General features: G+C 73.3%; 55 protein-coding genes and 1 riboswitch (2 of these 56 cut by a window edge). Of the genes, 36 read left to right on the top strand and 19 right to left on the bottom strand.

The window, feature by feature from the left end; genetic code table 11:
- From IEZ03_RS07185 to IEZ03_RS07160, 6 genes are all read left to right on the top strand, one after another.
- Window positions 1-1,440, top strand: the 3' portion of a protein-coding gene (locus IEZ03_RS07185) for a peptidoglycan DD-metalloendopeptidase family protein (RefSeq protein WP_184886423.1). The gene continues 642 nt to the left of window position 1, outside the view; 1,440 of the gene's 2,082 nt are visible here — the last part of the coding sequence; the start codon falls outside the window, past its left edge; it ends in the stop codon at window positions 1,438-1,440.
- 7 nt (window positions 1,441-1,447) lie between these two features.
- Window positions 1,448-2,302, top strand: coding sequence for a ferric reductase-like transmembrane domain-containing protein (locus IEZ03_RS07180; RefSeq protein WP_184886421.1), 855 nt, complete (start codon window positions 1,448-1,450; stop codon window positions 2,300-2,302).
- Window positions 2,299-3,810: an NADH-quinone oxidoreductase subunit NuoF family protein gene (locus tag IEZ03_RS07175; protein ID WP_184886419.1), complete on the top strand. Its 1,512-nt coding sequence runs from the start codon at window positions 2,299-2,301 to the stop codon at window positions 3,808-3,810. The genes IEZ03_RS07180 and IEZ03_RS07175 overlap by 4 nt, the downstream gene beginning before the upstream one ends.
- Window positions 3,811-4,008: 198 nt before the next feature.
- Window positions 4,009-4,590 (top strand): DUF4142 domain-containing protein, encoded by a 582-nt coding sequence (locus IEZ03_RS07170; RefSeq protein ID WP_221481533.1) that lies wholly within the window; start codon window positions 4,009-4,011, stop codon window positions 4,588-4,590.
- Between the two features lie 35 nt (window positions 4,591-4,625).
- Window positions 4,626-6,143, top strand: coding sequence for a DUF1996 domain-containing protein (locus IEZ03_RS07165; protein WP_221480814.1), 1,518 nt, complete (start codon window positions 4,626-4,628; stop codon window positions 6,141-6,143).
- Window positions 6,144-6,323: 180 nt separating this feature from the next.
- A complete protein-coding gene (locus IEZ03_RS07160; RefSeq protein ID WP_184886415.1) occupies window positions 6,324-6,995 on the top strand; it encodes an SDR family oxidoreductase in 672 nt (223 codons plus the stop codon).
- Here IEZ03_RS07160 and IEZ03_RS07155 read toward each other — a convergent pair whose 3' ends face one another.
- On the bottom strand, window positions 6,996-8,786 hold the full coding sequence (locus IEZ03_RS07155; RefSeq protein WP_184886413.1) for an AMP-dependent synthetase/ligase: 1,791 nt from the start codon (window positions 8,784-8,786) through the stop codon (window positions 6,996-6,998).
- 230 nt (window positions 8,787-9,016) lie between these two features.
- On the opposite strand from IEZ03_RS07155, the gene IEZ03_RS07150 reads away from it, so the two are divergent.
- The 6 genes from IEZ03_RS07150 (at window position 9,017) to IEZ03_RS07125 (ending at window position 13,349) form a co-directional block, all read left to right on the top strand.
- On the top strand, window positions 9,017-9,712 hold the full coding sequence (locus IEZ03_RS07150) for a copper homeostasis protein CutC (protein WP_184886411.1): 696 nt from the start codon (window positions 9,017-9,019) through the stop codon (window positions 9,710-9,712).
- A gap of 47 nt (window positions 9,713-9,759) precedes the next feature.
- Entirely contained in the window at window positions 9,760-10,527 is a 768-nt protein-coding gene (locus IEZ03_RS07145; RefSeq protein ID WP_184886409.1) for a metallophosphoesterase family protein, read from the top strand.
- Between the two features lie 65 nt (window positions 10,528-10,592).
- The gene (locus IEZ03_RS07140; protein WP_132048965.1) at window positions 10,593-11,027 is read left to right on the top strand and encodes an SRPBCC family protein; all 435 of its coding nucleotides are present in this window, start codon (window positions 10,593-10,595) and stop codon (window positions 11,025-11,027) included.
- Window positions 11,028-11,098: 71 nt separating this feature from the next.
- On the top strand, window positions 11,099-11,587 hold the full coding sequence (locus tag IEZ03_RS07135) for a hypothetical protein (protein ID WP_184886407.1): 489 nt from the start codon (window positions 11,099-11,101) through the stop codon (window positions 11,585-11,587).
- 46 nt (window positions 11,588-11,633) lie between these two features.
- A complete protein-coding gene (locus IEZ03_RS07130; RefSeq protein WP_132048969.1) occupies window positions 11,634-12,602 on the top strand; it encodes an ROK family glucokinase in 969 nt (322 codons plus the stop codon).
- 18 nt (window positions 12,603-12,620) lie between these two features.
- A complete protein-coding gene (locus IEZ03_RS07125; protein WP_184886405.1) occupies window positions 12,621-13,349 on the top strand; it encodes an endonuclease/exonuclease/phosphatase family protein in 729 nt (242 codons plus the stop codon).
- A 28-nt stretch (window positions 13,350-13,377) separates the two neighbouring features.
- Here IEZ03_RS07125 and IEZ03_RS07120 read toward each other — a convergent pair whose 3' ends face one another.
- Complete coding sequence (locus IEZ03_RS07120) at window positions 13,378-14,307, bottom strand: hypothetical protein (protein ID WP_184886403.1); 930 nt, start codon at window positions 14,305-14,307, stop codon at window positions 13,378-13,380.
- A gap of 414 nt (window positions 14,308-14,721) precedes the next feature.
- On the opposite strand from IEZ03_RS07120, the gene IEZ03_RS07115 reads away from it, so the two are divergent.
- The 5 genes from IEZ03_RS07115 to thiI all read left to right on the top strand — a co-directional run bounded on the left by IEZ03_RS07115 (window position 14,722) and on the right by thiI (window position 19,881).
- Window positions 14,722-15,441, top strand: a complete 720-nt coding sequence (locus IEZ03_RS07115; RefSeq protein ID WP_184886401.1) for a lysophospholipid acyltransferase family protein — start codon at window positions 14,722-14,724, stop codon at window positions 15,439-15,441.
- Window positions 15,428-16,588, top strand: a complete 1,161-nt coding sequence (macS, locus tag IEZ03_RS07110; protein ID WP_184886399.1) for a MacS family sensor histidine kinase — start codon at window positions 15,428-15,430, stop codon at window positions 16,586-16,588. The genes IEZ03_RS07115 and macS overlap by 14 nt, the downstream gene beginning before the upstream one ends.
- Window positions 16,589-16,650: 62 nt before the next feature.
- Window positions 16,651-17,289 carry a response regulator gene (locus tag IEZ03_RS07105; RefSeq protein ID WP_184890765.1) on the top strand — a complete coding sequence of 213 codons (639 nt, stop codon included), beginning with the start codon at window positions 16,651-16,653 and terminating at the stop codon, window positions 17,287-17,289.
- Window positions 17,290-17,475: 186 nt separating this feature from the next.
- A complete protein-coding gene (locus tag IEZ03_RS07100) occupies window positions 17,476-18,501 on the top strand; it encodes a 6-phosphofructokinase (RefSeq protein ID WP_184886397.1) in 1,026 nt (341 codons plus the stop codon).
- 102 nt (window positions 18,502-18,603) lie between these two features.
- A complete protein-coding gene (gene thiI / locus IEZ03_RS07095) occupies window positions 18,604-19,881 on the top strand; it encodes a tRNA uracil 4-sulfurtransferase ThiI (RefSeq protein WP_184886395.1) in 1,278 nt (425 codons plus the stop codon).
- A gap of 262 nt (window positions 19,882-20,143) precedes the next feature.
- Here thiI and IEZ03_RS07090 read toward each other — a convergent pair whose 3' ends face one another.
- The 3 genes from IEZ03_RS07090 to aroF all read right to left on the bottom strand — a co-directional run bounded on the left by IEZ03_RS07090 (window position 20,144) and on the right by aroF (window position 23,288).
- The gene (locus tag IEZ03_RS07090) at window positions 20,144-21,025 is read right to left on the bottom strand and encodes a DUF5954 family protein (RefSeq protein ID WP_184886393.1); all 882 of its coding nucleotides are present in this window, start codon (window positions 21,023-21,025) and stop codon (window positions 20,144-20,146) included.
- A gap of 53 nt (window positions 21,026-21,078) precedes the next feature.
- Window positions 21,079-22,056 (bottom strand): DMT family transporter, encoded by a 978-nt coding sequence (locus tag IEZ03_RS07085; protein ID WP_184886391.1) that lies wholly within the window; start codon window positions 22,054-22,056, stop codon window positions 21,079-21,081.
- A gap of 185 nt (window positions 22,057-22,241) precedes the next feature.
- Complete coding sequence (gene aroF, locus IEZ03_RS07080) at window positions 22,242-23,288, bottom strand: 3-deoxy-7-phosphoheptulonate synthase (protein WP_184886390.1); 1,047 nt, start codon at window positions 23,286-23,288, stop codon at window positions 22,242-22,244.
- Between the two features lie 266 nt (window positions 23,289-23,554).
- Between aroF and IEZ03_RS07075 the strand changes: the two genes are divergently transcribed.
- From IEZ03_RS07075 to IEZ03_RS07055, 6 genes are all read left to right on the top strand, one after another.
- A complete protein-coding gene (locus IEZ03_RS07075; protein ID WP_184886388.1) occupies window positions 23,555-24,178 on the top strand; it encodes a sulfite oxidase-like oxidoreductase in 624 nt (207 codons plus the stop codon).
- Between the two features lie 111 nt (window positions 24,179-24,289).
- Window positions 24,290-25,612, top strand: coding sequence for a sensor histidine kinase (locus IEZ03_RS07070; RefSeq protein ID WP_184886386.1), 1,323 nt, complete (start codon window positions 24,290-24,292; stop codon window positions 25,610-25,612).
- Between the two features lie 76 nt (window positions 25,613-25,688).
- Window positions 25,689-26,483, top strand: a complete 795-nt coding sequence (locus IEZ03_RS07065; RefSeq protein ID WP_132054480.1) for a LytR/AlgR family response regulator transcription factor — start codon at window positions 25,689-25,691, stop codon at window positions 26,481-26,483.
- The gene (locus tag IEZ03_RS07060) at window positions 26,473-26,913 is read left to right on the top strand and encodes a hypothetical protein (protein ID WP_184886384.1); all 441 of its coding nucleotides are present in this window, start codon (window positions 26,473-26,475) and stop codon (window positions 26,911-26,913) included. Before IEZ03_RS07065 ends, IEZ03_RS07060 begins: the two co-directional genes overlap by 11 nt.
- Window positions 26,910-27,227 carry a sodium:solute symporter family transporter gene (locus tag IEZ03_RS37635; RefSeq protein ID WP_229808095.1) on the top strand — a complete coding sequence of 106 codons (318 nt, stop codon included), beginning with the start codon at window positions 26,910-26,912 and terminating at the stop codon, window positions 27,225-27,227. Before IEZ03_RS07060 ends, IEZ03_RS37635 begins: the two co-directional genes overlap by 4 nt.
- A 17-nt stretch (window positions 27,228-27,244) precedes the next feature.
- Entirely contained in the window at window positions 27,245-27,904 is a 660-nt protein-coding gene (locus IEZ03_RS07055; RefSeq protein WP_229808094.1) for a hypothetical protein, read from the top strand.
- A gap of 863 nt (window positions 27,905-28,767) precedes the next feature.
- Here IEZ03_RS07055 and IEZ03_RS07050 read toward each other — a convergent pair.
- The 6 genes from IEZ03_RS07050 to thiO all read right to left on the bottom strand — a co-directional run bounded on the left by IEZ03_RS07050 (window position 28,768) and on the right by thiO (window position 34,821).
- On the bottom strand, window positions 28,768-29,622 hold the full coding sequence (locus IEZ03_RS07050; RefSeq protein ID WP_184886382.1) for a deoxyribonuclease IV: 855 nt from the start codon (window positions 29,620-29,622) through the stop codon (window positions 28,768-28,770).
- Between the two features lie 20 nt (window positions 29,623-29,642).
- Window positions 29,643-31,559, bottom strand: a complete 1,917-nt coding sequence (gene pknB, locus IEZ03_RS07045; protein ID WP_184886380.1) for a Stk1 family PASTA domain-containing Ser/Thr kinase — start codon at window positions 31,557-31,559, stop codon at window positions 29,643-29,645.
- A 36-nt stretch (window positions 31,560-31,595) separates the two neighbouring features.
- Window positions 31,596-32,567, bottom strand: a complete 972-nt coding sequence (locus IEZ03_RS07040) for a DMT family transporter (protein WP_184886378.1) — start codon at window positions 32,565-32,567, stop codon at window positions 31,596-31,598.
- Window positions 32,568-32,718: 151 nt separating this feature from the next.
- Window positions 32,719-33,492, bottom strand: a complete 774-nt coding sequence (locus tag IEZ03_RS07035) for a thiazole synthase (protein WP_184886375.1) — start codon at window positions 33,490-33,492, stop codon at window positions 32,719-32,721.
- A 1-nt stretch (window position 33,493) separates the two neighbouring features.
- Window positions 33,494-33,694: a sulfur carrier protein ThiS gene (gene thiS, locus IEZ03_RS07030; protein ID WP_184886373.1), complete on the bottom strand. Its 201-nt coding sequence runs from the start codon at window positions 33,692-33,694 to the stop codon at window positions 33,494-33,496.
- Window positions 33,691-34,821, bottom strand: a complete 1,131-nt coding sequence (gene thiO, locus IEZ03_RS07025; protein WP_184886371.1) for a glycine oxidase ThiO — start codon at window positions 34,819-34,821, stop codon at window positions 33,691-33,693. The genes thiS and thiO overlap by 4 nt, the downstream gene beginning before the upstream one ends.
- Window positions 34,812-34,925, bottom strand: a riboswitch (TPP riboswitch). It overlaps the preceding gene by 10 nt.
- Window positions 34,926-35,020: 95 nt before the next feature.
- Here thiO and IEZ03_RS07020 point away from each other — a divergent pair.
- From IEZ03_RS07020 to IEZ03_RS07005, 4 genes are all read left to right on the top strand, one after another.
- The gene (locus IEZ03_RS07020) at window positions 35,021-36,238 is read left to right on the top strand and encodes an NAD(P)/FAD-dependent oxidoreductase (RefSeq protein WP_184886369.1); all 1,218 of its coding nucleotides are present in this window, start codon (window positions 35,021-35,023) and stop codon (window positions 36,236-36,238) included.
- 76 nt (window positions 36,239-36,314) lie between these two features.
- Window positions 36,315-36,689: an Rv2175c family DNA-binding protein gene (locus IEZ03_RS07015; RefSeq protein ID WP_132052980.1), complete on the top strand. Its 375-nt coding sequence runs from the start codon at window positions 36,315-36,317 to the stop codon at window positions 36,687-36,689.
- Window positions 36,690-36,825: 136 nt separating this feature from the next.
- Window positions 36,826-37,506 (top strand): thiamine phosphate synthase, encoded by a 681-nt coding sequence (gene thiE / locus IEZ03_RS07010; protein ID WP_229808093.1) that lies wholly within the window; start codon window positions 36,826-36,828, stop codon window positions 37,504-37,506.
- A gap of 63 nt (window positions 37,507-37,569) precedes the next feature.
- Window positions 37,570-37,728: a hypothetical protein gene (locus tag IEZ03_RS07005; protein WP_184886365.1), complete on the top strand. Its 159-nt coding sequence runs from the start codon at window positions 37,570-37,572 to the stop codon at window positions 37,726-37,728.
- Window positions 37,729-37,755: 27 nt separating this feature from the next.
- On the opposite strand, the gene IEZ03_RS07000 is transcribed toward IEZ03_RS07005, so the two are convergent.
- The 3 genes from IEZ03_RS07000 to IEZ03_RS06990 form a co-directional block, all read right to left on the bottom strand.
- Window positions 37,756-38,661 carry a protein kinase domain-containing protein gene (locus IEZ03_RS07000; RefSeq protein WP_184886363.1) on the bottom strand — a complete coding sequence of 302 codons (906 nt, stop codon included), beginning with the start codon at window positions 38,659-38,661 and terminating at the stop codon, window positions 37,756-37,758.
- A 49-nt stretch (window positions 38,662-38,710) separates the two neighbouring features.
- Window positions 38,711-40,858, bottom strand: a complete 2,148-nt coding sequence (locus IEZ03_RS06995; RefSeq protein WP_229808092.1) for a glycoside hydrolase family 3 C-terminal domain-containing protein — start codon at window positions 40,856-40,858, stop codon at window positions 38,711-38,713.
- 78 nt (window positions 40,859-40,936) lie between these two features.
- Complete coding sequence (locus tag IEZ03_RS06990) at window positions 40,937-41,989, bottom strand: polyprenyl synthetase family protein (protein ID WP_184886361.1); 1,053 nt, start codon at window positions 41,987-41,989, stop codon at window positions 40,937-40,939.
- Between the two features lie 148 nt (window positions 41,990-42,137).
- Between IEZ03_RS06990 and metF the strand changes: the two genes are divergently transcribed.
- Window positions 42,138-43,073 carry a methylenetetrahydrofolate reductase [NAD(P)H] gene (gene metF / locus IEZ03_RS06985; RefSeq protein WP_184886359.1) on the top strand — a complete coding sequence of 312 codons (936 nt, stop codon included), beginning with the start codon at window positions 42,138-42,140 and terminating at the stop codon, window positions 43,071-43,073.
- Here the strand turns inward: metF and IEZ03_RS06980 are convergent.
- The 3 genes from IEZ03_RS06980 to IEZ03_RS06970 form a co-directional block, all read right to left on the bottom strand.
- Window positions 43,010-43,612: a GNAT family N-acetyltransferase gene (locus IEZ03_RS06980; protein WP_184886357.1), complete on the bottom strand. Its 603-nt coding sequence runs from the start codon at window positions 43,610-43,612 to the stop codon at window positions 43,010-43,012. The genes metF and IEZ03_RS06980 overlap by 64 nt on opposite strands.
- A 61-nt stretch (window positions 43,613-43,673) precedes the next feature.
- Window positions 43,674-44,024, bottom strand: a complete 351-nt coding sequence (locus IEZ03_RS06975; RefSeq protein ID WP_132054159.1) for an arsenate reductase family protein — start codon at window positions 44,022-44,024, stop codon at window positions 43,674-43,676.
- Between the two features lie 2 nt (window positions 44,025-44,026).
- Complete coding sequence (locus IEZ03_RS06970) at window positions 44,027-44,491, bottom strand: YbaK/EbsC family protein (RefSeq protein WP_184886355.1); 465 nt, start codon at window positions 44,489-44,491, stop codon at window positions 44,027-44,029.
- A 23-nt stretch (window positions 44,492-44,514) separates the two neighbouring features.
- Here IEZ03_RS06970 and IEZ03_RS06965 point away from each other — a divergent pair, with 23 nt between their 5' ends.
- Both IEZ03_RS06965 and IEZ03_RS06960 read left to right on the top strand, forming a co-directional pair.
- A complete protein-coding gene (locus IEZ03_RS06965; protein ID WP_229808091.1) occupies window positions 44,515-45,303 on the top strand; it encodes a L,D-transpeptidase family protein in 789 nt (262 codons plus the stop codon).
- A 282-nt stretch (window positions 45,304-45,585) separates the two neighbouring features.
- A complete protein-coding gene (locus IEZ03_RS06960; RefSeq protein ID WP_184886353.1) occupies window positions 45,586-46,083 on the top strand; it encodes an SAV_6107 family HEPN domain-containing protein in 498 nt (165 codons plus the stop codon).
- A 550-nt stretch (window positions 46,084-46,633) separates the two neighbouring features.
- Here IEZ03_RS06960 and IEZ03_RS06955 read toward each other — a convergent pair.
- Window positions 46,634-47,347: a GntR family transcriptional regulator gene (locus IEZ03_RS06955; protein WP_184886351.1), complete on the bottom strand. Its 714-nt coding sequence runs from the start codon at window positions 47,345-47,347 to the stop codon at window positions 46,634-46,636.
- A 118-nt stretch (window positions 47,348-47,465) separates the two neighbouring features.
- On the opposite strand from IEZ03_RS06955, the gene IEZ03_RS06950 reads away from it, so the two are divergent.
- The 4 genes from IEZ03_RS06950 (at window position 47,466) to IEZ03_RS06935 (ending at window position 52,755) form a co-directional block, all read left to right on the top strand.
- A complete protein-coding gene (locus IEZ03_RS06950) occupies window positions 47,466-48,884 on the top strand; it encodes an aldehyde dehydrogenase family protein (protein ID WP_184886349.1) in 1,419 nt (472 codons plus the stop codon).
- Between the two features lie 22 nt (window positions 48,885-48,906).
- Entirely contained in the window at window positions 48,907-49,992 is a 1,086-nt protein-coding gene (locus IEZ03_RS06945; protein WP_184886347.1) for a Zn-dependent alcohol dehydrogenase, read from the top strand.
- Entirely contained in the window at window positions 49,989-51,239 is a 1,251-nt protein-coding gene (locus IEZ03_RS06940; protein WP_184886345.1) for a CoA transferase, read from the top strand. The genes IEZ03_RS06945 and IEZ03_RS06940 overlap by 4 nt, the downstream gene beginning before the upstream one ends.
- 85 nt (window positions 51,240-51,324) lie before the next feature.
- Window positions 51,325-52,755, top strand: a complete 1,431-nt coding sequence (locus IEZ03_RS06935; RefSeq protein ID WP_229808090.1) for an MFS transporter — start codon at window positions 51,325-51,327, stop codon at window positions 52,753-52,755.
- Between the two features lie 68 nt (window positions 52,756-52,823).
- On the opposite strand, the gene bldD is transcribed toward IEZ03_RS06935, so the two are convergent.
- Window positions 52,824-53,318 (bottom strand): transcriptional regulator BldD, encoded by a 495-nt coding sequence (bldD, locus tag IEZ03_RS06930; RefSeq protein WP_021597992.1) that lies wholly within the window; start codon window positions 53,316-53,318, stop codon window positions 52,824-52,826.
- Window positions 53,319-53,723: 405 nt separating this feature from the next.
- Between bldD and pyrR the strand changes: the two genes are divergently transcribed.
- Window positions 53,724-54,341 (top strand): bifunctional pyr operon transcriptional regulator/uracil phosphoribosyltransferase PyrR, encoded by a 618-nt coding sequence (pyrR, locus tag IEZ03_RS06925; protein ID WP_207945448.1) that lies wholly within the window; start codon window positions 53,724-53,726, stop codon window positions 54,339-54,341.
- Window positions 54,338-54,455 carry the 5' portion of an aspartate carbamoyltransferase catalytic subunit gene (locus IEZ03_RS06920; protein WP_184886341.1) on the top strand. The gene runs 824 nt beyond the window's last position, so the window shows 118 of its 942 coding nt (coding positions 1-118); its start codon is at window positions 54,338-54,340; its stop codon lies beyond the right edge, outside the window. The genes pyrR and IEZ03_RS06920 overlap by 4 nt, the downstream gene beginning before the upstream one ends.

Below are 54,455 nucleotides of genomic sequence, written 5' to 3'. Positions count from 1 at the left end.
GGGCCCGGCCGGGACCGGTCGCGCGAGTTCCAGCCGCGCGGCGGACGGCCGCCGAGGCCCGCCCGGCAGCGCGCGCAGGAGCGCCCGGCGCGAACGCGTCCCCCGGCGCGGCCGCCGGCCGCCGGCCAGGCGCGGCGTCCCGCCCCGCAGCGGCCCGGGCCGAAGGCGAAGCCGCGGCGCGGCCGCGGGCCCGCCGACCGCATGAGCATCGGCGCGATCGTGCTGTCCACCGCCGTCGGGCTGTCCCTGCTCGGCATCGCCGAGCGGGCCCTGCTGGAGGGCGGGCCCATCGGCGGGACGTCCGACCCCGCCGGCTCGGAGCGCGCCCTCGCCCCGGCCGGGCCGGGCGGGAACCCCGCGCAGCAGCAGCCGCAGTCGCCGCAGCAGCCCGGCGGGCAGGCCGGAGGTCCCGCGAACCGGACCGCCGCCCCGAACCTGGCGGTGCTCTCCGCGCAGGTGCGCAAGCTGACCATCGACGAGCGCGGCGCCGCCGCCCAGCAGGCGTACGGCGCGCCGGCGGGCGGCAGGCCGATCGTCGACCTGACCCGGACGAGCGCCGACAAGACGTGGGCCTTCGGCACCACCGCGATCCCCGTCCCGACGGGCAGTTCCGCGGCGCCGGAGGTCGCGTTCTACGCGGCGCGCTGGACGGGCGAGGAGTGGCAGGTCGGCCTCTCCGGCAGCAGCGCGTTCACCACCCTGCTCGGGGCCGTCCCCAAGAACGCCATGGCGGCGGCGGAGGTCACCGCCCTGCGCCGGTACGGGGCGGTCACCACCGAGCAGGCCACCGCCCTCGTCAACGGCTCGCGGGCCGGCGACCGGCTGATGCTGCCGTTCAAGACCGGCCAGGCGTGGACGATGACGACCTCGGAGGGCTCCGCGCGCCCGCTCGGCACGCTGGCGTTCTCGGGCGGCGACGGCCGCGTCCTCGCGGCAGGCAGCGGGCACCTCTACCGCTTCTGCTCCGACTCGGCCGGGCGCGCGATGGTCATGGTCGTCCACGCCAGCGGTGTCGCCACCACCTACTACCGCCTGCAGAACGTGCCGCGGGTCAAGGACGGCGCCGTCGTCTCGCAGGGCGCGCCGCTCGGGCGCGCCGGCACCGACCGGCCCTGCGGCGGCGCGGCCTCGCCGCGCGCCGAGGTCGGGTTCGGGCTCCGCCACGGCGGCGGCCGGGTACCGCTCGACGGCGCGCAGCTCGGCGGATGGACGTTCCGGGAGCGGGCCAACCCCCTCCTCGGGTTCGCCGAGCGCGGCGCGCTCCAGGTGCTTCCGGGCGGACTGATCGCCAACCTCGGCTCGGTCCCCGCCGGGGAGGACGCTCCGCCGCCGGTCCCGTCCCCCGACCCCTCGGCGGACGACGGCGCAGGTTCGACGCCCGCCCCCGGGGCGGCCGCTACCCAGAACAGGAGTCAGAGCGGTGCGAATTCGCAACAGTGATGATCCCATGGTCCCCACCTGGGCACTGCGTCTCGTCCTCGCGGGCGCGCTGCTGGTGCTCGTCGGCGCGGCGACCCCGCAGGGCGCCGTCGCGGTCGCGAACGTGCAGTACTTCCTCAACTTCTTCGCCGGGGTGTTCGCCCTCGTCTCGATGACCGTCGCGGTGATGAGCGGCCTGCTCGCCACCGACCGCCTCATCCTGAAGATCCGGCACCGCGTCCTCGCGCAGGCCCTGCACCGCGCCTCCGCGATCGTGGTCGTGGCGATGCTGGTCGCGCACGTGGCCGTGAAGGTGATGGCCGGCCTCGCGCTGCCCGTCAACGTCGTCGTGCCCGCGGGCGGGGCGGTGGGGCTCGGCACGATCGCGGTCGACCTGATGCTGGTCATCGTCATCAGCGGGCTGCTGCGGGCGCGGTTCGCGAACCGCGGCAAGGTCTGGATGTGGCGGTCGGTGCACGTCCTGGCCTACCTCGCCTGGCCGTTCGCGATCGTGCACGGCCTGACCGCCGGCCGGGCCGCGGCGAACTGGGTCGTGCTGTCCTACGTGATGAGCGTCGTGTTCGTCGTGCTCGCCCTGATCACCCGCATCATCGTGGTGGTCAAGCCGCGGGAGCTGAACCGCGTCGACGACGAGATCGCCCCGTTCTCCAGGCCGGACGGCGCCGGGCGGCGCCGCGACCGCCGCGCGATGGCCGCGATGGAGCACGAGGAGGCCCGCGCGGCCGCGGCGGCCCGCGCGCGGGAGACCGACCCCTTCGGCGACCACGACTACGACGCCGACGACGACCCGCGCGGCACCGTCCAGGACCCGCGCGGCATGCCCGTGTACGGCGGCGGGCGTGACACCGAGGTCTACCGATGACCTCGACCGTCGCCGTCTCCGGCATCGGCGGTCCCCGGCTGACGCTCGGTTTCGACCGGTTCGACCGCCTGGACCTCGACCGCCACCTCGCCGTGCACGGCAGGCTCCGCGCGCCCGAGCTCGACGACATCGTCCGGATGTGCGAGCAGGTCGACCTGCGGGGCCGCGGCGGAGCGGGGTTCCCGTTCGCCCGCAAGCTGATGGCAGTGGCGGCGCGGGTCAACTACCCGACCTCCGACCAGACCGCGCTGCTGCCCGGCGAGAAGGGCAACGAGCGCGGCTCCTGCGAGGACGTCGTCATCGTGGTGAACGGCGCCGAGGGCGAGCCCGGCAGTTCGAAGGACAAGGTGCTCCTCGGCCGGGCGCCGCACCTCGTCCTGGACGGCGCGCAGATCGCGGCGTCCGCGCTCGGCACCCAGCGGATCGTGGTGGCCGTCGAGGACGACGAGGCCGCCCGCTCGGTGCGCGCCGCGATCAGCGAGCGGCGGATGCCCGCGCGGGTCGTCCGGCTGACCGAGCGGTTCATCTCGGGGGAGAGCGGCGCGGTGGTCCGCGCGATCAACGGCGAGGTGCCGATCCCGCCGGGCGTCAAGGTCCGCGCCTCCGACTCCGGCGTGGACGGGTACCCGACGCTGCTGTCCAACACCGAGACGTTCGCCCAGCTCGCGGTCCTGGTGTCCCTCGGGCCCGACCTGTACGCCTCGGCCGGGACGGAGGACGAGCCGGGCACCACGATGCTCACCATCGGCGGCACCCAGGTCGTGGAGGCGCCGCTCGGCACGCCGCTGCAGACCGTCCTCGACCACTGCCAGGTGCCGCCGTCGCCGGGTGTGCTCGTCGGTGGCTACCACGGGATGTGGCTCGACCCCGCCGGTGTGTCGCGGGCCGTGCTGTCGCGCGCCGGGATGCGCCGGGTCGGCGGGACGGTGGGCGCGGGGATCATCCTGCCGCTCACGCGGGGCACCTGCCCCCTGGGCGAGGTCACCCGGATCGCCTCCTACCTGGCCGCGCAGTCGGCCGGGCAGTGCGGGCCGTGCCGGCTCGGGCTGCCCGACGTCGTGCGGTCCCTCAACGCCCTGACCGAGGGGGCGGGCACGGTGGAGGACGTCCGCCGCGCCGCCGGCATCGGCCGCGGCCGCGGCGCCTGCACCCATCCGGACGGGACGGCGAGGTTCGTCCTGTCGGCGATGGAGGCGTTCGCCGCCGACATCGACGCGCACCGGTGGGGCGGCGGCTGCGGCCTGTCGACCTACGGGGTCATGCCGCTGCCGGTGCCCACCGGCTCGGAGGGCCGGGTGGCGATCGACTGGAGCCGCTGCGACGGCCACGGGCTGTGCGCCTACATCGTGCCGGAGCTGATCCAGCTCGACCGGTACGGCTTCCCCGTGGTGCTCGGCACCGACATCCCGTCCTGGATGGAGAAGGACGTGCAGAAGGCGGTCGCGATGTGCCCCGCATTGGCGCTGCGCGTCGTCGAGGGCGTTCCCGGCGTGTCGTCGCGGCGCTGACCGCGGCACCCGTGCGCCCATTTACGGGCGCGAGAAAAGAGCAAATCAGCTGATCGCGTTTGAACCCCCGGCACGGCGTGGCGCGTATCTCCCACCAAACCCGCGCCGGGTCCGTCGAGAGATCCTCGAAAGGAGGAAGAAGTTCCCTTGAGGAAATCCTACGGAATCGCCGAAGTGCGCAGGCTGTCGCGCCCGCGCATGGGCCGCATCCTGCTGATTCTGGCGGCCGTGGCGGCCGTGGGGGCCGCCTTCGTGGTGATCATGAACCCGGTGGGCGTCCCCGCCAGTGGCGCGGCGAACCTCGGTGGCACCGTGAACACCCGCTGGGGACCGATGAGCACGCTGGACAGGAAGCTCCTCGTCGCCGTCAGGCAGGCCGGCCTGTGGGAGATTCCCGCGGGCCAGCAGGCGCAGCAGCGGGCCTCCAACCCCCGGGTGCGGGAGGTCGCCGAGATCATCTGGCAGCAGCACGTGCAGCTCGACGCCGACGCCCGCGCCACCGCGGAGCAGCTCGGCGTCATCCTGCCCAACGAACCGAATGGGACTCAGAAAGCCTACCTGCGCGAGATGTCAGGTAAATACGGCGCCGACTACGACAAGATCTGGGTGCACCGGCTGCGTGCCGCCCACGGGGCGGTGTTCACCGTCATCGCCCAGGTGCGGTCGAAGTCCGAGAACAGCGTGGTCCGCGCTTTCGCTGAACGTTCCATGAAGTTCGTCAACACGCACATGTCGCTGCTGGAGAGCACCGGCCTGGTTCCCAGGCGTGCCTTGAAGTGACGTACATCCCACCCCGCAAAAGGGAGTACCTTTCCATGGGAAGTAAGAAGAAAGCCTTCGCCGTGATCATCCCGGCGCTCGCCCTCGTCACGTCGGCGTGTCAGGTGACGCCCGGCGGGACCGCTGGCCCGCAGCCGGGCCAGAGCACCCCGGCCGCGGGTTCGGATCTCGACGGCGGACAGCTCGACGACGTCAAGAATCCGGGCGACCCCAACGGCGGCGGCCAGCAGCCCGGTGACGGGCAGCAGAGCCCCGGCGACGGGCAGCAGCCGCCCGCCGACGGGGAGCAGCCCCCCGGTGACGGGGAGCAGCCCCCGGCCGATGGGGAGCAGCCGCCTGCCGATGGGGAGCAGCCCCCCGCCGATGGGGAGCAGCCGCCCGCCGACGGCGAGCAGCCCCCCGCCGATGGAGAGCAGCCGCCCGCCGACGGCGAGCAGCCCCCGGGGGACGGGGAGCAGCCTCCCGGCGACGACCAGCAGGTCGAGATCCCCGAACTGAGGGAAGACCAGTACGTCCCGATCCGCCAGGCGCCCCGCGTCCGGCAGCCGCGGACGACCCGCCGCGGTTCCAAGGGCGTGTTCCGCGTCGACTGCGGCACCAACGAGGGCCAGGCGCACAACAACCCCGACAACGTGGTCGCGGCGCCCGGCGTCGTGAACGGCGCGCACCACATCCACGACTACGTCGGCAACCTCGACACCGACGCCTTCTCGACCGACGAGACCCTCGCCGCCGCCGGCACGACCTGCACGAACGGCGACAAGTCGACGTACTTCTGGCCGGTGCTGCGGCTGCGCGACGGCGAGGACAACTCCGACCGCGCCGAGCAGAGCCGGATCGACGGCAACGTCGGCAGCATCGTGGAGCCGGCCGAGGTGAAGCTGGAGTTCCTCGGCAACCCGCGCAGCCGGGTGGTCGCGATGCCGCAGTTCATCCGCATGGCGACCGGTGACGCCAAGGCCGTGACGAACGGCCTGCAGAACGCGAAGGCGCAGTGGACCTGCACCGGCTTCGAGAACCGCGCGTTCACCGACAAGTACCCGCTGTGCCCCGAGGGCAGCCTCGTCACGCGCGTGCTGAACTTCGCGAGCTGCTGGGACGGCCAGAACACCGACAGCGCCAACCACCGCGACCACATCGCCTTCCCCGACGAGCGGACGGGCGCCTGCCCGGAGGGCACGCTGGCCGTGCCGCAGCTGCGGATGACGCTGGCCTACGACGTCCCGGCCCAGCCGCTGGCGTTCGCGCTGGACAGCTTCCCCGAGTCCGGCCACGACCCGGTGACCGACCACGGCGACTTCATCAACGTGATGGGCGAGCAGCTCATGCAGCAGGTCGTCAACACCATCAACGGCCGTAAGCGCATGCGCGGCGGCCAGGGCCAGGGCAACGACCAGGGACAGGGACAGCCGACCGAGCAGCCCGCCGCCCCCACGGAGGAGCCGGCCGCTCCCACCGAGGAGCCGGCGGTTCCCACGGAGGAGCCCGCCGACCCGAGCCAGGAGCCGGCTCCGCCCACGGAGGAGCCCGCCACCAGGAACCAGCAGTACTGATCCATCCGACGTCCGGGTGACCCGGACCGCCCTGGGGTGAACCCGGACGCGCGGCCGGTGGGGATGCCGTTTCGACCTTCGGCGGCGCCTCACCGGCCGCGCTCGCGCGTGCGGGCGCGGCTCCGGCGCGCCCGCCCTCCGGTCCAGGACGGACGGCGTCCGGCGCATTACGATCGCGGCATGGACATCGTGATCGCGGGCGGGCACGGGAAGATCGCACTGCGGCTGTCGCGGCTGCTGGCCGAGCGGGGCGACACCGTGCGGAGCCTCGTCCGCAACCCCGGCCATGAGGCCGACGTCCGGGACGCCGGCGCCGAGCCGGTCCTGTGCGACCTGGAGGAGGCCGGCGCCGGCGAGGTCGCCGGCCACCTGCGGGGCGCGGACGCCGTCGTGTTCGCCGCCGGGGCGGGGCCCGGCAGCGGCGCGGCGCGCAAGGACACCGTCGACCGGGGCGCCGCGGTGCTGACGGCGGACGCGGCGGAGCGCGCGGGCGTCCGCGGCTTCGTGCAGATCTCCGCGATGGGCGCCGGGGAGCCGCCCGCGGGCGGCCGCGGCGAGGTCTGGGAGGCCTACATCAGGGCCAAGGGCGAGGCGGAGGACGACCTGCGCCGCCGCGGCGCCCTCGACTGGCTGATCCTGCGGCCCGGGCGGCTCACCGACGACCCGCCGACCGGCCGGGTGACGCTCGCCGAGCCGCCCATCGGGTACGGCGCGGTGACCCGCGACGATGTGGCGGCGGTCATCGCGGCGCTCCTCGACGCCGGCGACGTCCGCCGCCGCACCCTCGACCTGCTCAACGGCGACACCGCGATCGCGGACGCGGTCGCCGCGCTGCGCCCGGCCGGCCGCTGATCAGCCCGTGTAGAGCGCCTCGATCTCGTCGGCGAACTCCCGGATCACGACGTTGCGCTTGACCTTCAGGCTCGGCGTCATGTGCCCGGCCTCCTCGGTGAAGTCCACGCCGAGGATCACGTGCTTCTTGATCGACTCGGCGCGGCTGACCGACTTGTTGGCCTCGGCGATCGCGCCCTCGATCTCGGCGATCACGTCGGGGTCGCGGCGCAGCTCGTCCACCGTCATCGCCTCGGGCTTGCCGTGCTGCGCCTTCCACGGGCCGAGCGCCTCCTCGTCCAGCGTGACGAGGGCGCTGATGAACTTGCGGCCGTCGCCGACGACCAGGCACTGGCTGACCAGCGGGTGCGAGCGGAGCCGGTCCTCCAGCGGCGCGGGCGCGACGTTCTTGCCCGCCGCGGTCACCAGGATCTCCTTCTTGCGGCCGGTGATCCGCAGGAACCCGTCGTCGTCGAGGGCGCCGAGGTCGCCGGTGTGCAGCCAGCCGTCCTCCAGGACCTCCTTGGTGGCGGCCTCGTTGTTCCAGTAGCCGCGCATGATGTTGATGCCGCGGACGAGGACCTCGCCGTCCTCGGCGATGCGGACGTCCACGCCCGGGATCGGCTGCCCCACGGTGCCGATCCTCAGCGCGGTCGGCCGGTTCACGCTGGCCGGGGCGGTCGTCTCGGTGAGGCCGTAGCCCTCCAGGATCGTGATGCCGACGCCGCGGAAGAAGTGCCCGAGCCGCTCGCCGAGCGCGGCGCCGCCGGACACCGCGTACTCGACCTTGCCGCCGACCGCCGCGCGCAGCTTCTTGTACACCAGCGCGTCGAAGACCTTGTGCTTGGCCTTGAGGCCGATGCCCGGGCCGCCGCCGTCCAGCGCGCGGCTGTAGGCGATCGCGGTCTCGGCCGCCGCCTTGAAGATCTTGCCCTTGCCGTCGGCCGCGGCCTTCTGCTCGGCGCCGTTGTAGACCTTCTCGAACACGCGGGGGACGGCCAGCAGGAACGTCGGCTGGAAGGAGCCGAGGTCGGGCAGCAGGTTCTTGATGTCGCTGTGCCCGAGGACGATGCCGCCCTCGATCGTGGCGACCTGGATCAGCCGGGCGAACACGTGCGCCAGCGGCAGGAACAGCAGCGTGCTGCTGCCCTCGACCGCGACCTCGGCGATCGCGCCCTGGACGGCGTTGCGCGACGTCGACACGAGGTTCCCGTGGGTGATCTCGCAGCCCTTGGGGCGCCCGGTGGTGCCGGAGGTGTAGACGAGCGTGGCGAGGTCGCCGGCCCCGCAGGAGCCGCGGCGCTCCTCCACCACGTCGTCGCCGGTCTCGGCGCCCAGCTTCCGGACCTCGTCGATGCCCCCCGCGTCGATGCCCCACAGGTGCGCGAGCTCGGGGAGCCGCTCCCGCACCTCCTCGACCCTGGCGATGTGGTCCGCGGTCTCGGCGAACACGGCCTTCGCGCCGGAGTCGCCGACGATCCACTCGATCTGCTCCGCGGACGAGGTCTCGTAGATGGGGACGGACACCCCGCCCGCCGTCCAGACGGCGTAGTCGAGGACCGTCCACTCGTAGCGCGTCCGCGACAGCAGGCAGACCCGGTCGCCGGGCTCGATGCCGGCGGCGACGAGGCCCTTGGCGACGGCGGTGATCTCTTCGGTGAACTCGGCCGCGGTGACGGCGCTCCAGGCGTCGCCGCTCCTGCGGCGCGCCACGATGGCACCCGGCTCCTTGGCGGCCCGGGTGAAGGGCGCGTCGGTCAGAGTGGCGGAGTCGGGGACCTCCACCATCGCGGGGACGCTGAACTCGCGCACGGCCTGCTCCTGTAGTCGATCGTCGAGGTGGGCGGGGAAGTCCGCTGGGGATTCTCCGTGCACGAATGATACCCACGAGTAGGGCTTATTCCAGGGTGGGCGCCGCATCGGCACCGGCTGACAGCGGCTGTTAACGGCACGGCAAAGACCGGCCGTCGGCCGCGGCGCCGGCCGCCCGGTCGCCTACGCTTGATCCGGTCGCACACGAACGCCGTTCCGGGGGAACGCCAATGTCGCTGCTCGAAGTGATCGCGCTGACGGCCGAGGACGCCCGTGCGGCGCAGGACGGCGGCGCCGACCGGATCGAGGTGGCCGCCGACATGGCCGCCGACGGCCTTACTCCCGATCCTGACGTCGTGGAGTCCATCCGGGAGGCCACGTCGCTGCCGATCCGGGTGATGCTGCGGGCCAAGGCCGGGTTCCGCACCACCGGTTTCGAGCTCGACCGGCTGCGGCGCGCCGCGGCCGGCCTCGCCGAGGCGGGCGCGGACGGGTTCGTGCTCGGCTTCCTCGACCCGTCCGGCCACGTCGACACGGCCGCCACCGGCAAGCTCGCCGCCGACATCGCCCCGCTGCCCTGGACGTTCCACCGCGCGGTCGACCACGCCGCCGCCCCCGCCCAGGCGTGGGACGCCGTCCGCCACCTCGGCGGCGGGCTCGACACGGTCCTCACGGCCGGTTCGGCGCGGGGCGTGGACGCCGGGGTGGACGTCCTCGTCCGGCGCGCGGCCGCCGGCCCCGAGGCGGCCGGGATGATCATGGCCGGGGGCGGGCTGCGCCGCAAGCACGTCGCGGTCCTCGCCGCCGCGGGCGTCACCGCGTTCCACGTGGGCACCGCCGTCCGCCGGGACGGCGCCTGGGACGCCCCGGTCGACCCCGCCCTGGTGAGCGAGTGGCGCTCCCTGGTGTCGGCCGCGACCGGCTGACGATCCCGGCCGTGGCCGCTTGCGGCCCGTCCCATTACAGTCGTTTCATGCGGATCCACGTGGTGAGCGACGTCCATGGCCGCGCGGACGCGCTGACGAGCGCGGCGGACGGCGCGGACGTCCTCATCTGCCTGGGCGACCTGATCCTCTTCATCGACTACCACGACCACGCGCAGGGCATCTTCGCCGAGCTGTTCGGCCAGGAGAACGCCGCCCGGTTCATCGGGCTGCGGACCGAGAAGCGCTTCGACGAGGCCCGCGAGTTCTCCCGCGCCCTCTGGTCCTCGCTCGAAGGCGACGCGTGGCCGCACATCGAGCGCGCCGTCGACCGGCAGTACGCGGAGCTGTTCTCCGCCATGCCCGCCCCCGCGTACCTGACGTACGGCAACGTGGACGTCCCGCGCATGTGGGGCGCGCACCTCAAGGAGGGCCACCGCGTCCTGGACGGCGAGACCACCGAGATCGGCGGGCTCCGGTTCGGGTTCGTCGGCGGCGGCCTGCGCACCGAGTACCGCACGCCCTACGAGCTGGACGACGACGCCTACGCCGCCAAGGTCGAGGCGGTCGGGGAGGTGGACGTGCTGTGCTGCCACATCCCGCCCGACGTCCCCGAGCTGCTGTACGACACGGTGGCGCGCCGCTTCGAGCGGGGGAGCGCGGCGATCCTGGACGTGATCCACCGGACGCAGCCCAGGTACGTCCTCTTCGGGCACGTCCACCAGCCGCTCGCGAGCCGGATGCGCATCGGCCGCACCGAGTGCGTGAACGTGGGGCACTTCCGCGCCCGTGGCGTGCCGTACGTCCTGACGGTGTGAAAGATACGTTCTCTAGGGACAGCGGGCCCGCGCGCGGGCTCACGACGAGCCGGAGGGAGACGCCGATGGCGGACCGCACGAGTTCCACCATCACGGTCAAGGCGGGCAAGTCCGAGATCATGGCGGTGATCGCCGATCTGCCGGCGTACCCGGAGTGGGCGAGCGGCATCCGCGGGATCACCGTCCAGGAGACGGGCGAGGACGGCCGGGCGTCGCGCGCCGAGCTGACGTTCGACGGCGGCCCCTTCAGCGACACCGTCGGGCTCGCCTATACCTGGGAGGGCGACGACCGGGTGACCTGGAAGCTGGTGGAGGCGGGCTCGGTCGTCACCGGCCTGCACGGCTCCTACAGCCTGGCCGAGCGGGACGGCGGCACCGAGGTGACCTACGAGCTGGCCGTGGACGTGCGCATCCCGCTGATCGGCATGGTGAAGCGCAAGGGCGAGAAGCGGATCATCGACACCGCGCTCAAGGGCCTCAAACGCCACGTGGAGAGCTGAACACCCCGCAGCCACCAGAACACGGCGACTAGGCGATACCGTCACGCCGACGACCGATGGAAGATGGACCCATGAGTGAGCAGCCGGGTGACGTCCTGGACGAGGCGGCCAAGCTTTTCGACGCGCTGATCAGGCGGGTGAGCGGCGGCGGCCGGGACCGGGACGCCGACGAACCGAGCAGCGGCGAACCGAGCAGCGGCGGGGCGGGCGCGGGTGAGGACGTGTGGGCCGACGCCACCGCCGAGCAGCCGCATGTCCTCGCCGGGGAGCGGCCGCACATCGCCACCGGCGCGCCCGAGTGCCGGGACTGCCCCGTCTGCCGGGCGATCGTGATCAAGCGCGAGGCGGGCGGTGACGTGGGCCGCCATCTGCACGAGGCCGGGCAGTCGCTCCTCGCCGCCGCGCTCGACGTGGTGGCCGCCGTCGACCGGACCCGCCGGAACCGGCCGCCGGAGGCGTCGGAGAGCCCGCGGGCGGGTAGGTCCGATCGGTCGGAACGTCCTGATTCGGGCGATGCGTGGTCGGCCGCCACGGGCGGCGGCCCCGCCGACATCGGGTAGTGCGGTTCAGGCTCCAGCCGGGGCGCTCGAGGAGGAGGAAGGGTACATGGCCCTGACCATCGGCGTGGATGTGGGCGGTACGAAGGTCGCCGCGGGGGTCGTCGACGACCGGGGGACGATACTGGAGAAGGTACGCAGGCCGACTCCATCGACCAACCCGCAGGAGACCGCCGAGACCATCGCCGAGGTCGTCGACCTCCTGAAGGGCAAGTTCGAGGAGGTGTCCGCGGTCGGCCTCGGCACCGCCGGCTTCGTCGACGAGACCCGCTCGACCGTCCTGTTCGCCCCGAACCTCGCCTGGCGGGAAGAGCCCATCAAGGAGAAGGTGGAGAGCCGCGTCGGGCTGCCCGTGGTGGTCGAGAACGACGGCAACGCCACCGCGTGGGGCGAGGCCCGCTTCGGCGCCGGGCGCGGCGAGAACTTCCTCGTCCTGGTGGCCCTCGGCACGGGCATCGGCGGCGGCATCATCATCAACGGCGAGCTGTACCGGGGCCGTTTCGGCATCGGCGCGGAGATGGGGCACTTCCGGGTCGTCCCGGACGGCCGCCGCTGCGGCTGCGGCAACCGCGGCTGCTGGGAGCAGTACGCCAGCGGCAACGCCCTCGTCCACGAGGCCCGCGACCTGGCCCGGGTGGCGCCCGCGATGGCGGGGCGCCTGCTGGAGCTCGGCGACGGCCGCCCCGAGGGCATCAGCGGCCCGGAGGTGTCGCAGGCGGCCCGCGAGGGCGACAAGGCGGCGCTGGAGTGCTTCCGGACGATCGCGCACTGGGCGGGCCAGGGCCTGGCCGACCTCAGCGCGATCCTCGACCCGGGCGCGTTCATCATCGGCGGCGGCCTGTCCGACGCCGGCGACCTCCTCCTCGACCCGATCCGCGCGGCGTTCGAGGACGCGCTGACCGGCCGCGGCCACCGCCCCCTGCCCGACATCCGCATCGCCGAGCTGGGGTCGGCGGCCGGCATCGTCGGCGCGGCGGACCTGGCCCGCGTCCGCCCCCTCCAGGACGTCATCGTCTAGGCGCGCACGGGTCCGGAGATGGCGTCCGTCCGCCTGCTGAGCTACAACGTCCGGTCGCTGCGCGACGACCCGGCCGCCGTGGCCCGGGTCGTGCGCGCCATCGCCCCGGACGTCGTCTGCGTGCAGGAGGTCCCGCGCTTCTGGGCCTGGCGCCTGAAGCGGCGCCGGCTTGCGCGGGCGTGCGGGCTGCGCGTCGCGGCGGGACGGCGGGCCTGCGGGCTCGCCGTCCTGGCCGCGCCGCACGTCCGCCGGGTCGCCCGCGAGTTCCACCTGCTCACCCCGGACGCGGGCCTGCACCGCCGCGCGCTGGCGATCGCGGTCCTGGAGGCCGGGGGAGTCCCGTTCATCGCGGCGAGCACCCACCTCGACCTGGCGGACGCTCCGCGGTTGCGCCACGTCGACGAGATCCTCGCCCACCTGGGCCGTGCCCGCGCCCGGTACCGCGCCCCGGTCGTCCTCGCCGGCGACGTCAACGAGGACCCCGGCGGCGAGTCCTGGAAGGTCCTGACGAGGCACTTCCAGGACGCCTACGCGGCCGCCCCCGCAGGAGGCGAGCTGACGTTCTCCGCCCGCAACCCCCGCAGGCGCATAGACGCGGTCTTCACCGACCCGTCGATCCGGACCACCGGATGCGGAGTCCCGACAGGCGACGCAGCGCCCACGGACGACTACGTCCTCGCGACGGACCACCGGCCGCTGCTGGCGGACCTGGTGATCGGCCGGGACCGGCCGGCGCCGCCCCGCTGAACCTCAGGGCGAACCGTCCGGCCGAACCTCAGACGACGGCTCCGTCGTCGGGGTCGCGGGGCTCGTCGCCCATGCGGAGGACGAGGGTGACGAAGCCGCCGATGAAGGCGGCGACGGCCAGGAACGCGGCCCAGCCGGGGACCTCCCAGTCGAGGATGACCGTGACCAGCAGGTAGACGGGGCCGCCGATCAGCGCGACCCAGGCGCCTTTGGTCAGGGGGTCGGCGCTGGGCAGCGGCGGGGGAGGGGGCGGGATGTAGTGGCCGTCGGCGTCCTCCTCCGGGGGGAACTCCGGCGGCTCGGCGGGCTTGATGACGCGGGCGCGGGGGAGCCGCCCGGTGCTGTCGTCGCCCTCCCGCGGGGGCTTGGCGGGCTCGCGGAGGTTCTCCTCCTCGGGCCAGGGGACGTCGTCGCCCTCGGGTCCGGAGTCGTAGCCGGCGACGATCTCCGCCCAGATGGCGTCCTCGTCGCGTTCGGCGGGGGCCTCGGGGTCCTCGGCGGTGGCGGGGCGGTCGGCGTCGCGCGGCTCGGCGGTGTCGCGGGGGGCCGCGGTCTCCCGGGCGGCGGCGGGGTCGCGGGACTCGGCGGCGTCCCGGGGGTCGCCCAGTTCGCGGGGGTCGGCCAGGTCGCGGGGGTCGGCGAGGTCGGTCTCGGTGCGCTCGGCGTCCGTGCCGCGGGCGGAGGGGTCGCGCAGCCGGGCGAGGTGGGCGCGCAGGATGCCCTCGGCGGCCGGCTTCATGTCGACGTCCACGTACAGCCGGTCGAGGACGTCGCCCGCGACCGGGTCGCCCGACGGGCCGGCCGGACCGGGCAGGTCGGGCAGCCCGGACGGCGAGGTCGCGTACGCCGCCACCCCGGCCTCGCCGAGCGCCGCCAGCATCGCGTCGGCCAGGTGCGGGGCGAGGTCGACCAGCGGGGCGTAGGTGTCGGCCGACAGTCCATTGCCACGGCGATTCAAGGGGCCGGCTCCTTCGACTCCCGCGTGACCGGCAGCACCGGCATGACGGCCTCCGCTCCCCCATCGACATGTGCCCGGCGGCGCCACCGGCTCGCGGCGGCACTCCCGGACACCCTGAAACGTGTGTCCCACGGTATTCGCTGCGACGCCCGGAACAAGCCCCCCGGGCGCACCCGATTGAGATTTACGTTCAGAGCCTACGTTCATTCGGCGGCCCCGGACGCATCGCCCGCGAACGCGGCCGGGCCGCCCCCTGGACCGAGTCGCGGACCGAGCCGCGCCCGGTGCCCGCGGCCGATGCCGTACCGGCCGGTAGATCGGTGGGACGGGGAGTGGGAAGATGTCCCATCATCTCCCGTCGGCAGGGACCGGTCGTGCTCACCCGGGGGCACGCGGTCCGAGGAAGGTCCTCGCATGCTCTGGTTCTGGATCCTGCTCCGGATCGTTCTCTCGCCCGTCCTGTACCTCGGATGGTGGCCGCGGAACCGGGGGATGAAGAACGTCCCCAAGCGCGGCCCCGCGCTGATGGTGAGCAACCACCTGTCGTTCGCCGACCACTTCTTCGGGCCGCTGCCGCTGATGCGGCCGATCATCTTCATCGGCAAGGGCGAGTACTTCACCGGCAAGGGGATCAAAGGGCTGATCAGCAAGGGGTTCATGACCGGGGTGGGCGTGGTGCCGGTGGACCGGACGGGCGGGTCGGCCGCCGAGGCGGCGCTGCAGACCGGGCTGCGGATCCTCGCGGAGGGCAAGCTGCTCGGCATCTACCCGGAGGGCACCCGCGCCCCCGACAACCGGCTGTACCGCGGCAAGACCGGGGTGGCGCGGCTGGCGCTGCAGTCGCGGGTCCCGGTGATCCCGATGGCGATGATCAACACGTTCGAGCTGATGCCGTCCGGGAGGACGCTCCCGCGGCTCGGCGTGCGGCCGGGCGTCCGGTTCGGCGAGCCGATGGACTTCTCCCGCTACTACGGCCGCGAGGACGACAAGGAGGTCCTGCGGGAGATCACCGACGAGATCATGCGGGCGATCCAGAAGCTGTCGGGCCAGGAGTACGTCGACCGCTACGCCGCCGAGGTGAAGGCGGAGCTGGCCGGCAAGACCGCGCGCCCAGTGACGGATGACGACGAGTAAGAGGGAGCCGGGCCTGGGGCTGGAGGCCGCGCTCTGGCGCGCCGTCGCGGTCTACCGGGGCCTCGCGCTCTGCTACGCCGCGGTCGTGATCGCGATGAACTCCGGGGGCTACGCGCATCCGGCGGGCGGCTGGGCCGTCCTCGGCGTCATGGCGGCCTGGACGGCGTACGCGGTGCGGGCCTTCGCCGACCCGCGCCGGCGCGGCCGGCTGCTGCTGGCCGCCGACCTCGCGGTCGCGGCCGGGTGCCTGCTGGCGACGGCGTGGGTGGAGACGGCCGCCAACATCGCCGCCGGGCGGCCGACGCTGCCGGTGTCGTGGGTGGCGGCGGCGGTGCTGTCGTGGGCGGTGGCGGGCGGCCGCCGGCTCGGCGTCGCCGCGGCGCTGGCGCTGTCCGCCGCGAACCTGCTGGTGCACGCCGTCGCGGGGACGACCGGCGGGATGGGCTCCACGACCTTCAACGGGATCGTGCTGCTGTTCCTCGCCGGCCTCGTCGTCGGCCACGTCGTCCGGCTGGCGCTGGAGGCGGAGGCGCGGCTGGCGCGGGCCGTGGAGCTGGAGTCGGCCACCCGCGAGCGGGAGCGGCTGGCCCGCCGCATCCACGACTCCGTGCTGCAGGTCTTGGCGATGGTGCAGCGGCGCGGCGGGGAGCTGGGCGGCGAGGCGGCGGAGCTGGGCCGGCTGGCGGGGGAGCAGGAGGCGGCGCTGCGGTCGCTCATCGGCAGCCGCCCGTCCGCGCCCGCCGCGGAGCCGGACGCCGGGGCGGGGGTCGACCTCCGCCCGCTGCTGACCGGCCACGCGTCCCCGTCCGTGACGGTGTCCACGCCGGCGACGGAGGTGCGGCTGCCCGCGCACGCCGCCGGGGAGGTCGAGGCGGCGGTCGCGGCGGCGCTGGACAACGTCCGGCGGCACGGCGGCCCCGGCGCCCGCGCGTGGGTGCTGCTGGAGGACGGCCCCGCCGATATCACCGTCAGCGTCCGCGACGACGGGCCTGGGATGCCCGCCGGGCGGCTGGACGAGGCCGCGGCGGCCGGCCGGCTCGGCGTCGCCCAGTCGATCCGCGGCCGCGTCGCCGACCTCGGCGGCGAGGTCGTGATCTGCACGGCCGAGGGCGAGGGCACGGAGATCGAGATGACCGTCCCGCGCTGAGCGGGCGGCGGGGCGGTATGTCGGCTTAGGGTGAGGCCGTGAGTGACGTGCCCTTGAGGATCATGGTCGTGGACGACCACCCGATGTGGCGTGAGGCGGTCGCCCGCGACCTCGCCGAGGCCGGCCACGACGTGGTCGCGACCGCGGGGGAGGGGCGCGCCGCGGTCCGCGTCGCCGCCGCCGCGCGGCCGCAGGTCGCCGTGGTCGACCTCCAGCTCCCCGACATCAGCGGGGTGGAGGTGACCCGCCACCTGGCCGCCGCCGACCCGCCCGTGCGCGTCCTGGTGCTGTCGGCGAGCGGGGAGCAGCAGGACGTCCTGGAGGCGGTGAAGGCGGGCGCCACCGGCTACCTGCTCAAGTCCGCGGCGCGCGAGGAGTTCCTGGACGCCGTCCGGCGCACCGGCGAGGGCGACGCCGTGTTCACCCCCGGCCTGGCCGGGCTGGTGCTCGGGGAGTACCGCAGGCTGGCCAGCGCACCGTCCCGCGAAGACGACGACGCGCCGCGGCTGACCGAGCGGGAGACGGAGGTCCTGCGGCTCGTCGCGAAGGGCCTGACGTACAAGCAGATCGCGCAGCGGCTCGTCCTGTCCCACCGGACGGTGCAGAACCACGTGCAGAACACCCTCGGCAAGCTGCAGCTCCACAACCGCGTGGAACTCGTCCGCTACGCCATCGAGAAGGGCCTCGACCAGGAGGGCTAGCGGGCGGTGCCGCGGCCTTCGCCGACCCTTGGCGACAACGTGCGAGGCACGCCGCCGAGGGGCTATGGTCTAGACCAATGGCGCCACGCCGGAGCGGTCGGTGAATGCGCCGGCCGGCGGGGACCGGGTGGCTAGTCTGGCCATGTGAATCGAGGGAGGAGCCCGGTGGCGGGAGAAGGAGACGGCATGCGCGTCGGAGTGCTGACCGGAGGCGGTGACTGCCCCGGCCTGAACGCGGTGATCCGCGCGGTCGTGCGCAAGGGCGTCCAGGTCTTCGGCTATGAGTTCGTGGGCTTCCGGGCCGGCTGGCGCGGGCCCCTCGAAGGCGACACCGTGGCCCTCGACGTCCAGGCGGTGCGCGGCATCCTGCCGCGCGGCGGGACGATCCTGGGCTCGTCCCGGACGAACCCGATCAAGGTCGACGGCGGCGTCGAGCGGATCAAGGACAACCTGGCCGGCCTCGGCGTGGACGCGCTGATCGCCATCGGCGGCGAGGACACCCTCGGCGTCGCGCGCGAGCTGTACGCGAACGGCGTCAACGTCGTCGGCGTCCCGAAGACGATCGACAACGACCTCAACGCGACCGACTACACCTTCGGCTTCGACACCGCGGTGAACATCGGCATGGAGGCCGTCGACCGGCTGCACACCACCGCCGAGAGCCACCACCGCGCGCTGATCTGCGAGGTCATGGGCCGGCACGCGGGGTGGATCGCGCTGCACGTCGGGATGGCCGCCGGCGCCAACGTCATCCTCATCCCGGAGCGGCCGTTCGACATAGACAAGGTCGTCGGGTACGTCGAGTCCCGGTTCAAGACGCGCTACGCGCCGATAATCGTCGTCGCCGAGGGCGCCCACCCGGCCGAGGGGCAGATGGCGCTCCAGACGGGCGAGAAGGACGCGTTCGGGCACGTCCGGCTCGGCGGCATCGGCCAGGCCCTCGCCGACGAGATCGAGAAGCGGACCGGCAAGGAGGCCCGCGCCGCGGTGCTCGGGCACATACAGCGCGGCGGCACCCCCACGGCGTTCGACCGCGTCCTCGCGACCCGCTTCGGCCTGCAGGCGATCGACGCCGTCCGCGACGGCGACTACGGCAAGATGGTCGCGCTGCAGGGCACCGACATCATCCGGGTCGGGCTCGACGAGGCGACCAAGGAGCTGAAGACCGTCCCGCTGGAGCGCTACGCCGAGGCCGAGGTCTTCTTCGGCTGACCGCTCTCCCCGGCGGGAACAGTGAATCCGGGTCGCGGCGTTGGCTTCTCTGAGCAACACTAAGAAGTCCCTTCAGACCTGTTCCCGCCGGGAGGATCCCCCATGACCACGCTCGACGCCGCGCCGGCGGACGTCCGGCAGAAGCCGCCGGTCGACGGCGAGCCGTGCGTGCTGCTGAAACTGGGCGAGGTCGTCCTCAAGGGCAAGAACCGCGAGCAGTTCGAGCGGCGGCTCGCCGACAACGTGCGCACCGCCGTCCGCCCCATCGCCCGCGTGGACGTCATCCGGCGCCACGGCGTCTTCATCGTCCGCAAGCACGACGCCGACCTGGCGACGATGGACCGCGTCGCGCAGCGGATCACCGACGTCATGGGCATCGTGTGGGCGCACCGCGCGTGGCTCGTCGGCAAGGACGTCGCCAGCGTCGAGCGCGCCGCGCTGGAGCTGATGGACGGGCGCACCGGCACGTTCGCCGTCCGGTCCCGCCGCCGCGACAAGCGGTTCCCGATGACCTCCAGCGAGCTCGACCGGCACATCGGAACCCTCATCACCGACCGCTACGGGCAGCCGGTCCGCCTCAAGGACCCCGACCACACGCTGTCGATCGAGGTCGACCGCGACGAGGTGTTCGTGTACTCCGGCGGACTGCCCGGCCAGGGCGGCCTGCCCGTCGGCATGAGCGGCCGCGCCCTCGTGCTCATGTCGGGCGGCATAGACTCGCCCGTCGCCGCGTACCGCATGATGCGCCGCGGCCTGCGCGTCGACTACCTGCACTTCTCCGGCATGCCGTTCACCGGCCCGGAGTCGATCTACAAGGCGTACGCGCTGGTCCGCGAGCTGGACAAGTTCCAGGGCGGCTCGCGGCTGTTCGTCGTCCCGTTCGGCAAGGCGCAGCAGCAGATCAAGACGTCGGGCGCCGACCGCCTCGCGGTGATCGCCCAGCGCCGGCTGATGCTCCGCACCGGCCAGCTCCTGGCCCGCCGCCTGCGCGGCACCGCCCTGATCACCGGTGACGCGCTCGGCCAGGTGTCCAGCCAGACCCTGACCAACATCACCGCGCTGGACGACGCCGTCGACCTGCCGATCCTGCGCCCCCTCGTCGGCATGGACAAGGTCGAGATCATGGACCAGGCCCGCCGCATCCGCACCCTGGCGATCTCCGAGCTCCCCGACGAGGACTGCTGCACCGTCCTGGCGCCGCGCCGCGCCGAGACCAAGGCCAAGATCGACGACCTCCGCCAACTGGAGAAGCGCCTGGACGCCGGAGAACTGGCCGACCAACTAGCCGAATCGGCCCAAGAACACCGCCCCACCTACGCCGACCCAACGTCCTCATCCACAGGCAGCGCACCCGAAACGCCACGGGAAACAGTGACGTGAGGATCGACCGGTTCGAACGGGCGTTGCAGGGTCGCTTCCTCGGGCGATAGCACACGCTCAACGACATAAATGGTCGCCACGGGTCGTGCGGCTGGAGCGAGTGCAGCGAGCGGAAGTCGCACGACCCGTCGAGCCGGGCGACCGCAGCGACACTCGCACGTCCCGCACGGTCGCGACAGGTCGCACCGGTGGCGTGAGGATCGACCGGCTCGTGACGGGGTTCCAGGGGGTCGCCCCCTGGGCTAACACGCATCCCCCTGGGCTAACACGCATCAAAGTCGGTCGCGCGTGGGGGTTCTGGGCCTATCGGGCCCATCAGGGTGATGCGTTCCACGCGGACGATGCGGAAGCGGCGGCCGGCGACGGCGATGCCGTTGCGGCGGGTGTCGTCCTCCATCAGGTCGGCGGCCTCGGTGAACTGGGCGAGGGCGGCGTCGCCGGGGTTCTCCACGGCGGGTACGACGTGGCGGAAGTAGGTGACCAGGGAGTCGCGGGCCTGGCGCGGGGTGTCGTGGAGCCGCCCGACCGGGCGCCAGCGCCGTTCGCTGCGTTCGGCGACGGTGAACGCGGGGGCCAGCGCGACGGGGGTGAGGAACGCGCCGGACGGTTCGCTGCCGTCCGCCGCGGCCGCGTCGAGGACCTGGCAGAGGAGTTCGGCGGTGGCGAGGTCGGAGGCGGGGCCGTCCTCGGGCAGCAGTTCGAAGCGGCGGCCGGGGTCGGTGTCCAGGTCCGTGGGGCGGGGCGGTTCGGGCCCGTCGGGGCCGGTGCGGACGAGCTGCTGGATCCGGACGATCCGCAGCCGCCGTCCGCATGCGGTCACCTCGTCGGCGGCCGTTTCCTGGAGGACCTGCGCGGCGGCGTGCAGTTCCCGCGCCGCGGCGCGGTCGGCGGAGGCGGCGAGGTCCAGCAGGTGGCCGGCGAGCAGTTCGCGGGCGCCCTGCGGCAGCGGGTCGCACGGGCACACGACCCGCCACCCGCCGGTGACCTGCTCGGCCGCGGTGAACAGCGCGCCGACGGCCACGAGTTCCGGGTAGGCCGACAGGGCGCGGCAGGCGTCCGCCAGCATCACCGCGGCGACCGGGTCGACGCCGTCGAGGTCCTCCGGGAACAGCCGCCCCCCGGCGTCACCATCGCCCGTTGTCATGCCGGACATCATCCTCGCCGCGCCCGCCGCGGCCAATGGTCCAGACCAATTTGTTACCGCGCTGTGCGTGTTCCCTGCCTCCGCAGTGATCCCCGCGCGGGCGCGACGAGGACGACGAGGCTCGCCGCCAGCAGCGCGAGCCCGCCCGCCGCGAGCCCGCCCAGGGCCTCGTCCAGGAGGACGGTCCCGAGCACGGCGGCAACGGCCGGTTCCGCGAGCGTCAACGTTGTCGCGGTCGTGGCGGGCGTGCCGCGGAGGCCCCGGGCGAACAGCTGGTAGCCGAGCCCCGTGGTGACCACGCCGAGGTAGAGCGCGATCAGGGCGCCGGAGCCGGTGAGCAGCCATCCCGCGGGCGCGGCCAGCAGCACCGGGACGAGCGGCACGGCCGCCGCCGCGAACAGCGCCCCGGCGACCGCCCGGTCGTCCTCGCCGCGGGTGATGAGCACGGACGCCGCCGTCGCGTAGACGGCGTACGCCAGCCCGGCGAGCAGCGCCAATGCGATGCCGGCCGGTTCCACCCCCGTCTCCTGCCCGCCATCGGCGAGCCCGCCGCCGACGAGGAGGGTGCAGCCCGTGACGGCGCCCGCGGTCGCCAGCGCCCAGCGCCCGGTGAGGACGGTCCGCCGGGCCGCCAGCCCGATCAGCCCGGTGAACACGGGCGCGCTGCCGATGGTGACGATCGTGCCGACGGCGACGCCCGTGCGGCCCGCGGCGACGAAGAACGCGGTCTGGTACACGGCGATCGCGCCGGCCCCCAAGGCGAGGAGCGGCAGGTTGCGGCGGTCGGCTACCAGGCGGCGCAGCCCCTCGCGGCGGGTGGCCGCGGCGAGGGCGAGCAGCGTCAGCCCGCCGATGATGATGCGGATCGCGGCGACGGAGAAGGGGGAGGAACCGTCCGCGAAGGTCTGGACGGTCCCGGTCGTCCCCCACAGGGACGCCGCGACGAGGATGCCCGCGCCCCCGGCGCGGGCGCGGGCGGGGGCGGGGGAGTCGTTTCCGGACGCGCGCCGGACGAACGTTCGCTGTGACACGAGGAGATGCTCCTGAGCTCGAATCGGGAGAGAAGATCCGGATTCGGGGCGCAGGAACGCACGGCCCCGGCACACGCGGTGCCGGGCCGTGTCAGTACTCGGTGGCGGTGCGGTCGCCGCGCCCCGTCAGGAGCGCGGCGGTCCGCAGTCGGGGGTCCAGTACGCCATGCCCCCGACGATACCCGTCAGGCGGGGACGGTGTCGGTGTCGGCGGCCCGGGTGAGCGACCGCCCGACGATGGGGGGCAGGTCGCGGACGAGCTTGGCGAGCTCGCGCAGGTCGCCGTCCACGAGGGCCTGCGGGCCGTCGCACAGCGCGGTCTCCGGGTGCGGGTGCACATCGATGATCACGCCGTCGGCGCCCGCCGCGATCGCCGCGCGGGTCAGCGGCAGGACGAGGTCGCGGCTGCCGCCCGAGTGCGACGGGTCCACGATGACCGGCAGGTGGGAGAGGCGCTGCGCCACCGGCACCGCGGAGATGTCGAGGGTGTTGCGGGTGGCCTTCTCGAACGTGCGGATGCCGCGCTCGCACAGCACGATGTCGAGGTTGCCGCGCTGGGCGACGTACTCGGCCGCCATCAGCCACTCCTCGATCGTCCCGTTCATGCCGCGCTTGAGCATCACGGGCCTGCCGGACTCTCCGGCGGCCTGCAGCAGCGAGAAGTTCTGCGCGTTGCGGGTGCCGATCTGCAGCATGTCCGCGTAGGAGGCGACGAGGTCGACGTCGCCGGCGTCCACCACCTCGGTCACGATCGGCATGCCGGTCTCCTCCCGCACGTCCGCGAGGATGCGCAGGCCGGCCTCGCCGAGGCCCTGGAACGCGTACGGGGAGGTCCGCGGCTTGAACGCGCCGCCGCGCAGCAGCGTCGCGCCCGCCGCCTGCGCCATCTGCGCGGCGCCGAGGGTCTGCTCGGGGGTCTCCACCGCGCACGGCCCGGCGATCAGCGTCATGGTGCCGGGGCCGACCGGCACCCCGCCGACCCGGACGATCGAGCGTTCGGCGTGGTTCTCCCGGCTCACCAGCTTGTAGGGCGCGGAGATGCGGATGACGTCGTTGACGCCCCGCATGCCGCGCAGGTTCAGCGAGCCGAACTGCTGAACGTCGCCGACGAGCCCGACGATGGTCCGCTCCACGCCGCGGCTGACGAAGGCGTCGCCCCCCGCCGTCTCGACAAGTGAGACGACGGCGTTGACGTCCGCTTCGTTGGCCTCCGGGGCCATGACGACGACCATTGGTGTGCTGCCTCTCCGTTACGCCCGGGATCCCGGTGACCCGCGGCCAACCCCTGAAACGGCGAAAGCCCCGGGCCGACCGGCCCGGGGCTTCTCGTCTCGTGGTCTGTCAGCGCAACGTCCGGCAGACCAGCCGCCCGGGCTGGTCGAACCAAAAGAAATAGACGACGTTGCGCACGTGCTCAGGTTAGCCGACTTTCCCGGTGCGGTGCGCACGCGACCCCGAATATGGCTCAGCTCACCCCGGATGGCAGGATGGCGGCGTCATGTCCCACCCCGAACAGTCCGCACCGTCGCCGCGCGACCTGCCGCCCGGCCAGTACATCCCCCGGGGCTGGCCCGTCCTCCACTACGGCCCCGTGCCCAAGTTCCGTCCCAAGGACTGGGATTTCCGGGTCTTCGGCGCGACCGCGTCGGGGGAGCAGCACCGCTGGACCTGGGACGAGTTCGACGCGCTGCCGAGGAGCCGCGCCGTCGCCGACTTCCACTGCGTCACGAAGTTCACCATCCCGGACAACGAGTGGGAGGGCGTCCCCGGCTCGGCCATCGTGGAGCTCGCGCCGCCCGCGCCGGACGTCACGCACGTGATGGTCTGGGCGGAGTACGGCTACAGCGCCAACATCCGGATGAGCGACTTCCTCGCCGACACGACGATGTTCGCCACCCACCGGGACGGCGAGCGGCTCACCCCCGACCACGGCTTCCCCCTCCGCATCGTGGTCCCGCACCTGTACGCGTGGAAGAGCGTCAAGTGGGTCCGGGGCGTGGAGTACCTCGTGCGGGACCGCCGCGGCTTCTGGGAGGAGCGCGGCTACCACAACGTCGCCGACCCGTGGCGGGAGCAGCGGTACTCCTACCAGGAGGACGAGGGCGAGGCCCCGCCGCTGTGAGACCGGCCCCCGGGGGCTGGAACGGGCGGGGTGGCCGTGTCCGGCCTTCCGGGCTTCGTAAATGGACGACATCCGGGCCCGCGCAAGAGGCAGGCATTACCGTAAGTTGCCATGATCCTACCCTCCGTCGCGGACACGGTCGCGTGCGCCGTGGCCGCCGGCACGGTCACCGGCGCCTGGGCGCTGCGCCGCCGGCTGCCCGACCTGCGCCGCGTGCCCGCCGACACGGCCGAGAAGACGGCGTTCGCGGCGCTGCACGCGGCCGTGCGCGCGTCGTCGCCGCTGCGCGCCGGGCTGACGGAGGAGGCCGCGCGCAAGGCCGCCAGGAGGCTCAGGCCGCTGCTGGGCGCGGAGGCCGTCGCGCTGGTCGGGGTCCTGCCGCCGGAGGACGGCGGCGGCTTCGGTGAAGACGACGGTGATGGCGGGGAGGCCCGTGAGACACCGCGGCTACTGGTGTGGGACGGGGCGGGTCATGGCCGGCACGCGGCGGACGCCGTCCAGCACGCCCTCCCGGTGCTCGCCTCCGGGCGGCCCCGGGTGCCGCCGCCCGAGTCGATCGGCTGCGACGACCCGGACTGCGGCGTGCAGGCGGCGCTGGTCGCCCCCCTCTCCGTCGAGGGGCGCGTCGCGGGGACGCTCGCCGCGTACTGGCGGCATCCGTCCGCGGCACGCGTCCGCGCCGCCGGGGACGCGGCCAGCCTCCTCACCGGCCAGCTGGAGCTCGCCGGGCTCGACACCGCGCGCATCCGCCTGGCCGAGGCCGAGCTGCGGGCACTGCGCGCGCAGATCTCGCCCCACTTCGTCTACAACTCGCTGACGACGATCGCCTCGTTCGTCCGGACCGATCCCGAGCGCGCCCGCGAACTCCTGCTGGACTTCGCCGACTTCGCCCGCTACTCCTTCCGCAACCCGCGCGACTTCACCACGCTCGCCGACGAGCTGCGTTCCATCGACCGGTACCTGCTCCTGGAACGGGCCAGATTCGGGGACCGGCTGCAGTGCCGGGTCGAGATCGCGCCCGAGGTGCTGCCGGTCGCGGTGCCGTTCCTGGCGCTCCAGCCGCTCGTCGAGAACGCCGTCCGGCACGGCATGGCCGGGACGGGCGCCGGGCGGGCCTGCCACATCTCGATCATCGCGCGCGACTCCGGCGCCGAGGCGGCGATCAGCGTCGAGGACGACGGCGTCGGCATGGACCCGGAACGCCTCGCGGAGATCCTCTCCGCGCCCGTGGGCCGCCCCGGACCGACCGGGTGGGGGAGCGTGGCGCCGCGCCCCCGGCGGGAAGGGGCGGGTATCGGACTCGCCAACGTCGACGAGCGGATGCGCCAGTTCTACGGGGAGGAGTACGGGCTGACCGTCGAGACCGCCCTCGGCGCCGGGACGAAGGTGAATCTGCGCGTACCGAAATACCGTCCGGGGTTATTTTCGGACTGACCGATGACCATGCGACACCGTACTCACTTTGCGGAACCGATTGCGGACAGACGGTAATCGCGGCAAAGTCGCCCTCATGCTCCACGTCCTGGCCGTCGACGACGAACGCCCCGCCCTGGAGGAGCTGACCTATCTGCTCCGCAGGGATTCGCGGATCGGCCGGGTCAGCAGCGCGGGCGACGCCTCGTCCGCGCTGCGCGACCTGAGCCGGATGCTCGTCGAGGGCGAACGCCTCGACGCCGTTTTCCTCGACATACGCATGCCCGGCCTCGACGGGCTCGACTTCACCCGCCTGCTGACCGGCTTCGCCGCGCCCCCGCACGTCGTCTTCGTGACCGCCCACGACGACTGCGCCGTCACCGCCTACGAGCTCGGCGCCCTCGATTACCTTTTGAAGCCCGTGCGCCCCGAGCGGCTCGCCGAGTCGGTCCGCCGGGTCGCCGCGGCCGCCGGGCGGGCCGCCCCGCCCGACGAGGAGGCCCGCGACCCCGAGGACGAGATGATCCCCGTCGAGCTCGGCGGCCGCACCCGGCTCGTGTCCCGCCGGTCGGTCACCCATGTCGAGGCGCAGGGCGACTACGTGCGGCTGCACACCGCCGACGGCGGCTACCTCGTCCGGATGCCGCTGTCGGCGCTGACCAAGCGGTGGGAGGCCGCCGGGTTCATCCGGATCCACCGCAGCACGCTCGTCGCGTCCGCGCACGTCACCGAGCTGCGCTTCGACGGCGGGCGCGCGGCCGTCCAGATCGGCGACGAGCTGCTGCAGGTCAGCCGCCGCCACACCCGCGAGGTACGGGACCGGCTCGTCCGCAAGTTCCACCGGCCGGGCGAGGACGACGCCCCCGCCGGGTCCGGACCCGATGGCCGATGACCACCCCGCCGCCGCCGACCGGACGGCGACCACCCGCGCCACGACCGTCACCGCCCGCACACCCCGACCGCCCGCCCCGGCGCCACCCGATACCGGCCCGCTCGATGCGGGCTCGCGCGATGCGGGCCCGCGCCATGCCGGCCCGTCCGTTCCCCGCCGGCCCGGGCCCGCCGAAGCCCGTGCCCTCATCCGCACCCAGCTTCGCATCGCTCTCGGGACCTGCGCGGTCGTCTTGACCGGGGTGGCGGGGCTGCCCGTTCTGCTGGCCGCCGTTCCCGCGGTCGCGCGGGCGCGGGTGCACGGCGCCCCGCTCTGGTGGCTCGTGCTGGCGCTCGGCGTCCAGCCCGTCTGGATCGCCGTGTCCCGGCGGCAGCTGCGGCGCGCCGAGCAAGCGGAACGCGACCTCGCGGGGCCGGTGGACCGTCCGTGACCGCGCTGGCCGTGGCGGCGGCCTTCGCCGCGCTGGTCGCGACGGCGGGAACGGCGGCCGTCCTCGGCATGTACGGCCGCCGCTCGGCCCGCACCACCGCAGACCTCCTCGTCGCGTCGCGCGGCGTCACACCCTGGTGGAACGCCTCCGCGGTCTGCGGCGACCACCTCTCCGCCGCCGCGTACCTCGGCACCGCGGGGCTGATGCTCGCCTACGGCGTCGACATGCTGTGGCTGCCGACCGCCGGAACCGCCGGATACGTGCTGCACCCGTCTGGACGGGATGGGCCGTCGTCGTCGGTGTCGTCCTCCTGATCGTCGCCTCCGGAGGCATGCGCAGCATCACCGCCGTCCAGGCGGTCCAGTTCTGGGTGAAGCTGGCCGCCGTGGCGATCCCGGCCGTGGCGCTGCTGTCCGTGTGGAACCTCGACGGCCGCCCCGACCCGGTGGCCGACGGTGCGCCGCACTTCGAACGCATCGTCGTCGCCCTCGCCGGGACGCTCTCCCAGTGCCTCCGCCGCCACGGCGGAATCACCGCCTTCCGCTGCGGCGCCGTGCTCGCCCTCGCCGCCCCGCTGGCCCTGCTGCCCGCGACGAGCACGCAGGGCGCCGCGACCCTCGTGACGATGGCGCTCTCCGTGTCGGCCTGCACGCTGTGCCCGCTGCTCGTCCTCGGCATCTGGTGGCGCGGCCTGACCCCCGCCGGCGCCGCCGCCGGACTCCTCACCGGCGGCGGCCTCACGGTCACGGCGGCCCTCACCCGCCTGTTCTCCGGCCGCGGCACGGACCTCACCGCGGCCCTCCTCGCCCAGCCCGCCCTCGTCATCGCCCCCGCCGTCTTCGCCATCATGATCACGGCGTCGCTGCTGACCCGCCACCGCGTCCCCCGCCACGCGGACCGGGCACTGATGAAACTGCACCTCCCCGAGGACGACCCCGGACCGGCGCCCGCCACCGCCGGCCGCCGCCCGGAACCGGCACCCCGTCCGTAAATCATCGACGACCGTTCACCGCACGATGTGGACCGTTCCCACCCGCCGCTCGTCCCGCCCGCCCGACCGCTCATCGCATGAACACGCTACGTATATCTTTGACTACGTACCGTTTACCGAGAGCAGCGTTTCACGGGTGCCGCTCCGTGGCATCACACCCCTAGTGTTCTCAGTGGCACCACACGCCACACCGCCGCGGAGGGCGGGCGGACCAGCACACCGCGAACCTCCCACACGTGCACACCAGGAGATCCGGCAAACGCCGGATCACGCCGCTGGATCCCGTACCGGGGGGGTGGGATCCGGCGGCCTGCGGCTCAGGCGCCGCTGAACAGTCGGGGGGTTGTTCAGCGGCGCCTGAGCTCTTGTTTATTGCATTGCCCTCGGCGGTCAGGCCCTAGAGGGCCTTCCCTTCGGCGGGCAATGCGTGCGATCGCTGCATCGCTCCGGCTCGCCTGGCGGCTCGCTGCGCGATCAGGTTTCTCGCAGGCTCGAAACCTGCCTTCGGACGCGATCGCGACTGTTCAGGTCGTCGCGTGGTTGCGGTGGTGGCCGGTGTCGTCGCGTGTCTAGAAGCAGAGCCCTTGGCGGTCGGGCCCTGGGGCCTTCCCTTCGGCGGGCAATGCGTGCGATCGCTGCATCGCTCCGGCTCGCCTGGCGGCTCGCTGCGCGATCAGGTTTCTCGCAGGCTCGAAACCTGCCTTCGGACGCGATCGCGACTGTTCAGGTCGTCGCGTGGTTGCGGTGGTGGCCGGTGTCGTCTCGTGTCTAGAAGCAGAGCCCTTGGCGGTCGGGCCCTGGGGCCCTCCCTTTAGCGGGCACTTCGTGCGATCGGTGTTTTGCTGCGGGATCAGGAGTTGGCTTTAGAGGGTGTCTCTTAGGGTCTTTAGGGTTTTTATGTCTTTGGCGTGGGGGGCGGGGGCTCGGCCTGGGGTTTCTATCAGGACCGGGAGGCCGGTGGTCGCCGGGTGGGTGAAGAGGTCGGCGAAGGGGGGTTCGCCGATCATGCCGGCGCCGATGTTCTCGTGGCGGTCTCGGCCGGAGCCGCAGGGGTCCTTGGAGTCGTTGGCGTGGATCAGTTTGAGGCGGCCCTCGCCGACGGTGGCGACCAGGGCGTCGAGGGTGTCCTTCACGCCGCCGGGGGCGGCCAGGTCGTGGCCCGCGGCGAACGCGTGGCAGGTGTCGAAGCAGACGCCCAGCTTCGGGTGGTGCTCAAGGCGGTCGAAGTACGGGCCGAGGTCCTGGACTTTCGTGCAGAGCATGTTGTTCTGGCCGGCCATGGGTTCGAGGAGGAGGTCGGGGCCGTCCTCGGGGATCTCCTCCAGGAGGGGCAGGACGTGCTCGTGGATCTGCGCCATCGCCTCGTCGTAGGTCTGGGTGACGGAGGAGCCCGTGTGGACGACGACGCCGCGGGCGCCGATGGCCCTGCCGCGGACCAGGGAGTGGCGGACGGTCGCGATCGACTTGGCGAGGGTCTCCGCGTTCGGGGAGCCGAAGTTGACCAGGTACGGGGCGTGCACGTACACGGGGACGTCGGTGCGGGCGCGCAGCTTCTCGTCCTCGGCGGGACGGCCCTCGGGGAGGGCCCAGCCGCGCGGGTTGGCCACGAAGACCTGGATCGCCTCGGCGCCGATCTCGGCGGCGTACTTCAGGCCCCCGCTGGCCAGGCCGCCGGCCACGGGCACGTGGGCCCCGACGGGGTTGTGCGGTGAGGTCATGACCGGTTCAGCCTATCCGGTCACGGCCCCCGGACGATCGTGACGGTGGAGCCGCGCGGCGCCTCGCCCTCGCTCGGGGACTGGAAGCGGACGATGTTGCCGCCGAAGCCCGTCACGTTGACCTCGAAGCCGGACTCCTTCAGGGCCTTCTCGGCGTCCCGGACGGTGCGCCCCACCACGTTCGGCACCGGGACGATCTTCTCGCTGCCGTCGTCGCAGCCGAGCTGGATCGGGCCCGCGTCGACCAGGCAGTCGCGCTTGTTGACGACGATCGTGACCTCGTCGCCGCGGGAGACGCCGGTGCCCTCCGCCGGGGCCTGGTCGATCACCGAGTTCGGTTCCTTGCCGTCGACCTTCTTCTTCTGCACCTTGACGTTCAGGCCCATCGAGCGCAGCCGGTTGGCGGCGGCGTCGCCGTTCTGGCCGATGAGGTCCGGCATGGACATGCCGGTGGAGACGATGACGGCGACCGGGTCGTCGGGGGACTGCTTCTGGCCGGCCTGCGGCTCGGTGCCGATGACGCTGTCCTTGGCGACGGTCTGGGAGGGCGTGCTGGTCGTCCGCCCGACCTTGAAGCCGTCGTCCTCCAGGATCTGCTTGGCCTCGGCCAGGGGCTTGCCCTTCACGTCCGGGACTTCGCGCGGCGTGATGCCCTTGGACGGTGTCAGCGTGACGGGCTCGCCCTGGGCGAGGCGGGCGCCCGCGGGCGGGTCGGACTTGACGACGTCGCCCTTGTGGATGCGGTCGTCGTAGATGGGGGTGGCGAGCCGCACGTCCAGCCCGGCGCTCTCCAGCTGGTCGCGGGCGTCGTCGACGTCCATCCCGATGATCGACGACGGGACGTGCTCGTACTGCCCGGACGTCTGGTACCACACGGCCCAGCCGAGGATGAGCGCCGCGATCGCGGCGATGGCGATGAGGGCGTAGCGGCCGGTCAGCGCCCCGATGGCGCGGTCGGCCCTGGTCCGCTCGGGGTATTCGGCGGGCAGGGTGCTGCGGTCGAGGACGGCGGTGCGCCCGTCGGCGGGCGGGGCCTCCAGGACGCTGGTGGCGCCGCGGGACGCCTCCTCCATGCGCCGGTCGAAGTCGCGGGGGAGGCCGCCGAACGCCTCGGCGACCTCGGCGTGGTACTGGTTCGCGTCGACCGGGCGGCGCCCCGGGTCGTGGTTCGTCGCGTCCGTGACCAGGGCGTCCACCTGCGGCGGGATGCCCGGGACGACGCCGGACGGCGGCGGCACGGTCTCGTTCACGTGCTTGTACGCGACGGCGAGCGGGGTGTCGCCGCGGTGCGGCAGCTCACCGGTGAGCAGCTCGAACAGCATGACGCCCGCGGCGTACACGTCCGACCGGGCGTCGGCGCTGCCGGACAGCACCTGCTCGGGGGAGAGGTAGCCGACCGTGCCGATGATCACACCGGTCTTGGTCATCTTGCTCGCGGTCTCGGCGCGGGCGAGGCCGAAGTCGGCGACCTTGACCTGGCCGTCCTCGTTGATCAGCACGTTCTCGGGCTTGACGTCGCGGTGCACGAGACCGGCCCGGTGCGCGGCGCCGAGCGCGGCCAGCACCGGCATCATGATCTCCATCGCGGCGCGGGGCCCGAGCCGGCCGACGGCGGTCAGCGCGTCGCGCAGCGTGTGGCCCGCGACGTACTCCATCACCAGGAAGACGTGCTCGCCGTCGGTGCGCTGGTCGTAGACGGCGACGACGTTCGGGTGCGACAGCGCCGCCGCGGCCTTGGCCTCCCCGATGAAGCGGGCGACGAAGTCCTCGTCGGAGGCGAGCCCGGCGTGCATCACCTTGATCGCGACGGTGCGGTCGAGCCTGATGTCGCGCGCGACGTAGACCGTGGCCATGCCGCCGCGCGCGATGCGGGACTCAATGCGGTAGCGCCCGTCGAGCACCCGCCCGACGAGTGGATCAGCAACCGACGTGTCCATCGGTGCGAGTTTACGGGCGAATCGCGGAGGATCTCATCAGTCCCGAGTATGAGCCTCGACAAGCCCGGAACGGGACTCCTCGGCGGTGCCCGGCGCCGGGACGGGCGCGGTGCGGCGGCGCAGCCCGCGGGTGCTGCGGGAGACGGCGACGCCGGCGAGGCACAGCACGCCGCCCGCGAGGGTGATCAGGCCGGGGACCTCGCCGAGGAACAGCCACGACATCAGCACGACCAGGGCGGGGGCGGCGTAGGTGGTGGCGCCCATCTTCCCGGCGGACGTGCGCGCCAGCGCGTATCCCCAGGTGGTGAACGCGATCGCGGTCGGGAAGACGCCCAGGTAGACCATGTTGAGGGTCGCGCCGGCCGGGGCCTCCGCGGCCTGCGCGGCCAGCTGGCCGGAGAACGGCAGGCAGATCAGCGCGCCGATCGCGCAGGCGAACGTGGTGAACTGCAGCGCCGAGGCGTGCTTCAGCGCGGGCTTCTGGCTGACGACGCCCGCCGCGTAGGTCACGGCGGCGAACAGGCACAGCAGGACGCCGATGACGGATGAGCTGCCCTCGCCCGACATCGACAGCCCGACCACGGCGGCGCCGGCGAACGACACGGCCATGCCGGCCATCAGCCTGGGCGGCAGCCCCTCCTTCAGCAGCCAGCCGCCGAGGAGCGCGATGAGGATCGGGCCGATGTTGACGACGAGTGCGGCGGTGCCGGCGTCCACGAGCTGCTCGCCCCAGTTCAGCGCGACCATGTAGGCGCCGAACCACAGGACGCCCGCGGTGACGATGCCGGGCCAGGCGCCCTTCGGCGGCAGTCCCTCGCGCCGGACGAGCAGCAGCGCGCCGAGCACGACCGTCCCGGAGAGGAGGCGGCCGAGGGCGAGGGCGCCGGGGCTGTACTCGGCCCCCGCGCTCCGGATGGAGACGAAGGCCGAGGCCCAGAGCACCACCGTGATCGTGGCCGCGGCCATCGCCGGCTTGTCGATGCCCGCCGGCCTGCTTTCCTGCTGCATGTCACGCACCTTAGGTATGGGATGTTTCCACGAACACCGAAGGGACGTGCCGCGTTGCCTGCGCGCCGTCCTGGGGTGCAACGGATCCCAGTCTCACCGCGCCGACATTTCAGGTCCAGCGAATATTGCTATACCGAATTCTTTAGCTCCACTACGAAGTGGCGAGGCCCTCGAACGGCGAGGACGCCTGGGCGTAACGGCGCTTGGGGATCCGTCCCGCCAGCCGCGCGAGGCGCCCGCCGTCCACCGCGTGGCGCATCGCGGCCGCCATCCGCGCGGGGTGCTGCGCGCGGGTGACCGCCGTCGCCAGCAGGACCGCGTCGCAGCCCAGCTCCATCGCCAGGGCGGCGTCGGACGCCGTGCCGATCCCCGCGTCCAGGATGACCGGGACGCCGGCCCGCTCGACGATCAGCTCGATGTTGTGCGGGTTGCGGATGCCGAGCCCCGACCCGATCGGGGACCCGAGCGGCATCACCGCGACGCACCCCGCCTGCTCCAGGCGCCGCGCGAGGACGGGATCGTCGTTGGTGTAGGGCAGCACGGCGAAACCGTCCGCGACGAGCTGCTCGGCGGCCTCGACGAGCTCGATCGGGTCGGGCAGCAGCGTGTGCTCGTCCGCGATCACCTCCAGTTTGACCCAGTTCGTCCCGAGGGCCTCCCGCGCGAGCTTGGCGGTGAGGACCGCCTCGCCCGCGGTGAAGCAGCCCGCGGTGTTGGGCAGCACCCGGATGCCGCACTCGTTCAGGACGTCCAGCACCGAGCCGCGCGCCGACGGGTCCACCCGCCGCATCGCGACCGTGGTCAGCTCCGTCCCGGACGCGGTGAGCGCCTCCCGCAGCACCTGCATGCTCGGCGCCCCGCCGGTCCCCATGATCAGCCGGGAACCGAGCTCCTCGCCCGCGATGACAAGCCTGTCGTCGTCCACCTCAACCCCCCTGTACAGCGGTCAGAACCTCGATCCGGTCGGCGTGCGCGAGCGCCGTCGTCTCCCAGGAGGAGCGGCGGACGACCTCGTCGTTCAGCGCGGCGGCCACGCCGGTCACGGCCGCGGTGACGGACGCGACGACCTCGGCCACGCTCGTGCCCTCGGGCACGTCGCGCGGCTCACCATTGACGAACACCTTCATCGGGAGTGCACCTCGGCGGAGAATCGGTCGGGGGAGAAGTGCCCGGCCACGTCGGGGACGGGCCCGTCCAGCAGCATCGCGGACAGGATGTCGGCGGACACCGGAGTGAGCAGGACGCCGTTGCGGAAATGCCCGGTGCCGACGAAGAGGCCGGGCAGCGCGGACGGCCCCATCACCGGCGCGTTGTCGGGGGAGCCGGGGCGCAGGCCCGCCGACACCTCGGCGAACTCCAGCTCGGTGATGCCGGGCAGCAGCTCGCGGGCGTCCCGCAGCAGCTCCCACAGGCCCCCGGCGGTCACGCGCGTGTCGAAGCCCAGCTCCTCCTGGGTGGCGCCGAGGACGATCTCCCCGTCCGCGCGCGGCACCAGGTAGACCGACGAGCCCTTCACCAGCCCGCGCGTGGCGCGCGTCAGGAACGGCACGCGGGTGCGGAGCCGCATCACCTGGCCCTTCACCGGGCGGACGGGCGGGACGGCCCCCGGGGGCAGTCCGGCGAGGTCGCCCGACCACGGGCCGGCCGCGAGCAGGACCCGGTCGGCGCGGACCACGGTCCCGTCGTCCAGCCGCACCCCGGCCGCCGCGTCGTTCTCGACGGCGACGCCGGCCGCCCGCCGCCGGACCAGCCGCGCGCCCGCCTTCTCGGCCGCCGTCAGCAGCGCCGCGGTCAGCCGGCGCGGGTCGATCGAGCCGTCCTCCGGGGCGAGCAGGCCGCCGCGGACGCCGGGCGCGAGCATCGGCTCCGCCTTCCGGCACTCCCGCCCGGTCAGGGCCTCGGCGGCGATGCCGAGGCTCTCCTGGAAGCGGCGCAGGTCGTCCAGGTAGGTCAGGTCGTCGGAGTCGAACGCGACCTGGAGGATCCCGTCCGTGCGGTAGGCGGTCTCCAGGCCGGTGAGTTCCTCCAGTTCCGCGACGAACGCCCCGTAGCGGTCGCGGGAGGCGAGGCCCAGCCGCAGCAGGGGCTCCTCGCCGTAGGTCACTTCGCTGACGGGCGTGAGCATGCCCGCGGCCACCGACGACGCCCCGCCGCCGGGGTCGGGGTCGACCAGGGTGACGGCGGCGCCGGCCGCGGCCGCCCGCCACCCGGTGGCCAGGCCGACGACGCCCGCCCCTATGATCACGATCTCCACTGCGCGCTCCCTTCGCCGGCATGATCCGGATCAGGTCCTGGCGGTCGGCGGCCCGTTCAGCCGCCCTCTCAGCCCGGTCGTACCGGACTCCCGCGCTCTGTGTCGTTTTACGTGGTTTCCACTGTACGACCCCGGTGACATGTTCAACTGTCTGGACACCAGTCCAAGACGTCGCAGGCCCGCCGGTTAGGGTGACCCCATGCAGAGGGTCATCGTCGTGGGTGGAGGGCTGGCCGGCGTGCGCGCCGTGGAGGCCCTGCGGAGCAAAGGGTACGAGGGCGCGCTGACGCTCGTGTCGGCGGAGCGGCACCTGCCCTACGACCGGCCGCCGCTGTCGAAGGCCGTCCTCGCGGGCGAGTCCGACGACACGACGGTCGACGCCGACTGGGACTCCCTCCGCTGCGACCTGCTCCTCGGCGAGCGCGCCACCGGGCTCCGCCTGGCCGAGCCGGGGCGCGGCGGCGTCGTCGCGTCCACCGCCGGGGACCTCCCGTTCGACGGGCTGGTCATCGCGACCGGCGCGGCGCCGGTCACACTGCCGGGGGACGGGCGCCAGCACGTCCTGCGCACCATCGACGACGCACGCGACCTGCGGTCCCGGCTCAGCGGCGGCGCGCGGATCGTCATCATCGGGGCGGGCTGGATCGGCGCCGAGGTCGCCACCACCGCCGCCGCCAGGAGCTGCGCCGTGACGGTCGTCGAGGCCGCCGACACCCCGCTCGCGAACGCGATCGGCCCGGAGGTGGGCGCGCTCACCGCGCCCTGGTACGCCGAGGCGGGCGTCGAGCTGCGCACCGGGGTGAAGGTCGCGGAGGTGCGGGACGGCGGCGTCCTGCTCGCGGGCGGTGAGGAGATCCCCGCCGACGTCGTGGTCGCCGGCATCGGCGTCCGGCCCGACCTGTCCTGGCTGGAGGGCTCGGGGCTCCTGCTGGAGCGCGGGGTCGTCACCGACGCCGCGTTCCGCGCCCACCAGGGCGAGGAGGAGCCCGGCTCGGCGCGGCCGGACGTCGTGGCGGTCGGCGACTGCGCCGCCTGGTGGTCGGGACGGTACGGCCGGCGGCTCCTCGTCGAGCACTGGGACACCGCGCTCAACGCGCCCGACGTCGCCGCCGCGGCCCTCCTCGGCCAGGACGCCGCCTACGACGCGGCCCCGTACTTCTGGTCCGAGCAGTTCGGGCGCATGGTGCAGTACGCGGGCAGCCACGCGGCGTCCGAGCGGCTCGTGCACCGGGGCGACCCGTCCGGCCGCAAATGGGCGGTGGTGTGGCTGACCGGCGACCGGCTCGACGCGATCCTCACCGTGGACCGGCCCCGCGATCTGGTCCAGGCGCGGCGGATCATCGCCGCCGGGACGCCCGTGGATCCGGACGCCGTCGCCGACCCCGAGGTACCGGTCCGGCAGGCCGTTCGCCCATAGCGATCGCCGCCCGGACGTTACGTGTGCAGGGGGTTTGACGAATCCGGAGGAGTGGTAGCAAGGGGGCGTGACGCAGATGCACGCAACCGTTGAAAGCGCACTCGACCCCCGGACCGACGCCCTCGCGGGGGAATGGCTCTCCCTGAGAGAGGCCGCCGAAAGACTCGGGATCAAGCCCAACCGCATCAAGCAGCTCATCAGCGAGCACCGGCTCCTCGCGGTGCGCCGGGACGGCAATCCGATGGTGCCCGCGGCCTTCATCAAGGACGGTCAGGTCATCAAGGGGCTGCCGGGCACCCTGACGCTCCTGTCCGACGCGGGGTACGACGAGGCGGAGACGATCCGCTGGCTGTTCACCGCCGACGACACGCTCCCCGGGACGCCCGTGGAGGCGCTCACCGAGAACCGGGGGACCGAGGTCCGCCGCCGAGCCCAGGCCCTGGCCTTCTAGGGCCCTCCGGCCCCGGAACCCGGGGCCCGCAGCGCACGTGACACGATCGCGGGGGCGCGCCGGACGGGAGACGACCGCCGCGCGGCCCCGCGGTCGCCCATGCCGCGCTCGCCCACCGAAAGGAACGATGTCCGCCGTGTCCAGGCACCTCCCCTCCGAACGCGCCGTCGGCCTGCGCGCCCGGCTCGGCCGGGCCCGCGTGTACCTCTGCACGGACGCGCGAGAGCGCCAGGGCGACCTGCCGGCCTTCCTGGACGCCGTGCTGGCGGGCGGGGTCGACATCGTCCAGCTGCGCCAGAAGGGCCTGGAGGCGCGGCGGGAGATGGAGTACCTGGAGGTCTTCCGGGCGGCCTGCGACCGGCACGGCGCGCTGCTCGCGGTGAACGACCGGGCCGACGTGGCGCACGCCGTCCGCGCCGACGTCCTGCATCTCGGCCAGGGCGACCTGCCCGTCCCCGCCGCCCGCGAGATCGTCGGCGGGGACATGCTGATCGGCCGGTCCACGCACTCCGGCGAGCAGGCGTCCGCGGCCGCGGCCGAGCCCGGCGTCGACTACCTCTGCGCCGGCCCGGTGTGGCCGACGCCGACCAAGCCCGGCCGCGCCGCCCCCGGCCCCAAGCTGCTGGAGTACGTCGCGGCGCAGCGCGTGCCGCGGCCGTGGTTCGCCATCGGCGGGATCGACCTCGGGAACCTCGGCGAGGTGACGGCGGCGGGCGCGAGCCGCGTCGTGGTGGTGCGGGCGATCACCGAAGCGGCCGACCCGGGCGCCGCCGCCGCCGAGTTCGCCCGCCGGCTGCGCGGCGCCGCCGGGGCTTGACCTCGATCACCTTGACCGGGATCACGGTGCGGAGCACCGGCCCGATCGCCCACAATGGGGATCATGAGCGTGGGACCCGACGACGACCGGCCCGTGGAACTGGACGACGAGCTGGAGATCCTGCCCGACCAGACGTCGGACGACACCGACCTCGGATGGGGCGAGTGGCGCGGCGCCGACGACGACTCGCGCCTGCTGGAGGACCGTCCCCCGCACTGGTGATCCGCCCCGGGGCGGGCCGCCGTCCGCTCAGAAGAGCATGCCGAGCACGAAGCCGCAGATGACCACGGCCGCGAGCGCGACCATCATGCGCCAGCGGTAGCGCGGGATCCGGGTGGGCCGCGGTTTCGGCATCGGTCCCTGCCCTTCGCGCAGCGCCCGGACGACCTGCGGCGCGGTCGGCCGGGCGGCGGGGTTCTTGTCCAGGCAGCGCGCCGCGAGGTCGCGGAGCGGGCCCGTCATGTCGCCGAGGTCGGGCCGGCGGGAGGTGACGCGCCGCATGACCTCCGGCGCGGGCCCGGTGCCGAACGGCGGGCGCCCGGTCGCGGCGAACACCACCGTCGCGCCCCAGGCGAACACGTCCGCGGGGCGGCCGACGGGCTCGTCCTCGATCTGCTCGGGCGCCATGTAGGCGGGCGTCCCGGCCGCTCCGTCCGCGGCCTCGCCGGCGGTGCGCACGATCCCGAAGTCGACGACCTTGGCGCCGTCCGGGCCGAGCAGCACGTTGGCGGGCCTGAAGTCGCCGTGCACGGTCCCGGCGCGGTGGATCGCGGCGAGCGCGGCGGCCGTCCGCAGCGCCACCCTGTGCAGGTGCTTCGCGGGCAGGGGCCCGTCCTCGTCGACGACGTCCTGGAGGCGGGGGCCCTCGGCGTCCGCGCCGACGACGTGCCGGAGCCGGGGGGCCTCGGCGTCGTCCATGGCGTCCTTGGTGACGGGCGGGTGGCCCTGCCCGGGGTGGGCGGGACGCGCCTTGCCCGGCCGGCCGGAGCGGCCGGTGTGCGCCTGGCCCCCGTGCCCCTGGCCGGTGTGCGCCTGGCCCGCGCGTCCGGTCCGGACGGCGGTGGGGAGGGCGGGACGAGGACTCGTCCTCCCGCGGGAGGTGTCGTGCGGCACAGGGGACTCCGGCTCGGCGGGGACGGACGAAGATTTCCTCATTTGTACCGCGTAACCGGTGGGTAGGGCAGTGGAACGGCGATCTTTCCGCTTACCGGCACGTTCCGAGCGTCGCCGTCTCGGTGATCTCCCGTGAGGAGGAGCCGACCATGACCCGGTAGCAGCCGTCCGCGACCTTCCACGCCTTCGCGCCTTCGTTCCAGTACGCGAACGAGCGCGAGGACAACGGGAACGCCACCTGCGCGCTCTCGCCTGGCGCGAGCGTGACCTTCATGAAGCCCTTGAGCTGCTTCGGTGGCTGCGGGACGTCCACACCCGGCGACGGCATGCCGATGTACAACTGCGGCACGGCGATGCCCTTGCGCGACCCCGTGTTCGTCACCGTCACCCTGGCGGAGTCGGTGTCGGCCACAAGGTTGCTGTAGCGGAACGTCGTGTAGGACAGCCCGTGCCCGAACGGGAAGCGCGGCGTGATGCCGTTCGAGTCGTAGTGCCGGTAGCCGACCATGACGCCCTCGGAGAACATGACGTTCTGGTTGGTGCCCGGGTACTGCGCAGGGTTCCCCGATGTCGGCGCGTCGTTCTCGTTGACGGGGAACGTCACGGGGAGCCGTCCGCCTGGGTCCACGTCCCCGTACAGGACCCGGGCCAGAGCGTTCCCAGCCTCCTGGCCCGGATACCAGGCTTCGACGATGCCCTTCACCTGCCCGGCCCAAGGAGTGAGCACAGGGCCGCCCGTGTTCAGCACGACGATGGTGTTCGGGTTGGCCTTGGCGACCTCGGTGATGAGCGCGTCCTGGTCACCCCGCAGGGGTTCGCCGCACTGCAGCGTGAGGCAGGACTTGTCGAAGAACTCGCCCTGGCTGTCGGTGGCGAACACGATCGCCACGTCCGCCTGCCTGGCCAGGGTCGCGGCCTCGGCGTGGTCGTCCCCGTTGGTGTGGGACAGCCGCGTGCCGGCCCCTGCGCGGCGCGCGATGCCCTGCTGAGCGCTCACCGTGGTGAACGGGACGACCTGCGCCGAGCCGTGGCCGCTCGGGCTCTCCTGCGCGGCCCGCCCGATCAGCGCGATCGACCCGGGCGCCTCCAGCGGCAGGACGCCGTCGTTCTTCAGCAGCGTGATCCCGGACTCCTCGATCTTCCTGGCGGCCGTCTCGCTCGCCGTCCGGTCGATGCCGGTGAGGTCGTTCGGGTACGCCTGCCGGTCGAACAGGCCGAACCGGAACATCGTCCGCAGGATGTTGCGGACATGCCCGTCGACGGTCGCCTGCGTGACCTTCCCCTGCGAGACGGCCATCTTCAGCATGAACGCGTTGTACCTGAGGCCGACCGGCAGTTCCATGTCGAGCCCGCCGTTGGCCGCGTCGCCGGCGTCCTTCGGGGCGAAGTGGTCGGAGGCCACGTACCCCTGGAAGCCCCACTCCGACCGCAGGACGTCGTTGAGGACGGCGCCGTCCTCGCACGCCCACCGGCCGTTCAGCCTGCCGAACCCGCACATGACGGTCGCCGCGCCGCCCTGCTTCACGGCGGCCTCGAACGGCGGCAGGTAGATCTCCCGCAGGGTGCGCGGATCCACGGTCATGCCGAGCGTCAGCCGGTCGGTCTCCTGGGTGTAGACGGCCATGTGCTTGACCGCCGTCATCACGCCCTGGGACTGCGCGGCCTCGATCCAGGGCACCCCGAGCGTCGCCGACAGGTGCGGGTCCTCGCCGAAGCCCTCGAACGTCCGGCCGTTGCGGGGGGTGCGCAGGACGTCCACGGTCGGGCCGAAGACGACGTCGTTGCCGCGGTGCCTGGCCTCCCACGCCACCGTCCGGCCGTACAGCGCCGCGGTGTCCCGGTCGAAGCCCGCCGCGAGCGCGATCGGCGCGGGCAGCGCCGTCGCCTTGCCCTGCCGGACGCCCGCCGGCCCGTCGGCCATGTAGACGGGCGGGATGCCGAGCCGCTCGATCCCGTCGTTGGTGTCGGCGTGCGCGGTCTCGAAGTATCCGCCGAGCGGGCCGCCGAACGGGTCGTCGGCGGCCAGCATCGCGATCTTCTCGTCGGCGGTCATCCGCGGCAGCAGCAGGTCCGTCCGCCGGTCCGGGGTGAGCGACGGGTCGCACCACGGCCGCTCCGCCGGGTCGCCGCACCGCCCCGCCTCGGCGCGCGCCTGGCCCGGAACCGACACCGCCGCGAGTGCCAGCACGGACGCCAGCGCGCCCGCGGCCGGCAGCCATCTGCCCACCCGCATCCACATGGCGACATTTGTGCCACCAATCAGTGGGAAAGTTCTAGTGCGCCGGGGAAATTTGACCGGATCGTGTCATATGGGACGTCACGTGCTCCGGGTGGTCGCCGCCACCGCGAGTTCCGACAGCGCCCGGTGCGCCTCCTGGTCGATCGGCGCGGCCGCCAGGGCCCGCTCAGCCTCGGCCTGGTAGCGCTCGATCATCTCCTCGCAGGCGGCGAGCCCGCCGGTCTCCTCGATGATCGAGCGCAGCTCGTTCACCCCCGCGGCGTCGAGCTCCGGGTCGCCGAGGCGGCGCCGCAGCGCCGCGGCCTGCGCCGCGGACGCGTGCTCCAGCGAGAGCGCGACGAGGACGGTCCGCTTGCCCTCGCGCAGGTCGTCGCCCGCGGGCTTGCCGGTCTCGGCGGGGTCGCCGAACACGCCGAGGACGTCGTCGCGGAGCTGGAAGGCGATGCCGAGCGGCAGGCCGTAGCCGGTGAGCGCGGCGGTCACGTCCGGGCGGGCGCCGGCGAGCTCGGCGCCGAGGTGCAGCGGCCGCTCGATCGTGTACTTGGCGCTCTTGTACTCCACCACCCGCAGCGCCGTGGCGACGGTCGCCTCGCCGCGGGTGCCCTCCAGCATGTCGAGGTACTGGCCGCACATGACCTCGGTGCGCATCAGGTCGTAGACGGCGCGGCCGCGCCGCCGGCTGCCGTCGTCCAGCCCGCAGGTCTCGAACATCTCGCCCGACCAGGCCAGGCACAGGTCGCCCAGCAGGATGGCGGTGCCGGAGCCGAACGCCTCGGCGTCGCCCGGCCACTCCTGCGCGTGGTGCAGCGCCTCGAACCGGCGGTGGACGGACGGCTGGCCGCGCCGGGTGTCGCTGGAGTCCATGACGTCGTCGTGGATCAGCGCGCTCGCCTGCAGCAGCTCCAGGGACGCGGCCGCGGCCACGATGCCGCCGCCGTCCGCACCGCCCGCCGCCCGCCACCCCCAGTAGCAGAACGCGGGACGGAGCCGCTTGCCGCCGCCGAGGAGGGCGTCCAGGGCGGACAGCATGGGCGCGAGGTCGTCACTGATGGTCAGCAGGGCCGGGCGCTGCCGGTCGACGAAGCCCAGGAGCGCCTCGTCGACCTCCTTGCGGATACGGCTGGTCGACATGCCGAGATCGTATCCACCTGGGAAGATTCAACCGTCCGCCAGGGAAGTGAGAAGACTCTAGATCGGCGGAAATAGGGACATAACGACTACGCAGTGTGCCGAGCGTCACCCCTCTCGACGTCCGCGGGGGCTTCTGTAGGGTTGGAGAATGCGACGCCTGCGCCCAGACCGGCCCCCCACCGTCCGAGAGCTGCTGGCCTCGGGGGGCAGGTCCTTCTCGTTCGAGTTCTTCCCGCCCAAGACCGACAAAGGCGCGCTGAACCTCTGGCGCGCGGTCCGCGAGCTCGAGTCCCTGCAGCCGACGTTCGTGTCCGTGACCTACGGGGCGGGCGGCGGCACCCGCGACAAGACCGTCGACATCGTCGAGCGCATCGCCACCGACACCACCCTCACGCCCGTCGCGCACTTCACCGCCGTCAACCACTCCCAGGCCGAGCTGCGGAACCTCATCGGCCGGTTCGCCGCCGCCGGCGTGCGCAACGTCCTCGCGCTGCGCGGCGACCCGCCCGGCGACCCGATGGGGGAGTGGGTCAAGCACCCCGACGGCGTCGAGTACGCCGCCGACCTCGTCCGGATGATCCGCTCCTACGGCGACTTCTGCGTCGGCGTCGCCGCGTTCCCCTACAAGCACCCGCGCTCGCCCGACATCGAGAGCGACACCCGCTACTTCATCGAGAAGTGCCGCGCCGGAGCCGACTACGCCATCACCCAGATGTTCTTCCGCGCGGAGGACTACTTCCGGCTCCGCGACCGCGTCCAGGCCTCGGGCTGCGACGTGCCGATCCTGCCGGGCATCATGCCGGTCACCCAGATGAGCACGATCGAGCGCTCCGAGCAGCTGTCGGGAGCGCCGTTCCCGCCCGAGGTCAGGGCCCGCTTCGAGACCGTCGCCGACGACCCCGAGGCGGTGCGCCGGCTCGGCATCGAGCACGCCGCCGAGCTGTGCCGCGAACTGCTCGAGCAGGACGCGCCCGGCATCCACTTCATCACGTTCAACAAGTCGACGGCGACGCGCGAGGTCTACGGCCTGCTCGACGCCGCCTCGTACGGCGGCAGGGGCAGCGCCCCGCCCATGACCGCGTAGCGGGGGCCGCCGCCGGGGAACTCGAAATCGGTCAGCAGGTCGGTCATGCCGACCGAGCGGTAGAGGGAGCGGGCCGGGGTGTCCGGCCGCCTGTCCAGCGTCGACAGCACGACGGTCCGTTCCGGCCGCCCCTCGCACAGCGCGCTCAGCAGGCTCCGCCCGAGGCCCCGGCCCTGGAACTCCGGGCGGACGTGCAGCTCCGCCACCTCGAACGTGTCGTCCAGCCACGCCTCGGCGTGTTCGGGCCCCTCCCGGTCGCTCAGCGCCTGGAAGACGACGTCGTGCCACCACTGGCCGCGCGTCCCGTGGAATCCGTACGCGAACCCCTGGACCGGCCCCGGCAGGACGGGCAGCGCGCTACGCCGCTCGACCACGAACGCCCGGAAACCCGCGTACGACGCGTGCCGTTCCATGATGGTGTGGCGGCCCGGAAGCTGCTCGTTCGGCGGCTCCATCGCGGCCGCGTACACGTCCAGCATCGGGTCGAGCCTGCGTAGGAAGGCGCGTTCGTCGATCTCGCGCAGCTTCGCGTCCCTCACGCGACAGAGACTAGACCCGCGGGACGCCCCGCCGGGTCCCGGAAAGGCGATCGCCGGGAGGTCACCCGCCGCCGACGGCCTTGCGGACCGACTCCTCGTCGCGGGCCACGACCGCGCCCTCGCCGGTCACGACGATCGGCCGCTGGATCAGCACCGGGTTCGCGACCATGATCTCGATCCAGCGGGCACGGTCCCGTTCCAGGTCCTTCAGCCCCAGTTCCTTGGCGACCGGCTCGTTGAGGCGCGCCACGTCCCACGGCTCCGCGCCGATCCCGGTGAGCACCGCGTCGAACTCCTCCGCCGTGGGCGGCTCGTCCAGGTAGCGGCGCTCGGTGTAGGCCACGCCCGCCTCGTCCAGCGCGGCCTTCGCGGCCCGGCTCTTCGAGCAGCGCGGGTTGTGCCAGATCTCCATGATCACTCCACCTCCGCCGGGGTGCCCCCGGTGATCCTCAGCAGTTCCTCGTACGTCGTCGGGAAGACGGTGTGCGGGTGCCCGCCCGCCGCCCAGACCTGGTCGTACCTGTCGAGCCAGACGTCCACGAGGGTCCGGACCGGCTCCGGGTGGCCCAGCGGCGCGACGCCCCCGATCGGCTGGCCCGTCGCGTCCCGCACGAACTCCGGCGACGCCCGCTTCACCTTCTCCGCCCCCACCAGCGCCGCGACCTTCGCCGTGTCGACCCGGTGCGCGCCGCTCGTGAGCACCAGCAGCGGCGCCCCGTCGGCGTCGAACACCAGGCTGTTGGCGATCGCCCCCACCTCGCAGCCGAGCTGCTCCGCGGCGGCCTGCGCCGTCGGCGCGGAGTCGGGCAGCTCGACGATGGTCCCGGTCGCGCCCCGGTCGAGTAGGGCCTTCGCGACGCGTTCGGCATTCGGATGCATGGGAAGCACTTTAAGCTCAGCGCATGCGAGGGAGACCCATCGGCACGGGAATGACCGCGCCGCTTCTGGCCGCCGTCGTCCTCCTGGCGGGCTGCAGCGGGACGGACGAGGCGGCGACGCAGCCGCCGGCGAGCTCACCGTCAGCGAAACCGACGACTTCTGCACCTACGCCTACCCCGACACCCACGCACCGCAGGCTCAAGCCTGGTGCGAAGGGCTCCGATGTAGAGGAGCTCCAGCGGCGCCTCAAAGCCCTCAACTACGACCCGGGCAAGGTGGACGGGAAGTATGGGCCCTCCACCGAGATGGCCGTGTGGGCGTTCCAGGCGGTCAACCGCATGAAGCAGAAGAGCACCTTTGGCAAGTCGTTCTGGGAGGCTCTGGCCGACCCCGAGGAACCGCGGCCGATGGCCAAGAAGCGCGAGAAGGACCGCGTGGACGTCGACCTCAAGCGCCAGTACCTCGTCCTCTACAAGGACGGTGAGCCGCGCCTCATCTCGCACATCTCGTCGGGCTCGGGGGAGTACTACTGCGCGAAGGACCGCGGGGCCACCGTCCCCCGGTGCCGCTACGCCACCACCGGCACCGGCGACTTCCGGACGGGACGCCGCTTCACCGGCTGGGAGACCTCGCCCCTGGGCCGGCTCTACAACCCGATCTACTTCAACGGCGGCATCGCCTTCCACGGCGCGCTGAGCGTGCCGAAGCACCCCGCCTCGCACGGCTGCGTCCGGATGCCGATGCACATCGCCGAGTACTTCCCCGACCTCCTCGGAGACGGCGTCCCGGTGCACGTCAGGCGGCCTCGCTAGGGCTCCGCGGCGTCCTCCCGGCGAACTGTCGTACCCCGTTGTTCTACTGCTGCCATGCCCGCTGACCTGCGGGATGCGACACACGTTCGAACACGTTGACGAATCGCCGTCAGGGCGGTTTACTTGTCAGTGCGTCGAACTTATGTTCGATGTGGTGCGGGACTCGCGGCCCGCACCAGGGCGACGTCCCCGCCGATCGCGGTGTTTCGGCGGGACGGACGGCCGGGCGGAGTGAGGGGAAGCTCTCCGCCCGGCCGGCCCGAGCCCCGGAAGGAGGCAGAAATGTCCGGAACGAGGACCGCACGCGGAATCCACTCGGCCGCACAGCCCGTCCCGCCGCCGAGCCCGCGCCACCGTCCGATGCCCGCGCCGCGCCCGGCGCACACGGCCGTCGGCCAGCTGCACGCCGCCCGCATGGGCCTCGCCGAGGCGGCCGAGGCCACCTCGCCCGCCGTCCGCTACGTCTGCGCGCACCTGGCGGCCCTGCGCGCCGCCGCCGCGGTGCTGGCGTCCAAGGAACCCCTGGAGACCCACCGCCGCGGCCGCCCCCGCAGCGTCTGGGTGCTGCTGCCCGAGGCCGAGCCCGCACTGCGCGAGTGGGCCGCCTTCTTCGCCGCCGGCGCCGACAAACGCGCCGCCGCCGAGGCCGGCCTGCCCCGCGCCGTCACCCCGCGCGAGGCCGAGGAACTCCTCCACGACGCCGAGGTCTTCGTCACCCTCGTCGAAGACACGCTGGGCATCACCGGCCAACCAACCCTCCCCGTCCCCGAAGCGAGCTGATTGCAGTCCCGGCAGAGTTCTCGCAGGTCAGGCCCACTCCGCTCACCTAGCGGCTCGTTATGTGACCTGGCCTGCGCGAGCGCGGCACCGTCCTCCGGCCCCCGCCCACCACCATCCAATCGACGAGCTTCGCTCGGCCATCGCTTCGCGATCTTCCCGGTGCGGCTCGCCTCCGGCGTCACCGCACCGCTCAGGTAACGCGCTCGTGCGCGTGGCCGGGACCGCTGCGGGAGCGCGCCCTTGACCGAAGCCGGTCCGCTGACGGCCGGCCCCCTAGACGATCGCGCCGGCGGCGGCCGCAACCCCCCGAGCCGGCCCCGCCGGCGCGATCCCTTCACACCCACCCGCACCCACCTGCGCCCGACCGACCCCGACCACGCCGACCTGTCCACGCCAATACCGTCCACATCGGCGCCGTCCGCGCCGACATCACGTCGACACCGTCAATGCCGACCCCGTCCCCGCCAACACCGGCCACGTCGCTGCCTTGCGCGCCGACCTCGTCCGGTCTTTCTCCGTAGGCCGTGACCCTGTTGGGGTGCTTGGGGGGTCAGGTTGTGGTGGTCGGGTGTGGGGCGGGGGAGGTGGGGCTGGCGTTCGGGCTGGGGAGGGCGTTTTGGGTGGTCAGGTGGTCTATCAGGAGGCGGCCCACGTTTCTGATGTGGGCGGTCATGGCCTGGCGGGCGGCGGCGGGGTCGCGGGTGCGGAGGGCGGTCAGGACGGCGGAGTGGTCGTGGGCCGATGCCTCCGCCCAGCCCTCGACGGTGCCGAAGAAGCCGAGCGGCACGTAGTGGACGGTCAGGCTGAGCAGGGACGTCATGCGGGACGAGCCCGACGACCGGTTGATCGTCCGGTGGAACTCGTGGTTGAGGCGGTCGACCTGCTCGGCGTCGTGCGCGCGGGCCGCCTCCTCCAGGCGGGCCTGGAGCAGGCCGAGGCGTTCGATCTCGGCGTCGTCCAGCGCCTCCGCGGCGCGGGCCGCCAGCTCCCCGGCGATGTAGGCCTGCACGTCGAAGAGGTCGGCGACGTCCCGCGCGGTGAGCGGCAGCACCCGGAAGCCGCGGCGCGGCTCCCAGCGGACGGCGCCCTCGCTGTGCAGGATCATCAGCGCCTCGCGGACCGGGGTCGCGCTGATGCCGAGCTCGGCGGCCAGGTGCTCGGTCCGGATGTAGTCCGGGGCGCGCAGCTCACCGATCATGATGGCCTCGCGGACGTGGGTGGCGACCATCTCGCTGAGCTGGTGCCTGCCCTCCAGCACGGGCATGGTCTCCCCCGCTCTGTCTCCCGGAACGACGTGAGCATATCGTCGGGGGGACCCGCGCCGCCCGCCCCGGCACGGTGATGGCATATTCTATAGAATCCGCCTGAACCGAGGAGCCGCCGTGCGCGACCGAGACGCCCTCTACATCGACGGAGCGTGGACCAGCCCGCTGGGCACCGGGGTCATCGCCGTCGAGAACCCCGCCACCGAGGAGACCCTCGCCACCGTGCCCGAGGGGACCGCCGAGGACGTCGACCGCGCCGTCCGGGCCGCCAGGGCCGCGTTCCCCGCCTGGGCCGCGACGTCGTGGCAGGAGCGTTCGGAGTTCCTGCGCCGCCTCCACGCCGCGCTGGCGAGCCGGGAGGAGGCCATCGCGCGGACGATCGCGAGCGAGGTCGGCACGCCGATGCGCATCGCGACCCGCATCCAGGCGCGGCTGCCGCAGGCGGTCGTCGCCGGGTACGCCGAGCTGATCGCCGATGGGCTGCCGGATGAGCGCGTCGGCAACTCGCTGGTCGTCCGCGAGCCGGCCGGAGTCGTCGCCGCCATCACGCCGTGGAACTACCCGCTGCACCAGATCACCTGCAAGCTCGCCCCCGCGCTCGCGGCCGGCTGCACGATCGTGATCAAGCCGAGCGAGGTCGCGCCGCTGGTCGCCTACGAGCTGATGGACGCCGTCCACGAGGCCGGGCTGCCCGCGGGCGTCGTCAACCTCGTCCCGGGATACGGCCCGGTCGTCGGCGAGGCCCTCGCCACCCACCCCGAGGTCGACCTCGTGTCGTTCACCGGGTCGGTGCGGGCGGGTTCCCGGGTCGCCGAGCTGGCCGCGGGCACGGTCAAGAAGGTGGCGCTGGAGCTGGGCGGCAAGTCCGCGAACGTCATCCTGGAGGACGCCGACGTCAAGACCGCGGTGAAGGTCGGGGTCTCCAACGCGTTCCTCAACGGCGGCCAGACCTGCACGGCCTGGACGCGGATGCTCGTCCACCAGGACCACTACGAGCAGGCCCTCGACCTGGCCAAGGGCTTCGCGGAGGGCTTCACTCCGGGGGACCCGCTCGACGCGTCCACCAAGTTGGGCCCGCTGGTGTCCAAGGCGCAGCTCGACCGTGTGCGGGGCTTCATCGACACCGGCGTCTCCGAGGGGGCGCGCGTCGTCACCGGCGGAACGGCTTCGCCGGACGGTTTCGACCGCGGCCACTACATCGCGGCGACCGTCCTCGCCGATGTCGACCAGAACGCGACCGTCGCGCAGGAGGAGATCTTCGGTCCGGTGCTGTCCGTCATCCCGTTCCGGGACGAGGACGAGGCGCTCCAGATCGCGAACAACTCCCGCTACGGGCTCGCGGGGGGTGTGTGGGCGGCCGACCAGGACCGGGCCATCGCGTTCGCCCGCCGGGTGAGGACCGGGTCCATCGACGTCAACGGCGGCGCGTTCAACCCGATGGCGCCGTTCGGCGGCTACAAGCAGTCCGGGATCGGGCGCGAGATGGGCCGCTTCGGCCTCGAAGAGTTCACCGAGCTCAAGGCAATCCAGCTCTGACCCCCCAGCCGAGGAGAACCGCATGGTCAAGGCCGTCGTCGCGACAGGGCCGGACGTCCCGCCGCAGGTCCGCGACATCGAACTGCCCCCGGTCGGCCCCGGGGACGTCAGGGTCCGGGTGGCGGCGGCGGGGGTGTGCCACTCCGACCTGTCGATGATCAACGGGACGCTGGCGCCGAAGTTCCCGCTCGTCCTCGGGCACGAGGCCGCGGGCGAGGTCGCCGAGGTGGGCGCGGACGTGACGAAGGTGCGGCCCGGCGACCACGTCGTGCTGAACTGGGCCGCGGCGTGCGGCGAATGCTGGTTCTGCGGGCAGGGCGAGCCGTGGCTGTGCAGCGCCGTGGAAGGTGCCGTGAGCCCCTCGTCCGGTGCCACGCTGGACGGCGGCGAGCTCTACGCGTGCATGGGCGTCGGCGGTTTCGCCGAGGAGCTCGTCGCGCCGGAACGCTCGGTGGTGCCGCTGCCCGCGTCCGCTCCGCTCGACCTCGGGGCGCTGCTCGGGTGCGCCGTGCTGACGGGGATCGGCGCCGTGCGCAACACGGCGCAGGTCCGCGAGGGGCAGTCGGTGCTCGTCATCGGTCTCGGCGGCATCGGCCTGTCGACCGTCATGGGAGCCCGCCTCGCCGGCGCCGGGACCATCATCGCCGTGGACCGCGGCACCGAGAAGGAAGAACTGGCGAGGACGGCGGGCGCGACGCACTACCTCGAAGCGGACCCGAAGCTGGCCAAGCAGGTCCGTGCCCTGACCGAGGGACGCGGAGCCGACCACGCCTTCGAGTGCGTGGGCAAGGCCGAGCTGATCCGGACGGCGTGGCAGTCGGTGCGCCGCGGCGGGCGGTGCACGGTCGTCGGCGTCGGGGCCCGCGACGACGCGGCGAGCTTCAACGCCCTGGAGCTGTTCCACTTCAACCGGACCCTGACCAGCTCGGTCTACGGCTCCTCCGACCCCGACCGGGACGTCCCGCAGCTCGTCGAGGAGATGGAGGCCGGGCGGCTCGACCTGTCCACCCTGGTCACCCACCGCATCGGCCTCGACGGCGTCGCCGAGGCGTTCGACCGGATGCGGGCCGGGCAGGGAGCTCGGTCGCTCATCGAGATCGCCAAATGAGCGAAGCGACCCGGGGGGCGTGGGGGGTCGTCCCCCCGCGGGAAGCACTGAGCGAGGAGGTCCCGGGGGCGCTTCCGCTCGCCGGGATGCGGGTGGTGGAGCTGTCCAGCTTCGTCGCCGTGCCGCTGGGCGGGATGACCCTCGCCCAGCTCGGCGCGGACGTGATCCGCGTGGACCAGATCGGCGGCGGCCCCGACATCGACCGCCGTCCGCTCGCCCCGTCCGGCCGGAGCCTGTACTGGGCCGGGCTCAACAAGGGCAAGCGGTCCGTCACGGTCGACCTGCGCTCTCCAGAGGGCCGCGACCTCGTCGCGGATCTCGTCACCGGGAGCGGCGTCGTCATCACGAACGCGCCGCCACGCGAGGGCCTCACCCACGAGGCGCTGCGGGAGAGGCGTCCCGACCTGATCCACGTCCAGCTCCAGGGCCGCCGGGACGGAGGCAACGCCGTCGACTACACGGTGAACGCGGCCCTCGGCTTCCCCTTCATCACGGGCCCGTCCGATCAGGCCGCCCCGGTCAACCACGCGCTCCCCGCCTGGGACGTCGCGTGCGGCCTCTACCTGGCCGTCGGGCTGCTGGCGGCCGAGCGGCACCGCCTGCGCACGGGGGAGGGGCGGCGCATCCGCGTCGCGCTGCAGGACGTCGCCCTCGCCACGGCGGGGAACCTCGGCTACCTCGCCGAGGCGCAGCTCGGCGGGGTGCGCCCCCGGCTCGGCAACAGCCTGTACGGCGACTTCGGCCGCGACTTCGCCACCGCCGACGGCCGCGTCATGGTGGTCGCCCTCACCGCCCGCCACTGGCGCGACCTCGTGGACGCCACCGGGTTCGGCGAGGTGACCGCGGCCCTGGAGCGCGCGCTCGGCGCCGACTTCCGCGGGGCCGGGGACCGGTACGCCTACCGCGAGACGCTCGCCGGCGTCCTCGCCCCCTGGTTCGCGTCCCGCACCTGCGCGGAGGTCGAGGACGCCCTGAAGGGCACGTCGGTCCTGTGGTCCCGCTACCGCGACTTCACGGAAGTGGCCGCCGGCCTGGACGCCGAACCCCTCATGGCCGAACTGGAGCAGCCCGGGATCGGCGCGCACCTCGCCCCCGGCTCTCCGCTGCGCATCGGTGAAGCGTCCGTGCCGCCCGCCCCGGCCCCGGACCTCGGCCAGCACACCGGCGAGGTCCTGCGGGACGTCCTGTCCCTGTCGCCAGAGGAGGCAGACGCCCTCCGCGCCCGCCGCATCGCCGGCGAGGCCTGACCGGACTCCGCCAAGTTCGGTCCGTTCGCCGGTTGTTCGCCGTCCTATGAGATTGTTAGACAGGCGAACTAAGAGGAGGGGCACGGTGGCGGCGCGCGAGGGGCGGGGGCTGGTGCCCCTGCTGGCCTTCCTCGGCGTGATGGCGTACTCGCTGTCCATGGCCGTCGTGACTCCCGCCCTCCCGCAGATCCAGGAGGGGCTTGACACGACGCCCACGGGCGCCGCGTGGGCGCTCACCGCGATGACCCTCTCCGCGGCCGTGGCCACGCCGGTGATCGGCCGCCTGGGGGACCTGTACGGCCCGCGCCGCGTCCTGCTCGCCGTCCTCGCGATCGCCACGGTCGGGACGGTCGTCGCCGCCCTCGCGTGGACGGTGCCGGTCATGCTCGCCGGGCGCGCCCTGAGCGGCATCGGCAGCGGCGTCTTCCCGCTCGCCTACACGATCATCAGGGACGTCATCCCGCCCGCGCGGCGGGCCTCGGCCGTCGGGCTCATGTCGTCCATGCTGGGGCTCGGCGGGGCCGTCTCCTGGTGCATCGCCGGGCCGGTCATCGACCTGCTGGGATGGCGGTGGCTGCTCTGGGTGCCGGTGGCCGGCCTCGTGCCCGGACTGGTCCTCGCGTGGTGGATCGTTCCACAACCGAAGCGCCGGACGGGCGCCCGCGTCGACTGGTGGGGCGCCGTGCTGTTCGCGGCCTGGCTGGTGGCCGCGCTGACGGCCGTCGGCGAGGGGACGAACTGGGGCTGGACGTCCCCGGGCGTCCTCGGGCTGTTCGCGCTGGCGCTGGTGAGCGCCTGCGCCTGGCTGCGGGTGGAGGGCCGCGTCCGCGAACCGCTGATCGACCTGAGGCTGATGCGGATCCGCGGCGTCTGGACGGCGAACGCCGCGTCCCTGCTGGCGGGCTACTCGCTGATGGCGGGCGGGCTCCTGTTCCCCCTGCTCGTCCAGCTCCCGGAGGACACCGGCCACGGTTTCGGCGGGACGGCGACCCAGGCGGCGCTGCTGCAGCTGCCCGCGAGCATCGGCATGACCGCCGCCGGGCTGACGGCCGGCCTGCTCGACCGGCTGGTCGGGTCCCGCATGGTCCTGTTCGCCGGCGCCCTGATGACGGGGATCGGCTACGGCTACGTGGCGGTCCAGCACGACGCCATGTGGCAGCTCTACGCCGGGAGCGTGGCCCGCGGCATCGGCCTGGGCTTCGCCTACGCCGCCGTCGCGAACCTCGTCGTCGCCGCCGTGCCCGCGAGCGAGACGGGCGTGGCCACCGGCGTCAACACCCTCATCCGGACGGTCGGCGCCTCGCTCGGGCCGCAGATCAGCGCGGTCATCCTCGTGACGCTCCCCGGCGAGGGCGGCTACACCGCGGGCTTCGCGATGAGCGCCGCCGTCATGGTCGTGGTGATCCCCCTGGCCCTGCTCGTCCCGCGCCGCGGACGCCACCGAGGGGGAGCGGTGCGGACCCTCGAACCCGTGCGCATGCCGGGGGCGTCCTCGGCGGCGGGCAGGCGACGCTGACGGCCCTGAGACGCGAAACGGGGCCCGGCGCGGTGCCGGGCCCCGTCCGCGGTGGAGAACGGGTCGTATCAGAACGACTCGACGGCGCGGCGCGCCTCCGGGTCGAGGACGCCCCAGCCGATGAGCTCTTCGGTCAGCTCCGTCGGTGACTTGTCATAGATGACCGCGAGTGAACGCAGGTCTTCCTGGCGGATGGACAGGACCTTTCCGTTGTAGTCGCCCCGCTGGCTCTGGATCGTCGCGGCGTATCGGGCGAGAGGACCGGCCTTGTCCTTCGGAAGCTGCTGCAACCGCTCTAGATCGATCACGAGCTTGGGTGTAGGCCCGAGCGGGCTCGGCGCGGCTCCGCCGGGCAGCAACTCGGATACCGGCACGCCGTAGAAATCGGCGAGCTCGGCCAGCTTCTGAACGGTGACGGCGCGGTCGCCCCGCTCGTACGAACCCACGACGACGGCCTTCCAGCGGCCGCGTGACTTCTCCTCCACACCGTGCAGGGACAGGCCCTGCTGGGTGCGGATGGCGCGCAGGCGCGCGCCGAGAGCCTTAGCGTATTCAGACGGCATTGTGCGGCCCCCAGGCTCACTTTCGTCGTCGTCGGACCCCGGCGGTCGCCGGAGGGGGACAGATTTGGTGCGCTCTCGCGCCACAGGAGCCTGTCCCCAGGGATGGTTACGGACAGTGACGGTAAAACGGAGAAGGCCCTAGGTCAAGCTGATTGGAAAAAAGCGGTCGAATCCGCCGCAGACGATGCGGACGGTCCGGATCGTCCCCGGGCCGCGCGGGCGCAGGCCCGCACGGCCGCCCGCACGGCCGGGCGACGGCCCGGCGGCGGACCGAATGTGACCCCTCTCACCTGCGAAGACGTGGAGCGGTCCGGGTGCCGGGGCGCTCCTGGCCTGCTGCTAACGTGTGCACGACAAGACGTCCTTTAAAGCCCGTCCAGTGAGGCGGGAAAGGAGGTTCCGGTGGTGAATGCTGCCTCCAGGCCGGAACGGCCTGCCGGGGCGCGCGTGGCGGACGGTGACCCTCGGCAAAAAGCCGTGCTGGAGGGACCGGACATCAGACGCGCGCTGACCCGGATCGCACACGAGATCCTCGAGCGCACCAAGGGCGGCCACGACGTCCTGCTGCTCGGCATCCAGACCCGCGGCGTGACGCTGGCCGAGCGGCTGGCGGGCGCGCTGCGCGAGGTCGAGGGGCGCCCGGTGCCCTGGGGCTCGCTCGACGTGACGATGTACCGCGACGACCTGCGGATGCGGCCCGCCCGCGCCCTCGGCCGCACCGAGCTGCCCGCCGAGGGGATCGACGACCGGGTCGTCGTCCTGGTCGACGACGTGCTGTTCTCCGGCCGGACGGTGCGCGCCGCGCTGGACGCCCTCAACGACCTCGGGCGGCCCCGCGCGGTCCAGCTGGCCGTGCTGGTCGACCGCGGGCACCGGGAGCTGCCGATCCGCGCCGACTACGTCGGCAAGAACCTGCCCACCTCGATGCGCGAGACCGTGAAGGTCCTGCTGGACGAGAACGACGGGCACGACGCGGTCCTGCTGGGGCCCGTCCCGCCCGGCCCGACGGGGGGCGCCGAATGAACCGCCATCTGATCTCCGCCGCCGACCTGAGCCGCGACGACGCGCTGCTCGTCCTCGACACCGCCGAGGAGCTCGCCCAGATCGCCGGCCGCTCGATCAAGAAGCTCCCGACGC

Source organism: Actinomadura livida, assembly GCF_014648675.1.
Lineage (GTDB): Bacteria > Actinomycetota > Actinomycetes > Streptosporangiales > Streptosporangiaceae > Spirillospora > Spirillospora livida.
The sequence above is the reverse complement of the archived record's forward strand: the minus strand, read 5'-3'. Positions and strand labels throughout refer to the sequence as shown.

What these genes read in the sequence shown, in the direction of transcription:
- IEZ03_RS07180 (WP_184886421.1), top strand. Translation starts at nt 1,448, where the DNA reads ATGGTCCCCACCTGGGCACTGCGTCTCGTCCTCGCGGGCGCGCTGCTG.
- IEZ03_RS07175 (WP_184886419.1), top strand. Translation starts at nt 2,299, where the DNA reads ATGACCTCGACCGTCGCCGTCTCCGGCATCGGCGGTCCCCGGCTGACG.
- IEZ03_RS07170 (WP_221481533.1), top strand. Translation starts at nt 4,009, where the DNA reads ATGGGCCGCATCCTGCTGATTCTGGCGGCCGTGGCGGCCGTGGGGGCC.
- IEZ03_RS07165 (WP_221480814.1), top strand. Translation starts at nt 4,626, where the DNA reads ATGGGAAGTAAGAAGAAAGCCTTCGCCGTGATCATCCCGGCGCTCGCC.
- IEZ03_RS07160 (WP_184886415.1), top strand. Translation starts at nt 6,324, where the DNA reads ATGGACATCGTGATCGCGGGCGGGCACGGGAAGATCGCACTGCGGCTG.
- IEZ03_RS07150 (WP_184886411.1), top strand. Translation starts at nt 9,017, where the DNA reads ATGTCGCTGCTCGAAGTGATCGCGCTGACGGCCGAGGACGCCCGTGCG.
- IEZ03_RS07145 (WP_184886409.1), top strand. Translation starts at nt 9,760, where the DNA reads ATGCGGATCCACGTGGTGAGCGACGTCCATGGCCGCGCGGACGCGCTG.
- IEZ03_RS07140 (WP_132048965.1), top strand. Translation starts at nt 10,593, where the DNA reads ATGGCGGACCGCACGAGTTCCACCATCACGGTCAAGGCGGGCAAGTCC.
- IEZ03_RS07135 (WP_184886407.1), top strand. Translation starts at nt 11,099, where the DNA reads ATGAGTGAGCAGCCGGGTGACGTCCTGGACGAGGCGGCCAAGCTTTTC.
- IEZ03_RS07130 (WP_132048969.1), top strand. Translation starts at nt 11,634, where the DNA reads ATGGCCCTGACCATCGGCGTGGATGTGGGCGGTACGAAGGTCGCCGCG.
- IEZ03_RS07125 (WP_184886405.1), top strand. Translation starts at nt 12,621, where the DNA reads ATGGCGTCCGTCCGCCTGCTGAGCTACAACGTCCGGTCGCTGCGCGAC.
- IEZ03_RS07115 (WP_184886401.1), top strand. Translation starts at nt 14,722, where the DNA reads ATGCTCTGGTTCTGGATCCTGCTCCGGATCGTTCTCTCGCCCGTCCTG.
- macS (WP_184886399.1), top strand. Translation starts at nt 15,428, where the DNA reads ATGACGACGAGTAAGAGGGAGCCGGGCCTGGGGCTGGAGGCCGCGCTC.
- IEZ03_RS07105 (WP_184890765.1), top strand. Translation starts at nt 16,651, where the DNA reads ATGGTCGTGGACGACCACCCGATGTGGCGTGAGGCGGTCGCCCGCGAC.
- IEZ03_RS07100 (WP_184886397.1), top strand. Translation starts at nt 17,476, where the DNA reads ATGCGCGTCGGAGTGCTGACCGGAGGCGGTGACTGCCCCGGCCTGAAC.
- thiI (WP_184886395.1), top strand. Translation starts at nt 18,604, where the DNA reads ATGACCACGCTCGACGCCGCGCCGGCGGACGTCCGGCAGAAGCCGCCG.
- IEZ03_RS07090 (WP_184886393.1), bottom strand. Translation starts at nt 21,025, where the DNA reads ATGACAACGGGCGATGGTGACGCCGGGGGGCGGCTGTTCCCGGAGGAC.
- aroF (WP_184886390.1), bottom strand. Translation starts at nt 23,288, where the DNA reads ATGGTCGTCGTCATGGCCCCGGAGGCCAACGAAGCGGACGTCAACGCC.
- IEZ03_RS07075 (WP_184886388.1), top strand. Translation starts at nt 23,555, where the DNA reads ATGTCCCACCCCGAACAGTCCGCACCGTCGCCGCGCGACCTGCCGCCC.
- IEZ03_RS07070 (WP_184886386.1), top strand. Translation starts at nt 24,290, where the DNA reads ATGATCCTACCCTCCGTCGCGGACACGGTCGCGTGCGCCGTGGCCGCC.
- IEZ03_RS07065 (WP_132054480.1), top strand. Translation starts at nt 25,689, where the DNA reads ATGCTCCACGTCCTGGCCGTCGACGACGAACGCCCCGCCCTGGAGGAG.
- IEZ03_RS07060 (WP_184886384.1), top strand. Translation starts at nt 26,473, where the DNA reads ATGGCCGATGACCACCCCGCCGCCGCCGACCGGACGGCGACCACCCGC.
- IEZ03_RS07055 (WP_229808094.1), top strand. Translation starts at nt 27,245, where the DNA reads ATGCGCAGCATCACCGCCGTCCAGGCGGTCCAGTTCTGGGTGAAGCTG.
- IEZ03_RS07050 (WP_184886382.1), bottom strand. Translation starts at nt 29,622, where the DNA reads ATGACCTCACCGCACAACCCCGTCGGGGCCCACGTGCCCGTGGCCGGC.
- pknB (WP_184886380.1), bottom strand. Translation starts at nt 31,559, where the DNA reads ATGGACACGTCGGTTGCTGATCCACTCGTCGGGCGGGTGCTCGACGGG.
- IEZ03_RS07040 (WP_184886378.1), bottom strand. Translation starts at nt 32,567, where the DNA reads ATGCAGCAGGAAAGCAGGCCGGCGGGCATCGACAAGCCGGCGATGGCC.
- thiS (WP_184886373.1), bottom strand. Translation starts at nt 33,694, where the DNA reads ATGAAGGTGTTCGTCAATGGTGAGCCGCGCGACGTGCCCGAGGGCACG.
- IEZ03_RS07020 (WP_184886369.1), top strand. Translation starts at nt 35,021, where the DNA reads ATGCAGAGGGTCATCGTCGTGGGTGGAGGGCTGGCCGGCGTGCGCGCC.
- IEZ03_RS07015 (WP_132052980.1), top strand. Translation starts at nt 36,315, where the DNA reads ATGCACGCAACCGTTGAAAGCGCACTCGACCCCCGGACCGACGCCCTC.
- IEZ03_RS07005 (WP_184886365.1), top strand. Translation starts at nt 37,570, where the DNA reads ATGAGCGTGGGACCCGACGACGACCGGCCCGTGGAACTGGACGACGAG.
- IEZ03_RS07000 (WP_184886363.1), bottom strand. Translation starts at nt 38,661, where the DNA reads ATGAGGAAATCTTCGTCCGTCCCCGCCGAGCCGGAGTCCCCTGTGCCG.
- IEZ03_RS06995 (WP_229808092.1), bottom strand. Translation starts at nt 40,858, where the DNA reads ATGTGGATGCGGGTGGGCAGATGGCTGCCGGCCGCGGGCGCGCTGGCG.
- IEZ03_RS06990 (WP_184886361.1), bottom strand. Translation starts at nt 41,989, where the DNA reads ATGTCGACCAGCCGTATCCGCAAGGAGGTCGACGAGGCGCTCCTGGGC.
- metF (WP_184886359.1), top strand. Translation starts at nt 42,138, where the DNA reads ATGCGACGCCTGCGCCCAGACCGGCCCCCCACCGTCCGAGAGCTGCTG.
- IEZ03_RS06975 (WP_132054159.1), bottom strand. Translation starts at nt 44,024, where the DNA reads ATGGAGATCTGGCACAACCCGCGCTGCTCGAAGAGCCGGGCCGCGAAG.
- IEZ03_RS06970 (WP_184886355.1), bottom strand. Translation starts at nt 44,491, where the DNA reads ATGCATCCGAATGCCGAACGCGTCGCGAAGGCCCTACTCGACCGGGGC.
- IEZ03_RS06965 (WP_229808091.1), top strand. Translation starts at nt 44,515, where the DNA reads ATGCGAGGGAGACCCATCGGCACGGGAATGACCGCGCCGCTTCTGGCC.
- IEZ03_RS06960 (WP_184886353.1), top strand. Translation starts at nt 45,586, where the DNA reads ATGTCCGGAACGAGGACCGCACGCGGAATCCACTCGGCCGCACAGCCC.
- IEZ03_RS06955 (WP_184886351.1), bottom strand. Translation starts at nt 47,347, where the DNA reads ATGCCCGTGCTGGAGGGCAGGCACCAGCTCAGCGAGATGGTCGCCACC.
- IEZ03_RS06945 (WP_184886347.1), top strand. Translation starts at nt 48,907, where the DNA reads ATGGTCAAGGCCGTCGTCGCGACAGGGCCGGACGTCCCGCCGCAGGTC.
- IEZ03_RS06940 (WP_184886345.1), top strand. Translation starts at nt 49,989, where the DNA reads ATGAGCGAAGCGACCCGGGGGGCGTGGGGGGTCGTCCCCCCGCGGGAA.
- bldD (WP_021597992.1), bottom strand. Translation starts at nt 53,318, where the DNA reads ATGCCGTCTGAATACGCTAAGGCTCTCGGCGCGCGCCTGCGCGCCATC.